At 72.0% G+C, this 57,671-nt stretch carries 51 protein-coding genes and 2 pseudogenes (1 of these 53 running past the window's edge); 32 read left to right on the top strand and 21 right to left on the bottom strand.

Going from position 1 to position 57,671, the window contains the following annotated elements:
• Positions 1-172: the 3' portion of a response regulator gene (locus tag ACFXKZ_RS44215; RefSeq protein WP_380011134.1), read on the top strand. 815 nt of this gene lie to the left of the window's left edge; the window shows 172 of its 987 coding nt (coding positions 816-987); its start codon lies beyond the left edge, outside the window; it ends in the stop codon at positions 170-172.
• Positions 173-378: 206 nt separating this feature from the next.
• Here ACFXKZ_RS44215 and ACFXKZ_RS44210 read toward each other — a convergent pair whose 3' ends face one another.
• Positions 379-1,599: a hypothetical protein gene (locus tag ACFXKZ_RS44210; protein ID WP_380011131.1), complete on the bottom strand. Its 1,221-nt coding sequence runs from the start codon at positions 1,597-1,599 to the stop codon at positions 379-381.
• Positions 1,600-1,687: 88 nt separating this feature from the next.
• Here ACFXKZ_RS44210 and ACFXKZ_RS44205 point away from each other — a divergent pair, with 88 nt between their 5' ends.
• From ACFXKZ_RS44205 to ACFXKZ_RS44195, 3 genes are all read left to right on the top strand, one after another.
• A complete protein-coding gene (locus tag ACFXKZ_RS44205; RefSeq protein WP_380011128.1) occupies positions 1,688-2,014 on the top strand; it encodes a DUF6412 domain-containing protein in 327 nt (108 codons plus the stop codon).
• 130 nt (positions 2,015-2,144) lie between these two features.
• A complete protein-coding gene (locus ACFXKZ_RS44200; protein WP_380011125.1) occupies positions 2,145-2,828 on the top strand; it encodes a YidC/Oxa1 family membrane protein insertase in 684 nt (227 codons plus the stop codon).
• A gap of 53 nt (positions 2,829-2,881) precedes the next feature.
• Entirely contained in the window at positions 2,882-3,898 is a 1,017-nt protein-coding gene (locus ACFXKZ_RS44195) for an exonuclease domain-containing protein (protein ID WP_380011122.1), read from the top strand.
• A gap of 33 nt (positions 3,899-3,931) precedes the next feature.
• Here ACFXKZ_RS44195 and ACFXKZ_RS44190 read toward each other — a convergent pair whose 3' ends face one another.
• The gene (locus tag ACFXKZ_RS44190; protein WP_380011119.1) at positions 3,932-4,624 is read right to left on the bottom strand and encodes an ABC transporter ATP-binding protein; all 693 of its coding nucleotides are present in this window, start codon (positions 4,622-4,624) and stop codon (positions 3,932-3,934) included.
• 101 nt (positions 4,625-4,725) lie between these two features.
• Positions 4,726-5,802: an ABC transporter permease gene (locus ACFXKZ_RS44185; RefSeq protein WP_380011116.1), complete on the bottom strand. Its 1,077-nt coding sequence runs from the start codon at positions 5,800-5,802 to the stop codon at positions 4,726-4,728.
• Positions 5,803-5,967: 165 nt separating this feature from the next.
• Between ACFXKZ_RS44185 and ACFXKZ_RS44180 the strand changes: the two genes are divergently transcribed.
• The 3 genes from ACFXKZ_RS44180 (at position 5,968) to ACFXKZ_RS44170 (ending at position 9,089) form a co-directional block, all read left to right on the top strand.
• Positions 5,968-7,305 (top strand): ATP-binding protein, encoded by a 1,338-nt coding sequence (locus ACFXKZ_RS44180; RefSeq protein WP_380011453.1) that lies wholly within the window; start codon positions 5,968-5,970, stop codon positions 7,303-7,305.
• Positions 7,302-7,931 (top strand): response regulator, encoded by a 630-nt coding sequence (locus tag ACFXKZ_RS44175; RefSeq protein WP_380011113.1) that lies wholly within the window; start codon positions 7,302-7,304, stop codon positions 7,929-7,931. Before ACFXKZ_RS44180 ends, ACFXKZ_RS44175 begins: the two co-directional genes overlap by 4 nt.
• 72 nt (positions 7,932-8,003) lie before the next feature.
• Entirely contained in the window at positions 8,004-9,089 is a 1,086-nt protein-coding gene (locus tag ACFXKZ_RS44170) for an amidohydrolase family protein (RefSeq protein ID WP_380011110.1), read from the top strand.
• A gap of 19 nt (positions 9,090-9,108) precedes the next feature.
• On the opposite strand, the gene ACFXKZ_RS44165 is transcribed toward ACFXKZ_RS44170, so the two are convergent.
• From ACFXKZ_RS44165 to ACFXKZ_RS44150, 4 genes are all read right to left on the bottom strand, one after another.
• Positions 9,109-9,567, bottom strand: coding sequence for a DUF6924 domain-containing protein (locus ACFXKZ_RS44165; RefSeq protein WP_380011107.1), 459 nt, complete (start codon positions 9,565-9,567; stop codon positions 9,109-9,111).
• Positions 9,568-9,605: 38 nt separating this feature from the next.
• Positions 9,606-10,091 (bottom strand): DUF6924 domain-containing protein, encoded by a 486-nt coding sequence (locus ACFXKZ_RS44160; protein ID WP_380011104.1) that lies wholly within the window; start codon positions 10,089-10,091, stop codon positions 9,606-9,608.
• A gap of 389 nt (positions 10,092-10,480) precedes the next feature.
• On the bottom strand, positions 10,481-11,866 hold the full coding sequence (locus tag ACFXKZ_RS44155) for an ABC transporter substrate-binding protein (protein WP_380011101.1): 1,386 nt from the start codon (positions 11,864-11,866) through the stop codon (positions 10,481-10,483).
• 56 nt (positions 11,867-11,922) lie between these two features.
• Positions 11,923-12,579, bottom strand: a complete 657-nt coding sequence (locus tag ACFXKZ_RS44150) for a hypothetical protein (protein ID WP_380011098.1) — start codon at positions 12,577-12,579, stop codon at positions 11,923-11,925.
• 302 nt (positions 12,580-12,881) lie between these two features.
• Between ACFXKZ_RS44150 and ACFXKZ_RS44145 the strand changes: the two genes are divergently transcribed.
• The 5 genes from ACFXKZ_RS44145 to ACFXKZ_RS44125 all read left to right on the top strand — a co-directional run bounded on the left by ACFXKZ_RS44145 (position 12,882) and on the right by ACFXKZ_RS44125 (position 18,069).
• A complete protein-coding gene (locus tag ACFXKZ_RS44145) occupies positions 12,882-13,442 on the top strand; it encodes a hypothetical protein (RefSeq protein WP_380011095.1) in 561 nt (186 codons plus the stop codon).
• A 5-nt stretch (positions 13,443-13,447) separates the two neighbouring features.
• Complete coding sequence (locus tag ACFXKZ_RS44140) at positions 13,448-15,370, top strand: ABC transporter permease (protein ID WP_380011092.1); 1,923 nt, start codon at positions 13,448-13,450, stop codon at positions 15,368-15,370.
• Positions 15,367-16,107, top strand: a complete 741-nt coding sequence (locus ACFXKZ_RS44135) for an ABC transporter ATP-binding protein (protein WP_380011089.1) — start codon at positions 15,367-15,369, stop codon at positions 16,105-16,107. The genes ACFXKZ_RS44140 and ACFXKZ_RS44135 overlap by 4 nt, the downstream gene beginning before the upstream one ends.
• Positions 16,107-16,787: an ABC transporter ATP-binding protein gene (locus tag ACFXKZ_RS44130; protein ID WP_380011086.1), complete on the top strand. Its 681-nt coding sequence runs from the start codon at positions 16,107-16,109 to the stop codon at positions 16,785-16,787. The genes ACFXKZ_RS44135 and ACFXKZ_RS44130 overlap by 1 nt, the downstream gene beginning before the upstream one ends.
• 523 nt (positions 16,788-17,310) lie before the next feature.
• Complete coding sequence (locus ACFXKZ_RS44125; RefSeq protein WP_380011083.1) at positions 17,311-18,069, top strand: GntR family transcriptional regulator; 759 nt, start codon at positions 17,311-17,313, stop codon at positions 18,067-18,069.
• 74 nt (positions 18,070-18,143) lie between these two features.
• Here ACFXKZ_RS44125 and ACFXKZ_RS44120 read toward each other — a convergent pair whose 3' ends face one another.
• Positions 18,144-19,118, bottom strand: coding sequence for a D-alanyl-D-alanine carboxypeptidase family protein (locus ACFXKZ_RS44120; RefSeq protein WP_380011080.1), 975 nt, complete (start codon positions 19,116-19,118; stop codon positions 18,144-18,146).
• 187 nt (positions 19,119-19,305) lie between these two features.
• Here ACFXKZ_RS44120 and moaA point away from each other — a divergent pair, with 187 nt between their 5' ends.
• On the top strand, positions 19,306-20,313 hold the full coding sequence (gene moaA, locus ACFXKZ_RS44115) for a GTP 3',8-cyclase MoaA (protein WP_380011078.1): 1,008 nt from the start codon (positions 19,306-19,308) through the stop codon (positions 20,311-20,313).
• Positions 20,314-20,358: 45 nt separating this feature from the next.
• Here moaA and ACFXKZ_RS44110 read toward each other — a convergent pair whose 3' ends face one another.
• The 5 genes and pseudogenes from ACFXKZ_RS44110 to ACFXKZ_RS44090 all read right to left on the bottom strand — a co-directional run bounded on the left by ACFXKZ_RS44110 (position 20,359) and on the right by ACFXKZ_RS44090 (position 25,585).
• Positions 20,359-20,616, bottom strand: a complete 258-nt coding sequence (locus tag ACFXKZ_RS44110; protein ID WP_380011076.1) for a hypothetical protein — start codon at positions 20,614-20,616, stop codon at positions 20,359-20,361.
• A 519-nt stretch (positions 20,617-21,135) separates the two neighbouring features.
• A pseudogene (locus ACFXKZ_RS44105) lies at positions 21,136-21,441 on the bottom strand (DUF3099 domain-containing protein); the annotation flags it as partial.
• A gap of 136 nt (positions 21,442-21,577) precedes the next feature.
• Positions 21,578-22,117 (bottom strand): RNA 2'-phosphotransferase, encoded by a 540-nt coding sequence (locus tag ACFXKZ_RS44100; protein WP_380011074.1) that lies wholly within the window; start codon positions 22,115-22,117, stop codon positions 21,578-21,580.
• Positions 22,118-22,655: 538 nt separating this feature from the next.
• Entirely contained in the window at positions 22,656-24,065 is a 1,410-nt protein-coding gene (locus tag ACFXKZ_RS44095) for a metallopeptidase TldD-related protein (RefSeq protein ID WP_380011072.1), read from the bottom strand.
• A complete protein-coding gene (locus tag ACFXKZ_RS44090; protein ID WP_380011070.1) occupies positions 24,062-25,585 on the bottom strand; it encodes a TldD/PmbA family protein in 1,524 nt (507 codons plus the stop codon). Before ACFXKZ_RS44090 ends, ACFXKZ_RS44095 begins: the two co-directional genes overlap by 4 nt.
• A 418-nt stretch (positions 25,586-26,003) precedes the next feature.
• On the opposite strand from ACFXKZ_RS44090, the gene fabG reads away from it, so the two are divergent.
• The gene (fabG, locus tag ACFXKZ_RS44085; protein WP_380011068.1) at positions 26,004-26,708 is read left to right on the top strand and encodes a 3-oxoacyl-[acyl-carrier-protein] reductase; all 705 of its coding nucleotides are present in this window, start codon (positions 26,004-26,006) and stop codon (positions 26,706-26,708) included.
• A gap of 4 nt (positions 26,709-26,712) precedes the next feature.
• Complete coding sequence (gene fabI, locus ACFXKZ_RS44080; RefSeq protein ID WP_380011066.1) at positions 26,713-27,492, top strand: enoyl-ACP reductase FabI; 780 nt, start codon at positions 26,713-26,715, stop codon at positions 27,490-27,492.
• Positions 27,493-27,783: 291 nt separating this feature from the next.
• Here the strand turns inward: fabI and ACFXKZ_RS44075 are convergent, their stop codons facing one another.
• Entirely contained in the window at positions 27,784-28,077 is a 294-nt protein-coding gene (locus tag ACFXKZ_RS44075; protein WP_126641373.1) for a hypothetical protein, read from the bottom strand.
• A 440-nt stretch (positions 28,078-28,517) separates the two neighbouring features.
• Here ACFXKZ_RS44075 and ACFXKZ_RS44070 point away from each other — a divergent pair, with 440 nt between their 5' ends.
• Both ACFXKZ_RS44070 and ACFXKZ_RS44065 read left to right on the top strand, forming a co-directional pair.
• Complete coding sequence (locus ACFXKZ_RS44070; RefSeq protein WP_380011061.1) at positions 28,518-30,866, top strand: MMPL family transporter; 2,349 nt, start codon at positions 28,518-28,520, stop codon at positions 30,864-30,866.
• Positions 30,867-31,064: 198 nt separating this feature from the next.
• The gene (locus tag ACFXKZ_RS44065) at positions 31,065-31,580 is read left to right on the top strand and encodes a histidine phosphatase family protein (protein ID WP_078977748.1); all 516 of its coding nucleotides are present in this window, start codon (positions 31,065-31,067) and stop codon (positions 31,578-31,580) included.
• A gap of 224 nt (positions 31,581-31,804) precedes the next feature.
• Here the strand turns inward: ACFXKZ_RS44065 and serB are convergent, their stop codons facing one another.
• Both serB and ACFXKZ_RS44055 read right to left on the bottom strand, forming a co-directional pair.
• Positions 31,805-32,989 (bottom strand): phosphoserine phosphatase SerB, encoded by a 1,185-nt coding sequence (serB, locus tag ACFXKZ_RS44060; RefSeq protein ID WP_380011057.1) that lies wholly within the window; start codon positions 32,987-32,989, stop codon positions 31,805-31,807.
• Between the two features lie 86 nt (positions 32,990-33,075).
• Positions 33,076-34,599, bottom strand: coding sequence for a streptophobe family protein (locus ACFXKZ_RS44055; protein ID WP_380011054.1), 1,524 nt, complete (start codon positions 34,597-34,599; stop codon positions 33,076-33,078).
• Positions 34,600-34,914: 315 nt separating this feature from the next.
• On the opposite strand from ACFXKZ_RS44055, the gene ACFXKZ_RS44050 reads away from it, so the two are divergent.
• The gene (locus ACFXKZ_RS44050) at positions 34,915-37,464 is read left to right on the top strand and encodes an FHA domain-containing protein (RefSeq protein WP_380011051.1); all 2,550 of its coding nucleotides are present in this window, start codon (positions 34,915-34,917) and stop codon (positions 37,462-37,464) included.
• Between the two features lie 258 nt (positions 37,465-37,722).
• Here the strand turns inward: ACFXKZ_RS44050 and ACFXKZ_RS44045 are convergent, their stop codons facing one another.
• Complete coding sequence (locus ACFXKZ_RS44045; RefSeq protein WP_380011048.1) at positions 37,723-38,499, bottom strand: hypothetical protein; 777 nt, start codon at positions 38,497-38,499, stop codon at positions 37,723-37,725.
• A gap of 183 nt (positions 38,500-38,682) precedes the next feature.
• Here ACFXKZ_RS44045 and ACFXKZ_RS44040 point away from each other — a divergent pair, with 183 nt between their 5' ends.
• From ACFXKZ_RS44040 to ACFXKZ_RS43990, 11 genes and pseudogenes are all read left to right on the top strand, one after another.
• Positions 38,683-39,492, top strand: coding sequence for an ABC transporter ATP-binding protein (locus tag ACFXKZ_RS44040; RefSeq protein WP_380011045.1), 810 nt, complete (start codon positions 38,683-38,685; stop codon positions 39,490-39,492).
• Positions 39,493-39,632: 140 nt separating this feature from the next.
• Positions 39,633-40,040, top strand: a complete 408-nt coding sequence (locus ACFXKZ_RS44035; RefSeq protein ID WP_380011450.1) for an NfeD family protein — start codon at positions 39,633-39,635, stop codon at positions 40,038-40,040.
• Positions 40,041-40,158: 118 nt separating this feature from the next.
• Positions 40,159-41,088, top strand: a pseudogene (locus tag ACFXKZ_RS44030) (SPFH domain-containing protein); the annotation flags it as partial.
• A gap of 339 nt (positions 41,089-41,427) precedes the next feature.
• Positions 41,428-42,198, top strand: coding sequence for a sulfite exporter TauE/SafE family protein (locus ACFXKZ_RS44025; RefSeq protein ID WP_380011042.1), 771 nt, complete (start codon positions 41,428-41,430; stop codon positions 42,196-42,198).
• Between the two features lie 121 nt (positions 42,199-42,319).
• Positions 42,320-42,703: a winged helix-turn-helix transcriptional regulator gene (locus tag ACFXKZ_RS44020; protein ID WP_380011039.1), complete on the top strand. Its 384-nt coding sequence runs from the start codon at positions 42,320-42,322 to the stop codon at positions 42,701-42,703.
• Positions 42,704-42,772: 69 nt separating this feature from the next.
• Positions 42,773-43,765: a cobalamin biosynthesis protein gene (locus tag ACFXKZ_RS44015; protein ID WP_380011036.1), complete on the top strand. Its 993-nt coding sequence runs from the start codon at positions 42,773-42,775 to the stop codon at positions 43,763-43,765.
• 64 nt (positions 43,766-43,829) lie between these two features.
• Complete coding sequence (locus tag ACFXKZ_RS44010) at positions 43,830-45,341, top strand: cobyric acid synthase (protein ID WP_380011033.1); 1,512 nt, start codon at positions 43,830-43,832, stop codon at positions 45,339-45,341.
• A 59-nt stretch (positions 45,342-45,400) separates the two neighbouring features.
• The gene (locus ACFXKZ_RS44005) at positions 45,401-46,345 is read left to right on the top strand and encodes a metallophosphoesterase (protein ID WP_380011030.1); all 945 of its coding nucleotides are present in this window, start codon (positions 45,401-45,403) and stop codon (positions 46,343-46,345) included.
• A gap of 81 nt (positions 46,346-46,426) precedes the next feature.
• Positions 46,427-46,909, top strand: a complete 483-nt coding sequence (locus tag ACFXKZ_RS44000; RefSeq protein ID WP_380011027.1) for a hypothetical protein — start codon at positions 46,427-46,429, stop codon at positions 46,907-46,909.
• A gap of 148 nt (positions 46,910-47,057) precedes the next feature.
• Positions 47,058-49,109, top strand: coding sequence for a hypothetical protein (locus ACFXKZ_RS43995; protein WP_380011025.1), 2,052 nt, complete (start codon positions 47,058-47,060; stop codon positions 49,107-49,109).
• A gap of 1 nt (position 49,110) precedes the next feature.
• Positions 49,111-50,655, top strand: a complete 1,545-nt coding sequence (locus tag ACFXKZ_RS43990; RefSeq protein WP_380011022.1) for a peptidase MA family metallohydrolase — start codon at positions 49,111-49,113, stop codon at positions 50,653-50,655.
• Between the two features lie 94 nt (positions 50,656-50,749).
• Here the strand turns inward: ACFXKZ_RS43990 and ACFXKZ_RS43985 are convergent, their stop codons facing one another.
• On the bottom strand, positions 50,750-51,277 hold the full coding sequence (locus ACFXKZ_RS43985) for an HNH endonuclease (protein ID WP_126641390.1): 528 nt from the start codon (positions 51,275-51,277) through the stop codon (positions 50,750-50,752).
• 232 nt (positions 51,278-51,509) lie between these two features.
• Entirely contained in the window at positions 51,510-52,052 is a 543-nt protein-coding gene (locus ACFXKZ_RS43980) for a YbhB/YbcL family Raf kinase inhibitor-like protein (protein ID WP_380011019.1), read from the bottom strand.
• A gap of 149 nt (positions 52,053-52,201) precedes the next feature.
• On the opposite strand from ACFXKZ_RS43980, the gene ACFXKZ_RS43975 reads away from it, so the two are divergent.
• Positions 52,202-54,025, top strand: a complete 1,824-nt coding sequence (locus tag ACFXKZ_RS43975) for a hypothetical protein (protein WP_380011016.1) — start codon at positions 52,202-52,204, stop codon at positions 54,023-54,025.
• A gap of 21 nt (positions 54,026-54,046) precedes the next feature.
• Here the strand turns inward: ACFXKZ_RS43975 and ACFXKZ_RS43970 are convergent, their stop codons facing one another.
• Positions 54,047-54,832: a sporulation protein gene (locus ACFXKZ_RS43970; protein ID WP_380011013.1), complete on the bottom strand. Its 786-nt coding sequence runs from the start codon at positions 54,830-54,832 to the stop codon at positions 54,047-54,049.
• 93 nt (positions 54,833-54,925) lie between these two features.
• Between ACFXKZ_RS43970 and ACFXKZ_RS43965 the strand changes: the two genes are divergently transcribed.
• Complete coding sequence (locus ACFXKZ_RS43965; protein WP_380011010.1) at positions 54,926-55,621, top strand: DNA-3-methyladenine glycosylase; 696 nt, start codon at positions 54,926-54,928, stop codon at positions 55,619-55,621.
• Between the two features lie 95 nt (positions 55,622-55,716).
• The gene (gene tyrS, locus ACFXKZ_RS43960) at positions 55,717-56,994 is read left to right on the top strand and encodes a tyrosine--tRNA ligase (RefSeq protein WP_380011007.1); all 1,278 of its coding nucleotides are present in this window, start codon (positions 55,717-55,719) and stop codon (positions 56,992-56,994) included.
• Positions 56,995-57,331: 337 nt separating this feature from the next.
• Here tyrS and ACFXKZ_RS43955 read toward each other — a convergent pair.
• A partial coding sequence (locus tag ACFXKZ_RS43955) for a hypothetical protein (protein ID WP_380011004.1) occupies positions 57,332-57,671 on the bottom strand: 340 nt, incomplete at its 5' end.

The following is a 57,671-nucleotide window of genomic DNA, read 5'->3' as shown; positions in this document are numbered from 1 at the left end:
CATTATTTTTTTGACCGCGATGGGTCTCGATGCCGCACATTCGATCCGCGGCTACTCGGCGGGAGCTGTCGACTACATCGTCAAGCCCTTTGACCCGTGGGCGCTCCGGGCCAAGGTTGCCGTGTTCATCGAGATCCATCTCGAACGCCGCGAGCGCGGCACAGGCCTGTGACTCGGGGTACTCGAAGCGCAATTCGTCCGGGGAGGCTGCGGGTCGGAAGGCGGCCATGATGGCGCCGATCCTCCGGATCCAGGAACAGCAGCGGCCGGGCTGTCCGCGTGCATCGAGGGGGTCGCGGGATTTGTGGGGTGGGGTTGCGGGGTGGCGCATTCGTTTGTAGCGGGCCGCCGACGTCCCGCGTTGTGTGTGGGTGAGGTTCAGGGTTCGGGGGTGGGTGGGGGTGGGCCGGCGAGGATTCGGCGCCAGGTGGTGGGGGTCAGGGTGGATTGGGATTCCTGGTGGGTGATGCGGGTGAGGGTGTGTGTGGGGAACGTGAGGGCGGTGGTGGCGGACCACAGGGCGCCGGGGATTCGGCGGGGTTCCCGGCGCAGGCTCAGGGATTCTTCCGCGGTGTCGCGGTAGGGCTCGAGGCGTAGTGCGATGCGGAGTATTTCCCGTGCGGCGCGGCGGCGGCCGGCTCGGGCGGCGGTCCATACGCCCGCGTGGGCCTGCCGGGTGCGGACGTCGGGGCGGCCCCATGGCATCGAGGGTGGCGTTTCGCCCCGGGAGACCGCGATCAGCGCGGCGACCAGGTCCGTGCCGCTCGCGGCGGCGTTGCCCGGTTCGGCCAGATGGGGGCGGACGTCCAGCCAGGCCGGGCCCGACGTGGTGCGCACGGCGTCCAGGGACAGGGCGCCGTGCCAGCCGAGGTGGCCGCCGAGCATGGCCACCTGTTCGCGGATGTCGGGGGCGACCACGCTGCGCCGCACCGCCGGGCCGTGCAGATGCTCGTACGCGTGCACCGCGACCAGTCGGCCGTGCTCGAACACCGCCTGGGCGGACAGGACCGGACCCGCGGCGGGCTCCTGCACCAGCACCCCGGCGCCGTCCACGAACGCGCCGGCGCGGTCCAATTCGTCGGCCAGGCGGAGCAGTTGTTCGCGCCGCTCGACCCGATGCGAGCCGAGCAGGGTCTTGACGTAGAGCGGCGGGTCGGCGACCTGGCGCAGTTCCTCGGCGGTGTGCACCACCACCGTCCCGGCGGGCTGCGGCATGCCGATCTCGGTCAGCGTGCTTGCCGCCGAGGCGCGGTCCGCGACGCGGCGCAGCGCGGCGAACGACGGTACGGCCAGGGCCACTTTGTGCGCGGTGATCCGCTCCGGGGCCCGGGCCAGCACCGCGACGTGCTCGTCGGTGGGTAGCAGCACGTCGTACGGCTCGGCCCCGAGCACCGTTTCCGCCCGGGCCAGCCAAGCCCACGGATCCGTGCCGAAGGCGGGCACCTCGTACACCCTCGTCACCGACCGGGGGCGACCCGGGATCGGCCGACCGGGCGGCGCCAACACCGCCGGCTCGTGCCCCGATCGCCCGACCGCCACCGCGATCTGACGTGACGTCACCCCGAAGCCGTCCCCTAGCAGCACGCGCACGGGGGTCATCCTGGCACACCCGCCCGCCGTCGGAGCGGGCGGAATTCGTCGGCTCGGGGCTGCGTGTGGGGCGGTCGGGCGGAATAGGATGATGTGCATGTATCGCCAGGGTCGGATCACCGCGTCGACATCGCCGCTCGCGGCGTTGTTCGCGCTGATCGGCCTCGGGCTGTTCGTGGACGGGGCGTTGCCCGCCCTGGTCGCCGTCGCGATGACCGTCGTCCTCGCGCTGGCCGGTGCCGCCGCGGCCTGGGCGCCCTCCGCCGAGTGGGCGCAGGTGCGCGGCGCGGCGCTGCGCAGACAGGCCGACCGGCTGGCCTTCCTGCCCTCGCGCGACCCCGACGGGCCGGGTCGAGCACGGCCCCGAGCGCCGGGAACGGGCCCGGCGGCCCACCGCCGACCCGACCGCTTCGGCATCGCGTAGCTCCGGCGCCGGCCCGCGCACCCGCTCCTGCACCCGGTCACGCTTGCGCTTCCGATCCCGATCCCGGTCCGGTGATTTCGGCACGGCCGCCCGACGCATCCCGATTCCCGCGTCACGGAAGGCCCTTCCCATGTTCGGCATCCCCGTCCTCGGCGTCGCGCACGACGCCCTGCTCACCCTCGCCGACGCGCTCGCGCCGCTGCTCGGCACCGGCTCGGTGGCCGGCGCCGTGGTCGTGTTCACCGCGTGTGTCCGGCTCGTCCTCGTCCCGCCGGTCTACGCCCAGGCCCGCGCCGAGGTGGCCCGCGTCCGGCTCGCCCCGCAGGTCGAGCGGCTGCGCCGGAGGTACGCCCGGGATCCGCAGCGGCTCGCCCGCGAACTCGGCGCGCTGCACCGGCGATCCGGTACCTCGATGTTCGCCGGCGTACTTCCGGCCCTGGCCGGACTGCCGTTCCTGTTCCTGACCTACCGGCTCTTCGATGGCGACCGCGACCTCCTCGGCCACACCCTCGCGGGCGCGCCGCTCGGCCTGCACCCGGTGGCCGGCCTCGGCGGGCCGCATACGCCCGTACTGCTCGCCCTGACCGTGCTGATCGCGGGCGTGGCGTGGCTCCAGTACCGCCGGGCCGCCGCGGTGCCGAACACCCCCGCCCTGCTGCGGTGGATGCCCTTCGCCACGGTCCTGACCGCCGCGTTCGTGCCGCTCGCGGTCGGCCTGTACCTGCTCACGAGCACCGCGTGGACCACCGCCGAGCGGCCGCTGTTGCGCCGACTGGCGACGGCTCGTGCGGATCGCGTCGTACCCGGGCACTAGCGTTTCGGGCAGTGACGACGTGAATCTGATCCGCGATCGGAAAAGGGCACCCCATGGCAACGAACAAGTTCGGCGCGACCTGTGCCACGTGCACGACCTATGTCAAGGCCGGCGACGGGCTGTTGATCCGCCGGGACGGCAAGTGGGTTACGTACTGCGCCGATTGCGGCGAGCCGAAGCCCGCCGCGCCGCCGCGCGGCAATCACGACGGCTGGCACCGGGGGCCGATGGCCGCGTTCGATGTGGAGACGTCCGGAGTCGATCCGCTGACCGATTTCATCGTCACCGCCGCCCTGGTGGACTCGACCGGCACCCGGCGGTCGTGGTTGATCGACCCGGGGGAGCGGGAGATTCCCGCCGAGGCGACCGCGATCCACGGGATCGACACCGCGCGCGCCCGGGCCGAGGGACGGCAACCCGCCCTGTGCCTGGCCGAGATCGGCGAGGCGATGGCCGAATACCTGGCCGCCGGCACCCCGATCGCGATCTACAACGCGCCGTTCGACCTGACCATCCTGCAGGCCGAGCTGCACCGCCACAATCTGCCGCAACTTCCGTACACCGCACCGATCATCGACCCGTTGGTGATCGACAAGCAGCTCGACCGCTACCGCAAGGGCAAGCGCACCCTCGCGGCCACCAGCGCGTTCTACGAGGTGGTGCTCACCGACGCGCACACCGCCGACGGCGACGCGCTGGCATGCCTGCTGCTCGCGCAGGATCTGGGCGCGCGTTTCCCGGAGTTGGCCGCCGACTCGCTGCGCACGCTGCACGAGAAGCAGGTGCAGTGGTACGCGGAGCAGGCGGCCTCGCTGCAGAGCTACTTCGACCGGCGCAACCCGGACGGCGGCGGCGCGGTCGTCGATCCGAACTGGCCGGTGATTCCCGGCGGTCCGGACGGGCCGGGCTCGCCGAGCCTGCCGGGCATTACCGGCGGATCGAGTGCGTGGCGGGCCGCGGACGCGGAGCCGAGCCTGTCCGGGTCGAGCGCGTGGCGGCCGGACGCCGGGTCGGGCGGGTCGGCGTCGGGATCGGGGTCGAGCGCGTGGCGGCCGGAGGCGGGGGAGTAGCCGGCGGCGCGCGAAGCCGCCCGGCACCGGGCGCTACGCCGTCGCGAGCGCGCGCAGCCGGCCGTCGATCAGTTCCACCGCCCGGTCCGCGTGCGGCAGGTGGCTGCGGTCGTGGGTGACCAGGACCGTGGCCGCGCCGCTCGTGCGGGTCAGGTCGGCGAGCAACGCCACGATCGCCGCACCGCGTTCGTGGTCCAGCGCGCCGGTGGGTTCGTCGACCAGGAGCACGCTCGGCTCGTGCATCAGCGCCCGGGCGATGTTCACCCGCTGCCGCTGGCCGCCGGAGAGCCGGTGCGGGCGATGCTCCGCCCGGTCCGCGAGGCCGACCCGGTCGAGCAGTTCCAGCGCCCGGGCGCGGGCCTTGCGCGCACTGCCGCCGGCCAGGTGCGCCATCACCTGAAGCTGCTCGACACACGTCAACGAGGCGAGCAGGTTCGGCTGTTGGAACACGATCCCGATGGTGCTCCGGCGCAATCGGGCCCGCTCGGCCGGCCGCAGGGCCACCGCGTCCAGGCCGGCGATCGACACGCGGCCCGTGTCCGGCGTGGTCAGCGTGGCGGCGACGGCGAGCAGGCTCGACTTGCCGGACCCCGACGGCCCGACCACGGCGGTCAACGTCCCGGGCGGCACCGCCAGCGAGACCCGGTCCAGCGCGGTCAGCCGACCGTCGCCGTCGGGATAGGTGAGCGTCACGTCGGCGAGTTCCAGGCCGGGGGACGGGTGCATGGCGGGCCTCTTCTCGGGCGTGGGGGAATCGGGCTGCGGGGCCATGGCCGTGTGGTTCCTCGCCGTGCGGTTCATCGGTGGGTGGTTCATCGCCGTACACCTCACCGGATCCCGCCGAGCGCGGTGTGCGGGTCGACCGAGGTCACCCGACGCACCGCGAGTCCCGCGCCGACCATGCCGAGCAGGATCAACACCGCCCCCGGCAGGACCGTGGTCGAGGGGTCCACCACGTACGGCACCCCCGCCGGTGCGACCGCACCGAACAGCGCGGCGACGCCGATGCCGACGGTGGTGCCCGCGAGCAGCACCAGGAACGCCTGGCCGAGCGCGTCGCGCAGCAGGTAGCCGGTGGGTGCGCCGAGGGCCTTGAGTACCGCCACGTCGCCCGCCCGCTGGATGGTCCAGACGGTGAAGAACGCACCGACCACGAGCGCCGAGATGGCGAACAGGAACCCGCGCATCAGCTGCAGCGAGCCGTTCTCGGCGGTGTACGACCCGATCGCCTTCCGGGCGTCGCCGATCGAGGTGCTGCGCGTGCCGATCGCCCGGTCCGCCGCCCCGGTGTGCCCGCCGGCCAGGTCGAGCACGATCACCGTCGCGTGCGGGCCGCCGCGCCGCGGTCCCGGGCGCAGCGGTTGCCAGTCGGCGAGGGTGGTCCACGCGACCGGCGCGTGGCTGTACGAGGATCCCGACACCACGGCGGCGACGGTCAGCACGGTGTCCGCGCCCACGGTCAGCCGCTCGCCGACCCGTACGCGCAGCTCGTCGGCCAGGCCCCGGGACAACACCACCGTCCCGGGGGCCAGCCCGGCGGGGGCCATCGGCCCACCCGGCTCCACGCCGAACGCCGCCGCGGCGGTGGTCCGCGTACCGACCCCGAGCCGGGTCATCGCGATGCCGAGCGGCGCGGCCGAGCGCACCCCGGGCTGCTCCGCCCAGCGCTGCCACTGCGCCTGCTCCACGGTCGAGTCGGCGAACGAGACACCCTGTCCGGGGGCGGGCGCGGCGAACGCGAGCCGATCGGCCGGCAGCGCGTCGATCGCCGACGTATTGGCCCGCCCCAGCCCCACGGTCAGCCCGGACACCAACCCGACCAGCGCGGTGACCAGCACCACGGTGACGATCATCAGGGCGAACCGCCCCCGGGCGAACACGAGGTCCCGCAACGCTACGAACACAACGCCAAGCCTGGTCGCCGGCCGCTTCCACGTCATCGATCGGGTTGACCGGCCCCGGTCAACCTTTTGATCGATGGCTGCTCCACCCGCCCCGGTTAGCCTTGACCCGATATGTACGCCGGTATCCCGAACCCCGTCTCCGTGCCCCGCACGCTCCGCGCCTGTATGCATGCGCTGGTCGCGCTGCTGCTCGCGGTGGCCGCGCTGCGCGCCCTCGTCGGCACCGACGCCTCCGCGGTACGGACCGCGCTGATCCCGATCGCCGCCGCGGTCACGGCCGCGGTGTACGTGGTGGGCAACCTGACCCCCTCGGTGGGGCCGTCGCGGCGAGCCTCGGTGTGGTGGCTGGGCGCGCTGACGTTGTCCTGGTGCGGGTTGTACGCGCTCACGGCGGAGGGGATCTGGTTCGCCTTCCCATTGTTCTTCCTGGTTCCGCACCTGCTGCCGGTACGGGTCGCGCTGCCTGTGGTGGGCGGGCTCGCGGTGATCGCCGTCGGGGGCTACGCGGCCCATCGCGGCGCGGTGTCGTTGGGCATGGTGCTCGGTCCGCTGCTGGGCGCGGCGGTCGCGGTGGCCACCGTGCTGGGCTACCAGGCGCTGCACCGGGAGAGCGAGGCGCGGCGCCGCCTCGTGGAGGACGTGGTCGCGGCCCGGGCCTCGCTCGCGGCGGCGGAGCGGCGCGCGGGGGTGTTGGCGGAGCGGGAGCGGCTGGCCCGGGAGATCCACGACACGCTCGCGCAGGGCTTCAGCAGCATCCAGTTGTTGCTGCGCGCGGCCGAGCGGGCGCTGCCGGCGGATCCGACGGCGGCCGATCGGCACGTACGGCTGGCGCGCGTCACCGCGACCGACAGCCTGGCGGAGGCGCGGCGGTTCGTCCGGGCGCTGGCGCCGCCGGAGTTGGACGACTCCTCGCTGCCGGCGGCGCTGGAGCGGCTGTGCGCGCGGACGGCCGCCGAGGCGGACTTGGACGTGCGCTTCCATCGCACGGGGGAGGCGGCCGGGCTGCCGACGGCCGTCGAGGTGGCGCTGCTGCGGATCGCCCAGTCGGCGCTCGGGAACACGGTGCGGCACGCGGGCGCGTCCCGGGCCGAGGTGACGCTCAGCCACATGGAGGCGTCGGTGACGCTCGACGTGGTGGACGACGGATGCGGGTTCGATCCGGCCGCGCGCCCGGTCGGGGCGGATCGGGGCGGAACCGCCGGCACCGGCTTCGGGCTGGCGGCAATGCGGACTCGGGCGGCCGAACTGGGCGGAGCGCTGACGGTGGAGTCGGGTCCGGGCCAGGGGGCGGCGATCGCGGTGACGTTTCCGGTGCCGGCGGGGGAGCGGACGGGGGCTTTGCCGGCGCCTGCGGGGGAGCGGACCGAGGGCCTTTCGACACCTGCGCGAGAGGGGGCCGGGGCCCTTCCGGTGCCTGAGACCGACGACCCCGGGACCGTCCCGGCGCCCGCCCGAGACTGGCCGGAGACCCTGCCGGCCCCCGCGGACAGGGCCGCGCGGTGATCCGGTTGTTGTTGGCCGACGACCATCCCGTCGTCCGCGCCGGGCTGCGCGCCGTGTTGGCGGCCGAGCCCGACTTCGAGGTGGTGGGCGAGGCGGACACCGCGGAGCGCGCGATCGAGTTGGCCGGCTCCCTCGCGCCCGACGTGGTGCTGATGGACCTGCGCTTCGGCCCCGGCGCCATGCACGGCAACGCGGCCACGGCGGCCATCGCGGCGCTGCCCCGCGCCCCGCACGTCCTGGTGCTGACCACCTACGACACCGACGCGGACATCCTGGCCGCGGTCGAATCGGGCGCGCTGGGCTACCTGCTCAAGGACGCCCCGCCGGAGGAGTTGGCGGCGGCGGTACGAACGGCCGCCGCCGGCGAGTCGGCGCTCGCGCCCCGGATCGCGGGCCGCCTGCTGAGCCGACTGCGCCGGCCGCAACCGGTGTTGAGCCCGAGGGAGATCGAGGTGCTGGGGCTGGTCGCGGAGGGGTTGTCGAACCTGGCGATCAGCAAGGCGCTGTTCCTGAGCCAGGCGACGGTCAAATCCCACCTGGTGCACATCTACGCAAAGCTGGAGGTCGACTCCCGAACGGCCGCCGTGGCCGCGGGGGTCAGGCGGGGACTGGTGAAACGAGGATGAAGCCCGCCCTCGACCTCGGCGGCGGTGGTACGCAGCGGTGGGGTCGGGGTGGTCAGGTCGTAGGGTCTCGGCATGACCGTGCTGCACGTGAAGGGCCGCGTTCTGGTCGGCCCCGAGGATGTCCGTGACGAGATGTGGGTGATCGGCGGGCGGATCACCTTCGAGCGGCCGACGTCGCTCGCCGTCGACGCCACATTGGAAGGGTGGGTACTGCCCGGCCTGGTCGACGCGCACTGCCATGTCGGGATCGACGCGCACGGCGCGGTCGACGCGCCGACCGCCGAGCGCCAGGCGATCACCGACCGGGACGCGGGCGCGCTGCTGCTGCGCGACGCGGGCTCGGCCGCCGACACCCGCTGGATCGACGGCCGCGAGGACCTGCCCCGGCTGATCCGCGCGGGGCGGCATCTGGCCCGGCCCAAGCGCTACATCCGCAACTACGCGCACGAGATCGAGCCGGGTGACCTGACCGCGTTCGTGATCCAGGAGGCCCGGCGCGGCGACGGCTGGGTCAAGCTGGTCGGCGACTGGATCGACCGGGACACCGGTGACCTGTCGCCGCTGTGGCCCAAGGACGCCCTCCAGGAGGCGATCGCCGCCGCGCACGCCGAGGGTGCCCGGGTCACCGCGCACTGCTTCGCCGAGAACTCGCTCCCGGACCTGGTGGAGGCGGGCATCGACTGCATCGAACACGCCACCGGATTGACCGCGGACCTGATCCCGCTGTTCGCCGAGCGGGGCGTGGCGATCGTGCCGACCCTGGTGAACATCGCCACCTTCCCCGGGATCGCCGACCAGGCGGGCGCCAAGTTCCCGACCTACGCCGCGCACATGCGCGCGCTGCACGCCAACCGCTATGCCACGGTGCGAGCCGCCTACGACGCGGGCATCCCGATCTTCGTGGGCACCGACGCGGGCGGCTCGCTGCCGCACGGCCTGGTCGCCGACGAGGTCGCGGAGTTGGTCGCGGCCGGCATCCCGGCCCGCGACGCGCTGTCCGCCGCGTGCTGGTCGGCCCGCCGCTGGCTCGGCCGGGACGCGATCGCCGAGGGCGCGTCGGCCGACGTGGTGGTGTATTCGGCCGATCCGCGAGCCGATGTGGGGGTATTGGCCGACCCGCGCGCCGTGGTGCTGCGGGGCACGGTGATGCCGCGCTGACGGGCAACGACACCCATGCTCAGCACCGCAGGACGCCGTCGGGATCGGCGTGGGCGACCCTGGCGAATTCCGCGAAGAACAGGTTCACGTCGGCCAGGCCGGCCTGCACGGTGTGGGTGGCGGTCGGCAGGATCCGAAGGGCACGCGGGGACGCGATGTCGACCGGATCCGGATCCTCCTCGTCGTATCGGGGGTCGAGAGCGAGCAGCGGGTGATCGTCACAACCCATGGTGTGCCGGTCGGCGACGAACACCACGCACGTGTTTTCGCGACGTCGGGCCGTGGCGACGATGTCGTCCGGCGCGGCGTCCGCCCAGACGCGATCGTCGACGGCGAGTACGATCGCCGGCCGGTCGTCGTCGGGCCCCCAGGGTTTCGCCAACTCGGCCATCACGTCGGTCCATGCCACGTCGTCGGTGTAGTCGGTCCTGATCACCACGACCGTGTACTCATGGCGCGGCTCGATCTCGGGCAACACGTCGACCTCCGCTCGTCGTTTTCCGGCCTGCCACGGAATCAGTTCGGGAAGGAGTGGTAGACGCCGTCGGGTTCGGAGCGGGCGTGTTCGGCGTAATCCCAGAACGACAGGTTCGCGATGGCCAGGTTGGCCTGCACGTCGTGCACGCCGGCAGGCACGGTCCGGAACTCACGGAGGGGTGGGCCGTCGACCGGATCCGGGTCCTCGTACTCGTCCTCCGGCAGGGTGTCGAGGGCGAGCAACCGGTGGTCGGCGGAGCGCATCGTGTGCCGGTCGGCGACGAACAGCACGAACGTGTCCTCGCTCCGTCGGGCCGTGGCGACGATGTCGTCGGGCTCGGCGTCCGCCCAGCCGGGATCCTCGACGAAGAGCAGATCCGCGTCGACATCCGGACGTTGCGACAACTCCGCGACCGTGGCGGCCCACGCCGCGTCGTCGGTGTAGTCCGTCCTGATCACCACGGCCGTGAACTCGCCGTGTTCCTCGATCGGGGGCAACACGCCGATCTCCTCTCGGTAGTCCACGCCCGAGCCTGGCACTCGCCGCCGACATCCCGCGGGCCCGCCGGCCGTGGCCGAAATCCGCCCCCGCGCGGGGCCGCCGGAGTGACCCGGCGACACTCCGCCCCCGCCCGGTCGTTGAACGCGGTGTCCGTCGACGTGGTTCGACGGGCGCGGCGCCGGGGCGTGGGACCTCGGGGCCGGCGCAGCGAAAGGCAGCCCCCGTGCGAGGTTCGGCCCTGATCGCCCCCAACCCCGATCCGCACCACCGCCGCCCGTTCGGCATGGTGCCCCTGCCCTACCCGGTGACCGATGCCCCCGGCCCCACCCCGGCCGCACCCCTCGACCTCCCACCGGGGACCGGGCTCGACACGCCGGAGCCGTGGTATCGCGCCGAAGGGTGTTAGGTCGGCTCACGGTTTGTACGGCAGGGACGGTACGTCGAAGCAGTTCGTGGTCATGTCCGGCACCTGGGCGATCCAGCCGCCCGGGGCACCGTCCTGCCAGCGGGCCACGTCGAAGCAGGTGCGGGTGGGCGCGGCGACGCGGTCGACCGGTTCGGCCTTGAAGTCGACCGGGATCAGCAGGCCGTGCGCGTCGTAGCCCTCGGGGCGGTTGACGAAGCCCTCGACGCAGGACCGGGTGACCTTCGCGCCGCACGAGGCGATCGCGTCGGTGAGCCACATCGCCGAGGCCCAGCCCTCCAGTTCCCACTGGGAGAGCTTGTCCTCGCGGTCGGGGAAGTACTTCTTCATCGCGGCCCGGAACTCTGCCACCGCGGCGTGCCCGGTGTCCGTGTAGCCGCGGCTGTTGCCGGTCGCGTAGATGCTGTTGCGGCAGGTCGGGGACGCCTTGAAGTCCTCGCCGACGCGCGCGTTCCAGTTCTGTACGTTGGTCACCTTGGCGGTCACCCGCAGGTCGCTGCCGTCCATCGCCTTGCACAGTTCGACGTTGCCGCGCGTGTCCACCGCGTCGAAGACGATGTCGACACCCTTGCTGCGCATGTCCACCACCGCGGCGGCGAAGTTCGGCAGCGCGAAGTCGACCTGCTTTTCGACGACCGTGTAGCCCTCGGCGCGCAGTCCGTCGGCGACGGTCTGCGCGTAGCGCGCGGAGTCGGCCTGGTTGTACGACACCACGGCGGCGGTGCGGGCGCCGAGCTTCTCCTTGAAGTAGCGGTAGACCTCGGTGCTCGCGTACAGCCGGCCGTCCCAGCCCACCTTGCCGTCGCGTGGCGCGCGCGATCCGTAGATCGAGTACAGGTGCGGGTACGTCTCGTACGCGGTCCCGATCGGCTGCCCGCCGACGTCGGGCACGCCCTTGTCGCTGACGTACCGGGCGGCGTTGTAGCTGTAGATGCTGTTGCCCGCGAAGGCGAACACCTTGTCGTCCTCGACCAGTCGACGGGCGCAGCGCTGGTTGGCCACGCCGTAGCCGTTGTCGTCGCAGGCGGACACCTTCACTCGGCGCCCGTTCACCCCGCCGCGGTCGTTGAGTGCCTTGAAATAGGCCTGGGCGCCGTACATCGGCCCGGAGAAGGTCTCGTTGCCGAGCACCCCCTGGACGGTGTCGATCATGCCCACGGTGATCTCGGTGGGCGTGACGCCCACGTCGGACGCGGTGTTGGTGTTCGGCGCCGTGCCGGCGGACGCGGGTGCCGGGCCACGCTCCTCGCGGAAGTCGCGCTCCGGCAGCCGCGAACCGCACCCGGTCAGTGCGGCGACCGCGCACAACACGCCGGACAGCACCAGGGCCACCGAGGCGCACGGCATGCGCCGTCCGTGGATACGACGATGCATGCGTGCTCCTCGGTGACCCGGGGCCGGCGGGGAACCCACCCGTGCGGAGTGGGGCGTCAGGCCGTCGGGCAACCCGGGGCGACGGTGCCCGGCTTGAGCGCGCCGACCAGCGTGCAGACGGTGCCCAGGCTGACCTTCCAGGTGCCGTCCTGCTTGACCGCCTTGCCGTTTTGGCCGGGCAGCGCCGGGGTGCCGGCGAGCAGGATGTCGAACGTGACGTCGGCGGTGTCCCCGTTGATCTTCACCGCGGTGGTCTTGGAGGTGACCGACTTGGCCAGCGGGTCGTTGGCGAGCGTCTCGACGAGCGCGCCCATCTTGTTCGCGTCCTCCAGGACCGCCTTGCGCGCGTCGAGCGGCTGGGCGTTGTCGAACAGCTTGTCCCAGTTGTCGGCGACCTTCTTCTCCTCGCCGGTCAACGTGGTCGAGCCGCTGCCGCCGGTCGCGGGGGCGCCGGTGCTGCCGCCCGAGGCGGCGGGCGAGGAGGCGGCGGTCGAGGGCGGAGTCGCGGCGCTCGTCTGACCGCCCGCGGCCGGCGCGCTCGCCGACTGCGACGACTTGCTGTCCTTCTTGTCGTCCTTGTCGTCGCTGCTACACCCGGACATCACCAGCACCGCCACCAGCGGCAGGGCCAGCAGCGCACGGCGCGCGCCCTTGCGCCGACCCACACCGGTGCCGTTCTGCTTGGCCCGCTCGTTGATCAAGTCCACGCTCACGTGCGTTCACCACCCGTTCCGCCGGTCGCCCGGCGTCCTGTTGCTGTTGATGTAGCCAGGTAGTACCTGGGTTACCGGCAAGTCATGTTGCCATGCGCGACTCGGTATCCAATCGTGTTCCGGGCCGTATGACCAGATCCCGGCGAACTACGCTGAGGCACCGATACGCAATCGGGCGGATTCGACGGGTGGACCATATGGCAGGTTCGACGAACTCGGCAGGTTCCACGGGAAAGGCGAACCCCCTTGCCGAAAGACAGCGTACGGCCGCCGCGCCCCCGGCCATCGAGGGTTTGCGGCGGTTGGCGCGCACGCACGGCGGCTGGCTCGTCGGGTTGTGCGGGGCGCTGCTGTGCGCGGTGGGGTGGTACGGCGTGTCGGGTGAACGGTACGAGGCGCGCCAACTGCCCTACCTGGCGTCGGCCACCATTCCGGGCGCCGCGCTGATCGTCGCCGGCGCGGTACTCGTGGTGGGGACCCGGCGCGGGACGGCGCAGGCCCCTGCCGGAACGAGCGTCGAGAACGCGGAGTTGCGGCGGATGATGGGCCGGCTGTACGAGTTGCTGGTCGAGCCTGAGCCGGCCGAGGCGGCGAGCGAGGCGGGTGCCGGGGCGGCGTGGGTGACGGTCCCGGGCGGGGCGCGCTATCACCGGAGCGGGTGCTCGCTGGTGCGGGGCAAGAACGGGGTGACGCCGGTGGACGCGGCGGCGGTGCGGGACCGGGATTTGCGGCCGTGCCGGGTGTGCGATCCCGGTGTGGCCGATGAGCGGCCCGGCCTCCGGGAGACCGGTGAGCGGTCGGGCGGGGTCTCCGGGGGCGATGTCGGGACCGACGGGCCGAGCGCGCCCGGCGCCGACGGCTGAGCGCCGTGCTCACCGTCGAACTGGCGCTCGCCGGCCTGGGCGTGGGCGCGATCGCGGCGCTCGCGGCGGTCGGGATGATCACCACCTACCGGGCCACCGGCGTGTTCAACCTGTCCTTCGGCGCGCTCGCGATGATCGTGGCCTACCTCGTCTGGCAGCAGGTGCGCGTGTGGGGCTGGCCGCTGTGGGCGGCGGTGCTGCTCGACGTGGGCGTGGTGGCGCCGGTGCTCGGCCTGGTCCTGGAGCGCTTCGTCTTTCGCGGGCTGCACCGCGAGGGGGCCGGTCCGGCCCGGATGCTGGTCGCCTCGCTGGGCGTGTTCGTGCTCCTGGTCGGCGTGGCCACGCTGGCCTGGGGTACGCAGGCCCGGCTCGACCCACCCTCGATCGTGCCGACGGGCACGGTCGGCCTGCCGGGCGACACGTCGGTGGCCAAGGGGACGCTGGTCGAACTGGGCGTGGTGGCGGCGGTCGCCGTCCTGGTCGCCGTCGTCACCCGGTTCACCCGCTTCGGGGTGCGGCTGCGCGCGGTGGTGGACCGGCGGGCGCTGGCCGAGTTGTCCGGGGTGCCGGCCGACCGCGTCGCCGCGGCCGGGTGGGCCTTCGGGTCGATGCTGGCGGGGCTGACCGGCGTGTTGCTCGCGCCGCACCTGCGGCTGGATCCGTACGGACTGACCCTGCTCGTCCTGGAGACCATCGGGGTCGCGGTGGTGGCCCGGCTGGCCAGTCTGCCGGTGGCGATCCTGGCGGCGCTGGCCATCGGGGTGGGGCAGAGCGAGTTGTCCCGGCTCGAACTCGACTCGTGGGGGCTGATCCAGGCGCTCCAGGCGAACCTGTTCGTGGTGGTGATGCTGGTCGCGCTCCTGGTACTGCCCCGCATGGTCGAGGTCGGCGGCCCCGACCCGCAACGCGCGGCCGGGGCCCGGATAGGGACCGGGCACGGGGAGAGCGCGCCGGTGGGCTGGTGGGTGCCGTTCGTCGCGGTCGCCGCGGCGCCGCTCGCGCTGGGCGCGGAACATCTGCGGGTCGCGCAGCAGGTGCCGGCGATGGCGATCGTATTCGTGTCGCTGGTGATGCTCACCGGATACGCCGGCCAGATCTCGCTCGGCCAGGCCGGCTTCGCCGGACTCGGCGCGTTGTTCGCGGCGCAGCTGACCGGCCGGGGTGTCCCGGCCCTGCTCGCGCTGTTCCTGGCCGCGCTCCTGGTGGTGCCGGTGGGCCTGCTGACCGGGTGGCCGGCGATCCGGCGGCGCGGGCTGACCCTGGCGCTGACCACGTTCGCGGTGGCCGCGGTGGTCAGCCGGTTCGTCTTCGCCCAGCCGCGCTTCACCACCGACCTCGCACTCGACCACCCGTGGCCGTTCGACGGCGAACGCTCCTTCTACGCGCTGGAGTTGGCCTGCCTCGTCCTGGTGCTCCTGGTGGTTCGCCGGCTGCACGTGAGCCAGCTCGGCCGGATGCTGGTCGCGGTGCGCGACCACGAGCGCGGCGCGGCGGCGGCCGGCGTGGATGTCTCCTCGGCCAAGGTCTTCGTCTTCGCGGTCAGCGCCGGTGTGGCCGGGCTCGGCGGCGCGCTGCTCGGGATGGGTGGGCGAGCCTTCGACGCGGCGGCCTTCGATCCGGTGCTCGGCCTGGTCTGGTTCGCCGCGGTGGTGGTGTTCGGCGTGGACAGCGCTGCGGGCGCGGTGTTGGCCGCCGGCCTGGTGGTCGCCCTGGACGCGGCCACCACGGCGGGCATGTCCACGATCGTGATCGGCGGCCTGGCGGTACTGCTGTCCCGGATGCCGGGCGGTGTCTCGGCGACGCTCCTGCGCCTGGCCGCGGGGCCGGCGCCGGTGCCCGCCGCGCCGCCCCCGCCGGTCCGGCTCAGCCCGCTGGGCCGCACCCTGCGCGAGCGGGTGCGGTCGGGCCGGGCGGAGGTGGGCGGGTGAGCGCGCTGCGGGCCGAGGGAGTGGTCCGCCGATTCGACGGGCTGCGGGCCGTGGACGGGGTCGACCTGACCGTGCCGCCGGGGGTGGTGACGGCGGTGATCGGGCCGAACGGGGCGGGCAAGAGCACCCTGTTCGACTGCCTGGCGGGTGGCCGGGTCGACGCCGGACGGGTGTACCTGGGCGCGCGCGACGTGACCCGACTGCCCGCGCACCGCAGGGCCCGGCTCGGGCTGGCCCGGACGTTTCAGACGGTGTCGGTCTTCCCCAGTCTGACGGTGGTGGACAACCTGCGGGTGGCCGCGGAGAACCGGTCCGGATCCTCCGCCCCGGCCCGCCTGCTCGGGCTGCCGGATCCCGCCCGAGGACGGACCCGGGACGCGGTGGAGGCGGCCTTGGACCGGCTCGCGCTCACCGAACACGCGTACACCCCGGCCGGCGAACTCCCGGCCGGGATACTGCGGATGGTCGAACTGGCCCGCGCGCTGGCGGCGTCCCCGTCGGTACTGCTCCTGGACGAGCCGGCCAGCGGGCTCGACGACGCGCAGACCGAGCGGCTGCGCCGCGAACTGCGCGCGCTGGCCGCCGACGGCCTGGCGATCCTGCTGGTCGAACACGACATGGACCTGGTGTTCGGGGTGGCCGACACGGTGCACGTGATGGCCGCGGGCCGAATCGTCGCGGCCGGCACCCCGGACGAGATCCGCCGCGACGCGCGGGCCCGGGAGGTGTACCTCTGATGCCGATCACCCTGTCGGTCGCCGGACTTCGGGTCCGGCACGGCCCGGTCGAGGCGCTGCACGGCGTGGACCTGGACATCCCCGCCGGTGCCCTCACCGCCCTGGTCGGCCGCAACGGCTCGGGCCGCAGCACGCTCCTCGACACGCTGGCCGGACTGGTCCGGCCCACCGCCGGCACGATCACCTGGGACGGGGTGGACATCACCGCCTGGCCCGCCGACCGCCGCGCCCGTGCCGGCCTGACCCTGATCCCGGAGCGGGGCGGGGTGTTCGCCGGCCTGAGCGTGGCGGACAACCTGCGCCTGTTCGCCGACGGCCGCGACACGGCGCCGGCCCTGACCGCGTTCCCGGTACTGGCCGATCGGCTGAGGCAGCGGGCCGGCACGCTCTCCGGCGGCGAGCAGCAGATGCTCGCGGTGAGCCGGGCCCTACTCACCCCCGCCAGGCTCCTGCTCCTGGACGAACTCAGCCAGGGCCTGGCCCCCCGAGTGGCGGCCCACCTGTACGACGTGGTGGCCGGCCTGGCCACGGCCGAGCGCACGGTGATCCTGGTCGAACAACACACGGGCGAAGCGCTGCGCCGCGCCGAGGTCGTCTACGCCCTCAGCCGAGGCACGATCACCTTCGGAGGCGACCCGACCGAATACGAGTCCCACCCGGACAGCGCCCACCGCGTGTAGGTCAACGCCCTTCGGCGCGATACCACGGCTCCGGCGCGGCAAGCGTGGTCGCGGCCGGGTATACGGATTCACCGCCGCTCGGGTTCACGAGCGCACCACGGACACGTACAGCGCGGCCAATCGTGCGCGGCCTTGGCCGGCGTCAGCGTCCACCGGCCCGGAAAGCACTCGAACTCGTAATTCACCGAGGGTGGTTCGACCGTGCCCGCCTCATCGACCCGGTAGACGCGAATCGACATGCGCCTCCGCTTCGGCACGGTCGCCTCATCCGCCTCGCCAACCTTCGGTCCACAGTCCTCGGGACCGCCTCGCTCATCCGAGCACTTGCCCATCGAAGGTCCTCTCCCGCGGCAGGCATGAAGTCTCGACCGCAGCATCTCTGGAGATCCAGACATCTCTAGACAAGCCGATCTCTCTAGAGATGTCAATGACGGCGCTTGAGGCACGCAGGAAACGGTCAACCGACCTTGATCCACATTCGTATCTAGGATGTCTAGAGAAGACGAAGGGAAATCACTCCACGATGACCGGCAAAGCCCGCGCTCAGCAGCCCAAATACCAGCAGATCGCCGACGTGCTCAGGGCGGCGATCGAGTCCGGTGCGTATCGGCCCGGTGATCGGCTTCCCGGTGAGAACGATCTGATGGCGACTCATCGGGTTGCTCGGATGACGGCTCGGCAGGCTCTCGGGGTGCTGCAGAGTGAGGGCATCGTCGAAGCGCGTAAGGGTGCCGGGGTGTTCGTGCGCGAGTTTCGGCCGATTCGGCGGCGTGGGATTCAGCGGTTGGCGCGGGAGCGGTGGGGGTCCGGGCTGTCCGTGTGGGCGGACGAGAGCGAGGATCGGGAGCTCGTGGTCGAGCACCTCGGCGTGGGTGAGGAGCCGGTTCCGGAGGCGGTCGCGCCGTTGTTGGGTGTGGAGCCCGGTGCGCCAGTCCTGGTGCGGCGGCGCCGGTTCGTGCTCGATGGGAAGCCGGTGTTGGTGTCCACGTCGTATCTGCCGGCCGAGCTGGTCGCCGGGTCGGCGATCACGCGCGCCGATACCGGGCCCGGCGGCACCTATGCCCGACTGGCCGAACTCGGCGCGGCGCCCGTTCGCTTCCGGGAGCAGGTCCGGGCCCGGATGCCCACCAGGGACGAGGCGGAGCGGCTCGCGCTCGCCGCCGGTGTGCCGGTGGTGCTGGTGTGTCGTACCGCCTTTGCCGCCGATCGCCGGGTCGTCGAGGTCAACGGCATGGTGATGGACGCGGGGTCGTACATCCTGGAGTACGACTTCGACGCCTGAAACGCCCGAGGCGGCGGAAACACCACGCGCGCGGAAGCCGGCCGGCTTCCGCGCGCGTGGGGTCGGGCGTGGGGTCAGTCGGCGTCCAGGGCGCTGGGGAGGCGGGGTGGGCAGCCGTTGGTGTATGACGCGTTGTACTCGAAGTGCCATTCCTCGTTGTCGTACATCCGGCACCACCCGTACTTGCTGCCCTTGGCCTGGAGCCAGGCCTGGGCGTTGGCCGGGTAGATGTCCACCGCGACGCCCTGGACGTGCATCGACTTCTCCGGCGGCAGCACCCAGTGCAGCGCCGCCTCGCGCGAGCCGACCTCGGCGATCTTCTCGTCCAAGAGCCGTTGCTGGTGTGCCCAGCCGCGTTTGCCGGAGTTCAGGTTCAGCTTGATGCCCTCGGCCGCCATCGCCTGGTCGATCTTCTTCCACGCGGCGTACGCGGCCGGGGTGAGCGCCTTCGGGTCCTTCGGCGCGTCCTTGTCGTTGGCGGGCGCCTTGGCGGTGCTCGACGCGGACGATTTCGGCGGCTTGGTCGTCGCCGACTTGCTCGACGGGGAGCCGGAGGAGGGGGCGTTCGTGGGGGCCGTCTGGGTGTTCGGGGCCTGTTCGGGGTTCGGCGTCACCTGCGCGCCCACCGAGTCGGCCCGGTCCTTCTTGTCGTCGTCGCCACCGCCGAGGAACAACACCGCGCCGACCCCGGCCCCGCCGAGGATGAGCGCGCCCGCCAGGCTCCAGGCCACCAGCTTGCCGCGCCGGCGCCGTGCCGGCTCCGGTTCGTCCGCGGGGGCCGGTCGGGGAGGCTCGGCGACGGGCGCGGCCGAGCCGACGGGCGGCTGCTCACGCGTGTACCAGTCGGCCGGAACCGGCGTGGTCTCCGCGTCGAACCTGCCCGGCGTACCGGGTATGCCGGGGCCGCCGGGCGGCTGCGATCCGGGTGGACCGGCCGCGTGCCCCGAGCCCGAACTGTGCTGTTCCCACGAGGTGTCCAGGAAGTGCGCTCCGTCGGGTGTGCCCCCTTCGTCGGGCTGTGGTTCTCCGCTGCCCGCTGCGTGTCTCACTGGTGAAGCCTCCTCGTAGTGAGCCTGGATCCTCTCGCGGATCACGCGCGCCGAGCGAGCCACGGTTGTCCCGACCTGTGTGGGATACACCACTGCAACCGTTCCGGCGTCCGGCTCGTAGCCTGGGGACCGGTCGAAGCGACCCGCGTAACCTGGGAAGCTTGCCGCAAGGAGAAAGGGGTCGAAGGTGAGCACGCACCACCGCACCGGAGGACTCGTCGACGGTTTCGGTCGCATCGCGACCGATCTGCGGGTGTCGCTGACCGACCGCTGCAACCTGCGGTGCACGTACTGCATGCCCGAAGAGGGGCTGGACTGGCTGGCCAAACCCGAGCTGCTGACCGGCGAGGAGATCTCCCGCCTGGTACGGATCGCGGTGACCATGCTCGGTGTGCGCGAGGTCCGCTTCACCGGCGGCGAGCCGCTGCTGCGCCGCGAGCTGGTCGACATCGTCCGCGAGGCCGCCGCCCTGGAGCCGCGCCCGAAGTTGTCCGTCACCACGAACGGGATCGGCCTGGCCCGCCTGGCGCCCACGCTGCGCGAGGTCGGCCTGGACCGGGTCAACGTCTCGCTGGACACCCTCGACCCGGCCCGATTCAAGGCGATGACCCGCCGCGACCGGCACGCCGACGTGGTGGCCGGGCTGGCCGCCGCAGTGGACGCCGGGCTCGGTCCGGTCAAGGTCAACACCGTGCTGATGCGCGGAGTGAACGACGACGAGGCCGCCGCGCTGCTCGCGTGGTGTCTGGAGCGCGGCTACGAGCTGCGCTTCATCGAGCAGATGCCGCTGGACGCGCAGCACGGCTGGCAGCGCTCGGAGATGATCACCGCCGGGGAGATCCTGACCGCGCTGCGCGGGGCGTTCCGGCTCGACCCCGAGTCCGGGCGCGGCAGTGACCCCGCCGAGCGCTGGCTCGTGGACGGCGGCCCGGGCACGGTGGGCGTGATCGGCTCGGTCACCCGCCCGTTCTGCGAGGCGTGCGACCGGACCCGGCTGACCGCCGACGGGCAGATCCGCAATTGCCTGTTCGCGCGCGAGGAGTCCGATTTGCGCGCGGCCTTGCGCGGCGGCGCGGACGACGCGGAGATCGCCGACCGCTGGCGCGCCGCGATGTGGACGAAGAAGGCCGGCGCCGGCATCGACGACCCGGAGTTCCTCCAGCCCGACCGACCGATGTCGGCGATCGGCGGCTGACCCACCGGCGTCGTCGCACGCCGACGCGCGCTCGCGCGATGCCTCTCAGGACCGTTCGTGGGCCGATCCGCCCGGGGGCTCCGGCTCGTGCCAGTCGGCGAACGCCACCGTGTCCTTGAGGAATCCGCGAATCCCCAGAAACTCGGCCAAATGCTCACGGTGCTCGTCGCACGCGAGCCACGTTTTGCGCCGTTCCGGGGTGTGCAGCTTGGGGTTGTTCCAAGCCAGAACCCACCGGGCGTCGGCGCGGCAACCCTTCGCCGAACAGATCGGTCGACCGGGATCGGCGGGGGTGGGAAACATGCCCACCAGTGTCGCAGACGAGGCCGTTCACCCCGCATCGGTGCTTGTCACCAGGAGCTGACCCTGTGTCAGGCACCAACCGGAGCGCTGCTCTCAGTAAGCAACGGGCTGGTGCGGTATCGCCGTGCGGATCCACCTGCGGACCGGCGAAAGACCCCGGACACGGGCGATGCCGGGCAGCCACGGGGGGAGCCGCCCGGCATCGCGTCGGTCGCTCCGACGGGGGATACGGAGCACGTTTCGAAGTATGGCACGTCCGGCCGGCGGTTGAAGCACCAACCCGCGTAGCGCTTGCCGCTAATTTTTGACGCTGTGCGAAGGGGCACCCTTCGGGTCACCGATGTGGCCCCGATCGGCAGCCTCGGGGTCACCGTGTGTATCCGAATTCGTGTGCGACAAAAGGTCGGTCGGTTCCGCGCCGGCCGCCGGTGGGGTCCCGACGGTCGTCGTCCACGAGTCCTCGGAGTGTGTGTGCAACGTCTCCCGCTCGGCGCTGGTGAGGACCGCGCCGGGCGGCGGCTCCAGCGCCTTGGGCGGCAGCGGGGGTACGAACTGCGCCTGCACCGGCGCGTTCGAGGTGGGCTCGCGACCCGCGTTGGCCAGCACCACCGCGATGTAGGGCAGGAACAGCGCGCCGGCGACCAATATCCACCGCCACGGCGACGGGGTGAACACCGCCGCCACGAAGCACACGGTGCGGATCGACATCGAGATGACATACCGACGTTGGCGCCCGGCCACGTCCTCGGTCAGCCCCTTGCGCGCACCACTGATCTGGAACACCGCGCCCTTGGTGTTTTTCACGGTCCCACCGTCTCCGCCCATGTGACCACACACTCGTCCGCATCTTCACGGTACGCCCGCGTGTGCCCCACACCGAGAGCGGGGGCGGGAGCTTTGCCGCGAGCTGACCCGAGTGGGGGATGCGGAGCTGACCCGAGTGGGGGATGCGCCGGGCCGGTCAGTCGCGCCGGTCCAGATACTGCGGCGGCACCGCCGGGACCAGCCAGACGCCGTTGTCCGAGCAGCGGAACACATGCCCGTCGGCGACCATGCGCTCGGCCCGCACCGCAAACACCACCGGCCGACCGCGCCGCGCGCCCACCCGGCGCGCCGTCTCCACGTCGACGGACAGGTGCACGTCGTGCCGATCCATCGGCCGCAGCCCCTCGACCAGGATCGCGGCCACACTCCGGGGGCTCGTCCCGTGGAAGAGCACGGCGGGCGGCACCGCCTCGACCAGCCCCAGGTCCACCGCGACGGTGTGCCCCTGATTGGCCCGGATCCGGGTCCCGTCCGCCGAGAACGCGAACCGCCGCTTGTCGTTCTCCGCGACCACCCGTTCGAGCTGCGCGCGCGACAACCCCACCCCGCGCGCGGCACAGGCCGCGAGCAACACATCCACCTCGACCCACCCGGCCTCGTCCAGGACGATCCCGAGCCGCTCGGGCTGATGCCGCAGATGCCGGGAGAGATACTTCGAAATCTTGACGATGTTCATGATGAACCCCAACAAAACCACGAAGCCCCACCCGAGCACACCGGCTTTTCCCGGTCAGGCCAACGCCGGGCGAGCCCATAAAGCCCACCCGACGTCCGAGAAAACCACAGCCATCTCCGGGCCCGAGCCGAACACCCGCCCGCCCAACGCGCCGGCGACCCGCCACCGCCTCCACAACCCGAGCCCAAGATCCAGCCCGCCCAACGCGGCAGCGACCCGCCTCCGTAACCCGAGCCGAACTTCCGCCCGTCCGGCGCGGCAGCGACCCGCGACCGTTTCCGTGATCCGAGCCGAACTTCTGCCCGTCCGGCGCGGCAGCGACCCGCGACCGTCTCCGTAACCCGAGCCGGACTTCCGCCCGTCCGGCGCGGCAGCGACCCGCAACCGTCTCCGTGATCCGAGCCGAATATCCAGCCCGTCCGGCGTTTGAGGACACCGGGCCGGAGGCCACCGGCAAACGGCAGCCTCCGGCGCCAGGCGGTGCCGAAACCCCTCAGCCGTCCGGCGCTTGAGGACAGGCCGGCCCGCTCCCCAACCGCTACTGCGCCCGACTCGGCGACGACATGTTGAAGTCCCGCACCCGCAGCGCCGGCATCGCCGCCCGCGTGAACCAGTCACCCCACTCGCGCGGATACGTACGCTCGGTCCGCCCCGCCTCGACGGCCCGCCCCAACACGTCCACCGGCGACTCGTTGAACCGGAAGTTGTTCACCGCCCCGACCACCTCGCCACCCTCCACCAGGTACACCCCGTCCCGGGTCAACCCCGTGAGCAGCAGCGTCTGCGGATCCACCTCGCGGATATACCAGAGGCACGTCAGCAGCAGCCCGCGCTCGGTCGACGCGACCATCTCCGCCAACGTCCGCCCGCCGGCCGGCGCGTCCAGGATCAGGTTGTCGATCTCCGGCGCGACCGCGAGCCCCGTCAGCTCGGCGGTGTGCCGATTGGTCCCCAGCGCCGTGAGCACGCCGTCGGTGACCCAGTTCGTGCGCTCCAGCGGCAGCCCGTTGTCGAACACCGACGCCGTGTCGCTCGACGCGTGCGCGATGGTGAACGGCGCGCTCTCCAGGCCCGGGTGGTTCGGGTCGCTGAACAGGGTCAGCGGCAGCTCGGTGAGCCGGTCGCCGACCCGCGTGCCGCCGCCCGGCCTGCTGAAGACCGTACGGCCCTCGTGCGCGTCCCGGGCGCCGCCCTGCCAGTACATGTAGACCATCAGGTCCGCGACCGCCGACGGCGGCAGCAGGGTCTCGTAGCGGCCCGCCGGCAGGTCGATCGTGCGGGTCGCCCAGGACAGCCGCTCGGCGAGGTCCGCGTCCAGCGCCGCCAGGTCCACGTCCCGGAAGTCGCGGGTCGGCGCGCCGCCCCACGCGGAGCGGGTCAGGTCGCCCGACTTGGCGTTCAACTCGACGTGCCCGGTGGGCTGGTCGTGCCGGCGCCGCAGCCCGGCGGAGGTGCCCACGTAGCTGGAGGTCAGCTGGTGCGAGGCGAACCCGTACAGCAGCCGGTCCGCCTCCCGGGCCCGCCCGAACGCGGCGCCCAGCTCCGGCGCGAAGGCCGCGAACACGCCGATGGAGGTCTGCGCCGGCGCCTCGGTGAAGCCGTCGTCCGGGCCGCCCGAGGCCCCCAGGAGCGGTCGCGCGTCCTCGGCCGGACCGGCCTCGCGGGCCGCCGCCTCCGCGGCCCGTACCAGGTCCTCCAGCCGATCCACCGTCACGCCGCTGCGCGAGACCGTCCCGGACGCGGTGCCCTCGGTGCCCGCGACCGTGGCCACCACGGTCACCCGCCGGCCCCGCGTTTCGCCGTTGGTGGTCAGCGCGTTGCCCGCCCAGCGCAGGTTCGCCGCCGACGTCTCCTCGGCGATCACCACGCAGCCGTCCGCCTTCGACAGCGCCAGCGCCCGCTCGACCGTCTCGTCCGGCCGCGTCACCACGGTCTGCCCGCCGCTCATCGACCCGCCTCCTGAACCGTGTTGAGGACCTTCACGCCGCGGAACAGCGCCGACGGACACCCGTGGCTGACCGCCGCGACCTGCCCGGGCTGCGCCTTGCCGCAGTTGAAGGCGCCGCCGAGAACGTAGGTACCGGGACCGCCGACCGCCTCCATCGAGCCCCAGAAGTCGGTCGTGGTGGCCTGGTAGGCGAAGTCCTTGACCTGCCCGACGATCCGGCCGTCCTCGATCAGGTAGGCCCGCTGGCCGGTGAACTGGAAGTTGTACCGCTGCATGTCGATCGACCACGACTTGTCGCCGACGATGTACAGGCCGCGGTGCACCCGGCCGATCAGCTCGGCGGTGGACAGGTCGTCCGCGCCCGGCTGCAGCGAGACGTTGGCCATGCGCTGCACCGGGACGTGCCCGGGGGAGTCCGCGAAGGCACAGCCGTTGGACCGGCCCAGGCCCTGCATCAGCGCCATCCGCCGGTCCAGCTGATAGCCGGTCAGCACGCCGTCGGTGACCAGGTCCCAGCTCTGCGTCGCCACGCCCTCGTCGTCGAAGCCGATGGTGGCCAGGCCGTGTTGCACGGTGCGGTCGCCGGTGACGTGCATCACCGGCGAGCCGTACTTGAGCTTGTTCAGCTGGTCGAACGTGGCGAACGAGGTGCCCGCGTAGGCGGCCTCGTAGCCGAGCGCGCGGTCCAGCTCGGTGGCGTGCCCGATCGACTCGTGGATGGTCAGCCACAGGTTGCTCGGGTCGATCACCAGGTCGTACTCGCCGGCCTCGACGCTCGGCGCCTTGACCCGCTCGGCGAGCAGCCCCGGCAGCGACGCCAGCTCCTCGTCCCAGTCCCAGCCCACGCCCTTGACGTACTCCCAGCCCCGACCGACCGGCGGCGCGATGGTGCGCATCGTCTCGTAGGCGCCCGACTCGCGGTCCACCGCGATCACGGTCAGTTGGGGGTGTATCCGCACCCGCTGCTGCGTGGTCGTGGTGCCGGCCGAGTCGGCGTAGAACTTGTTCTCCTGGACCACCATGCACGTGGCATCCACGTGGTCCACGCCGTCGGCGGCGAGCAGTTCGCGGCTCCACCTCGCCAACAGGCCGATCCGCTCGGCCTCGGGCACGTCGAACGGGTTGATTCGGTACGCCGAGATCCAGGTCTCGTCGGCGTGTACCGGCTCCTCCGCCAGCGCCACTATCTCGCCCGCGCCGGCCGCCTCGCTCACCGAGCGGGACACGCGCGCGACCGCGACCGCCTGCTCGGCGACGTACGCCGCCGCCTCGGGGGTCAGATCCACCCCCGCCGCGAAGCCCCACGCCCCCTCGTGCACGACCCGGACCGCGAAGCCCACATCGGTGGTGTCCACGGACGAGTCGGTGCGTCCGTCGCGCAGCCGGAAGGACGCGTCTCGTACGCGCTCGAAGCGGAAGTCCGCGTGTTCGGCGCCCAGTTCCCCGGCTCGGGACAGGGCCGCGGCGGCCAACTCCCGAAGGGGATAGGCGAGGAACGTCGGATCGATCTCGTTGGGCACCCATTCCTCCATACGTTCGGCCTGTCGGCTCGCGTCGTTCAGTCAACCAGACACGCCGTCGCCGGCATTCCGGTCTCCCGGAAGGACCGGTCGTGTGCTCGGACGGGTCTTGCGCCGGGGCAACCGGAACGAAACATGCCGGAGGCAGGCCGGCCGGATTCCGTCGGTGCCCGAGCGGTGGAGGGGATCGTTCCGTTTTCCGTCGGTCTTGTCGGGTTCCCACAACGAACCGTCCGGGGACGCTGTGCCGGACCGGATTCCCGTTACCCCGGGGTAGCCCGATAGCGTCATCGTGACGCGAGTCGAGGTCTGCCCGGGCGCCACCCGGGACGTGCGTGAGCACGGCCGAGGACGGTCGAGGAACAGTCGGCGATATTCGGGGATACCCCGGAACATCCCAGAACAGAGGAGTGATCCGTTGAGCCGGTCCGTACTGGTCACGGGAGGAAACCGGGGCATCGGCCTGGCCATCGCCCGGGCCTTCGCCGCCGACGGCGACAAGGTCGCGATCACGTATCGCTCCGGCGAGCCCCCGGAGGGGCTGCTCGGCGTGCGGTGCGACATCACCGACGGCGAGCAGGTCGAGCAGGCGTTCAAGGAGGTCGAGGCCGCGCACGGCCCGGTCGAGGTGCTGATCGCCAACGCCGGCATCACCCGGGACACACTCCTGCTCCGGATGAGCGAGGAGGATTTCACCAGCGTCGTCGACACCAACCTCACCGGCACGTTCCGCGTGGTCAAGCGGGCGAGCAAGGGCATGTTGCGGGCCCGCAAGGGACGCATCGTGCTGATCTCGTCGGTGGTCGGGCTGTCCGGCTCGGCGGGGCAGGCCAACTACGCGGCCTCCAAGGCCGGCCTGGTCGGCTTCGCCCGTTCGATCGCCCGCGAGCTGGGCTCGCGCAACATCACCACGAACGTGGTGGCGCCGGGCTTCGTGGACACCGCGATGACCGAGGTGCTGGGCGAGGAGCGCAAGGCGCAGATCCTCAAGGAGATCCCGCTGGCGCGCTACGCCGACGTGGACGAGGTGGCCGGCGTGGTCAGGTTCCTCACCTCCGACGCCGCGTCGTACATCACCGGAGCCGTCATCCCTGTGGACGGCGGACTTGGAATGGGGCACTGAACTCATGGGCGACCTGCTTGCGGGCAAGCGCATTCTCGTCACCGGCGTCATCACCGACGCCTCTCTCGGCTTCCACGTCGCCAAGCGGGCCCAGGAGGAGGGTGCCGAGGTCGTACTGACCGGATTCGGCCGGCTCTCGCTGGTCAACCGCATCGCGAACCGGCTGCCGAAGCCGGCCCCGGTGATCGAGCTGGACGTGACGAACGCCGAACACCTCGCGGCGCTCGCGGACAACGTGCGCGCGCACGTGCCGGCCCTGGACGGCGTCGTGCACTCGATCGCGTTCGGCCCGAAGGACGCCCTCGGCGGCAACTTCCTCAACACCGAGTGGCCCGACGTGGCCACCGCGGTGGAGGTCTCGGCGTACTCGCTGAAGTCGCTGACGATGGCCTGCCTGCCGCTCATGGAGGCGAACGAGGGGCGCGGCGGCTCGGTCGTCGGCCTCGACTTCGACGCGCAGGTGGCGTGGCCGGGTTACGACTGGATGGGTGTGGCCAAGGCCGCGCTCGAGTCGACCTCGCGCTACCTGGCCAAGTACCTGGGCGAGAAGAACATCAGGGTCAACCTGATCTCCTCGGGCCCGGTCAAGACGATGGCCGCGAACAGCATCCCGGGCTTCGAGAAGTTCGAGGGCGTCTGGAACGAGAAGGCCCCGCTGGGCTGGGACCTGCGCGACTCGGACCCGGCCGCGCGGGGCGTGTGCGCGCTGCTGTCCGACTGGTTCCCGAAGACCACGGGCGAGGTCATCCACGTCGACGGCGGCCTGCACGCCATCGGCGCCTAGCCGCGCTCCGCGCGGCGGCGGCTGCGCCGCCCGGCGGCCTCCGGCCGCTCTCCTCGCTGCCGCTCGTCGATCACGGTCGACGATCACGTCGTGGGCGCTGACGCGCCGACGGTGGCGGCTTCGACGGTATAGCCGATCCACAGCCCGATCACCCGGCCGACCAGGTCGGGGGGTCGGGCTGTGTCGTCGCGGATCGCAGGGCCCGGTGGGCGCGCCGACGATGTACGGCCGGCGGCCCGGGCGCCGGCCTCGTTCGCGAACGAGGCCGGGCGAGTGGGTGTAGGAGTGCGCTCAACCGGTCGCGGCGGCGATCGTTGCCGCGATGCCGATCAGGACCGTGATCAGCAGCATGATGCCCAGGATGCCGCCGAGTTGTCTGGCGGAGGACTTGTTCGGGTCCGGCGGCGCCAACACCGTCTGCCGGATCCCGTCGTCGCCGGACTCGGCGGCCTTGCGGGCCAGGATCTCGTTGCGCGCGTCGGAGCGCGCGACTTCCTCCGCGTGTGTGCGCTCCTCGCGGGCCTTGCGGGCCGCCATCGCCCGCTCGTACCGCGCCTTCGAGGATTCGCCGGATGTAGCAGCCATGCGGACGAGTTTCGCAGACCGGAACCACCGGGCCGGCGGAGGGTGAGCCCGACGCTCGACCCGCCGCCCGTCCGCCTTGTACACCCCACCGGCTGGCGGCCCGTGCGTTCGAATCCCCGCCCCGGGAACTCCGGCCGGCCGCCCGGGCGTTGCACACGTGTAGATCCCTCAAACGAGTGACACCTCCCTCGGAAGATCGTTTCGGTATCGCCGCAGGTCACAGGGGTGTTCGGAGAACGTTCCCCTTACACGTATCCCGGTATGCCCCGAGTGATCACCGTGGCCCTCCTTCTCAGGGGTGGGGCCAGCCCTACTACGCAGGTGTGTCTGCCCCCCGGGCCAAGACACCGGTCCGCAGGATGTGGACCCCGGTCGCCCGCCAATAGCGTTTCCCGTGTCGAGGAAAACCTTCGGCAGCGGAGAACATAGGAGCGGGGACCATGGCATCCAGGCGCAATTTGGCCGCCTCGATCGGTGGCTGGAGTGCACAGCATCGGAAAACGGCGGTATTCGGGTGGCTGCTGTTCGTGGTCCTCGCCGTGGTGATCGGCGGTATGAGCGGGACGGACAAGATCACCAAGGCCGAGCGCGGCGTGGGGGAGTCGGGTCGCGCGGCACGCATCATCGACGACGCGGGCATCAGTGAGCCCGCCGGCGAGATGGTCCTGGTGCGCAGCGACAAGCTCGTCGCGCAGGACCCGAAGTTCCGCGCCGCCGTGGACGACGTGATCAACCGCGTCAACGCCACGCAGATCAAGGACAAGGGCCCCGCCACCCAGCACCTGCGCTCTCCGTACGCCGGACAGGGCGGCATCTCCTCCGACAAGCACTCGGCGCTGATCCAGTTCGACATGGCCGGGGACAGCGAGAAGGCCGTCGACAACATCCAGCCGGTCCTGGACGCGGTGGCCGCGGCCCGCGGCGCGCACTCGGACGTGGTCATCGAGCAGTTCGGTGACGCCAGCGGCGACAAGTGGTTCAAGGACACCATCGCCAAGGACTTCACCCGCGCCGAATGGACCGCCGTCCCGCTCGCGCTCGGCATCCTGCTCGTCGCGTTCGGCGCCGTGGTCGCCGCCCTGCTGCCGGTGGCCCTCGCACTCACCGCGTTCATCGCCGCGGGCGGCCTGCTCGCGCTGAGCAGCCACCTGATGCCGGTGGGCGACAACGCGCAGTCGGTGATGTTGCTGATCGGTCTGGCCGTCGGTGTCGACTACTGCATGTTCTACCTGCGCCGGGAGCGGGAGGAGCGGGCCAAGGGCCGCGACCCCGAGACCGCGCTGCGGATCGCCGCCGCCACCTCCGGCCGGTCGGTGCTCATCTCCGGCATCACCGTGATCGTCGCGATGGCCGGCATGTTGCTCTCCGGTCTGAGCGAGTTCGAGTCGATGGCCTCCGCGACCATCCTCGTCGTGCTCACCGCGGTGCTCGGTTCGCTCACCGTGCTGCCCGCGCTGCTGTCGATGCTCGGCGACAAGGTGGACTTCGGCAAGATCCCCGGGCTGGCCAAGATGCGTCGCCCCACCGGCGGCAGCAAGGCCTGGGGCAAGATCCTGGGCGTGGTGCTCACCCGTCCCCGGGCCACCGCGGTGCTGGCCGGCGGTCTGCTGATCGCGCTGACCATCCCGGTGGTGGGCATGAAGACCGCCCAGCTGCCGCTCGACAAGGAACTGCCCACCGACCTGTCCATCGTGCAGACCTACCAGCACATCGAGAAGGCCTTCCCCGGCGGCCCGGCGCCCGCCCAGGTCGTGGTCAAGACCAAGAACCCCGACGACCCGAAGCTCCCCGCGGCCTTCGAGAACTTCCGCCGCGCCGCGATCGCCACCGGCAAGATGCACGAGCCGATCGAGGTCGAGCGCCAGGGCACCACCAACATCTTCAAGATCTCCGTACCGCTCGCCGGCGGCGGGCTCGACAAGACCAGCAACGACGCCCTGGCCACACTGCGGGACAAGGTCGTCCCGGAGACCCTGGACAAGGTCGACGGCATCCAGGACGCCCCGGTCACCGGCAACACCGCGGGCAACAAGGACTTCAACGACAAGCTCGGCGCGGCCCGCCTGCCGATCTTCGCCTTCGTGCTCGGCTTCGCGTTCCTGCTCATGCTGGTGTCGTTCCGCTCGATCGCCATCGCGGCCACCGCGATCGTGCTCAACCTGCTGTCGGTGGGCGCCGCGTACGGTGTGATGACGCTGGTCTTCCAGCACGGCTACGGCGACTTCCTGGTCGGCACCGACGCACCGGGGGCGGTCGTCTCCTGGATCCCGATGTTCCTGTTCGTGATCCTGTTCGGCCTGTCGATGGACTACCACGTGTTCGTGGTCTCCCGGATCCGTGAGGCCTACGACAAGGGCATGAACACCAAGGAGGCCGTGTCGCACGGGATCCGCACCACCGCCGGTGTGGTGACCAGCGCGGCGACGATCATGGTCGCGGTGTTCGCGGTCTTCGGCACCCTGTCGATGCAGTCGATGAAGCAGTTCGGTGTCGGCCTGGCGGTCGCGGTCCTGCTCGACGCCACGATCATCCGCGGTCTGCTGCTGCCGGCCGTGATGAGCCTGCTCGGCGACCACAACTGGTACCTGCCGCGCTGGCTGAACTGGCTGCCGCAGATGGACCACGGCGACGAGGCGGTCGACGTGCCGGCCCCGGCCGCCGAGCCGGCTCCGGCCTACGCCGGGGCGAACGGTTACCAGGCGCCCGGCTACGAGCCGGCGTACCCGGGGACCGGATACGACGAGAACGTGTCCTCCTCGCGGCGGATCCCCCGCCCGCCGGCCGGCTGATCGAAGGTCGGGTCACCACCGGCACCACGCCGGCGGTGACCCGACCACCCGCCACCTCCGCCGAAAGCACGGGTCGGGACCGGATACTCGGTCCCGACCCGTCGTGCGTGTCGGCGCCACCCGCCCGATTCGGCCGGCGCGGAAAACGGAAGCACCGACCCGCAGTGCACAACGGCCGATGTCTGAGAGGCTGAACCCATGGCATCCCACCGACAGCGCAATCTTGTGGTGATGAGGCACGCGAAGGCCGAGTGGCCCGACGGGCCGGACCACGAGCGACCCCTCGCCGAACGCGGCCGCAAGGACGCCGCCGAGACCGGGCACCGGCTGCTCGCCGGCGGCATCACCCCGGATCTGGTGGTGTGCTCCCCGGCGGTGCGCACCCGCGAGACCTGGCGGCTGGTCGGCAAGGTCTACGATCACAAGCCGCACACCGTCTACGACGAGCGGGTCTACGAGGCGAGTGCGCAGGCGCTCCTGTACCTCGTGCAGGAGACCCCCGACGAGGTCGACACGCTGCTGCTGATCGGGCACAACCCGGGAGTGGCCACGCTGGTCAACGCGTTGGCCGGCAGCGGTGAGGACGACACGCTCGTGCGGCTGCGGGAGAAGTACCCGACCTCGGCGGTGGCCGTACTCAGCCTGCACACCCCCTGGTCCGACCTCCAGGAACGCTCGGCCCACCTGACCAGATTCACCACCCCGGCCGGCTGAGCACCGAACCACACACCCAAAACGCCGGACCGGCCCCCAAAGCCGGTTCGGCGCTTCGGTTGTCGGAGCGGCACGAGGCCGACGATTCGGCCGGGGCCCGGCACATCCAGCCCGTCCGGCGTTTGAGGACAAGCTTTTCAGCCCGTCCGGCGTTTGAGGACGGCCCACCCCGGCTCGGGCAGACCCGGGCACGCGGTCGACCCGACCCGGTCGGCCGTACGGCGCTATGCGTCGGCGGCGTCGGCCGCCTCGATCTCGTCCCGCGTGACCCCGAGCAGGAACAACACGGTGTCCAGAAACGGCACATTGACCGCCGTGTCCGCGGCCTCCCGAACCACCGGCTTCGCGTTGAACGCCACCCCGAGCCCCGCGGCATTGAGCATGTCCAGGTCGTTCGCCCCGTCACCGATCGCGACGGTGGCCGTCAACGGCACCCCCGCCTCCGCCGCGAAGCCGCGCAACAACCGCGCCTTGCCCGCCCGGTCGACGATCTCGCCGACCACCCGCCCGGTGAGCTTGCCGTCGACCACCTCCAGGGTGTTCGCCGCGCTGTAGTCCAGCCCCAGCTTCTCCACCAGCACGTCGGTGACCTGGGTGAATCCGCCCGAGACGATGCCGACCTTGTAGCCGAGCCGCTTCAGCGTCCGCACCAGCGTGCGTGCCCCGCGGGTGAGGACGACCTGCTCGCGCACCCGGTCGATGGCACTTTCGTCCAGCCCCGCGAGCAGCGCCACCCGGGCCCGCAGCGACTCGGCGAAGTCCAGTTCGCCGCGCATCGCGGCGGAGGTGACCTCGGCCACCTCGTCCAGACAGCCCGCATGCTCCGCGAGCAGTTCGATCACCTCGCCCTGGATCAGGGTCGAGTCGACGTCCATCACGATCAGCCGCTTGGCCCGGCGCCGCAGCCCGGACGGCTGGACCGCGATGTCCACCCCGCGCTCGGCGGCCTCGATGGCCAGTTCGAGCCGCAGCTTGTCGGTCTCCACGCCGGAGACCTGGAGCTCGATGGCGGTCACCGGATACTTGGCGAGTCGGAAGATCCGGTCGATGTTGGCGCCGGCGTTCGCGATCCGGTGCGCTATCCCGGCGAACGCGTCCGGCTCCAGCGGGTGGCCGAGCACGGTGACGTGCGAGCGGCCCTCGCCGCGCGGGCGGTTGTCGCCGACGCCGGACAGGATCTCCGCCTCCAGGCGCTCACCGTCCGCCCAGCGGTGTACGCCGGCCCGCAGTCGGCCCTCGTCGGTCGGCGTGGTGATCAGGACGCACAGCGTGAGCCGGCCCCGGGTGACGGTCTGCTCGACGTCGACGACCTCGACGGTGTGGCCGGCCAGGACATCGAAAAGGCTCGCCGTCACCCCCGGTCGGTCCTTGCCGAAGATCTTGACGAGAAGAGTGCGCGGCGCATTCATGATGCTTCACGGTACCGGCCGTTCGAGATCGACCGCCGCACCGGTCCACACTGCGAACAGCCGACGAATTGCCCGGCGGGCCGGATTCACCCAGGCCAGGGGCCCGACCGGGTCGGTCCCTGCGGGTCGGGCGGGGGCGGCGGGCGGTGCGTGGGGTCGGGTCTGTTCGAGTACGGCGGCGGTCCCGGCGGCGCGGGTGGCGCCGTGTGGACCGGGCGTGGCGAGCCGGCGGCGAGCGGTGCGGCGTCCGTCCTCCGGTAGCGCACCCAGTCCGCGAGCGCGCCGCCGACGAAGCCCGCACACGCGCCCCACAGCAGCCCGAGCAGCACCGTCCACAGGTAGTCGGCGTGCAGCGACACCGACGCACCGGGGGAGACCACCCCGCCGAACACCGACACCGCGACCTTGAGCTGAAGCTGCATCAGATAGGCGATCACCAGCAACCCGCCGGCCAGCGCCACCGCGAACCGCCACGCGTGCTGATGCGGGCGCACCGACGCGGGCGCCCGCAGCGCCATCAGCGTCCCGCCGAGCAGCAGGAGCAGCGCGGAGAACAGCGGTACGAACCACGCCCGCGAGTCCAATTCGGCCAACCGGTCGATCCGGATCGGCAGACCGTCCCCTGCGGAGGCCTTGACCAGCTTGCCCAGCGGCCCGGGCAGACCGAACGAGAAGCCGCCGCCGGTGGGGTCGGTCGTGGTCGCCTTCCACGGGATGCCCAGGCCGAGCGAGGCGAGCAGCCAGACCGCGTTGGGCAGCGCGAAGAACATGCCGCCGATCATGCGCTTCGGCGCGGGCGCGGAGGCGGCCACGAACGGCGTACCCACCACCCCCGCGACCACCGCGGCGATCAGCACCGCGAGCACCCCGGCCACCGGCGGACGCAGCACCGCCCGATGCCGCAACCACTTCACCGGCAGCGGACCGCGCACGGACACCCCGACGGCGACGGTCAGGGTGATCAGCAGCCACAACGCGCCGAAGGCGAGCGTGCCGGTCACGTCGGTCTCGAACCGGGCCGCGGCGCCCAGGCTGAAGATGTTCATCAGGTCCTGCGCCTTGGCGCCGCCGACCCGGGAGACGAACTGCTCGATGGGCAGCGTGTGTTTGCCCGTCGTCGCCACCACGCCGAGTGCGGCCATGGTGAACACCAGCACCCGCACGCCGTGTACGACCAGGTCCAACGTGCCGATCACCAACCGGTGTCGCAGCGGACGCAGGAACAACCAGCCGAGCACCAGCGCGCCGATCAGGCCGATGCCGAGCAGCATGATGTCGACCTTGCCGCTGCCCTGCGCGAGCGATACGTCACCGGTGAGTCGGCTGAGAATGTCGTCGCCCGTACCGCTCTTCTCGGTGCCTTTCAGGTCGACCGTGCCGCCGACCGCGAGCGCGATCACCGCCGCGACCAGCGCCGGCATCGTGCCCGAGCCCAGATCGTCGGCGCCGAGCAGCCACAACCCGAGCCACGCGGCGGCGGCCATCGCGCCGAACGCCGCGAGCACCGCGCCGAACGCGTGCAGCCACGGCGCGACGCCGCCCCAGGAGGCGGGGCCGGCCGCCGGCCGGGCCGGCGGCGGTGCATTGTGCTGCTGCTGGTTCCAGGCCACGACCGCTCCTGTCACGTGCGACCCGACCGCCGGTCGAGCGGGACAAACTCGACTATCGAGCCGTCCCGAGTCACACGTCAACGGATTCCCCCGGACTCCCCCCACATGCCACCCCCACGCCCCCGCGACCGCGCCCGCCATGATCCGCCCGCGACCGCGCGCTCGCGCGGCCGAGCAACAGAAGGCGAAGTTGATGTCGGAATCGTCCTTCGGAGTGGTTCACGGTGCTTCCGGACGAGAAAGCCTGCCCGGGAGGCCCCCGCGTCCCTACACTCTCGAAGGGTGGGGGACAGCTATACGCCAGAAGGACCGGCAGTGCCGCACCTGACCGTCGGCACCAGCGCCGGCGCGCCCGTGATCCTCGATCCCGGGCGCGAACACGTCGTCGGTCGCGATCCGTCCTGCGCGATCGTGCTCGACGACCGCCGGGTGAGTCGACGCCACGCGATCCTGCGGGTCGGCCCCGACGGCTGGGAGTTCGTCGACGGGAACAGTGTCAACGGCTCGTGGATGCGCGGCAATCGGGTGCACCGCGTGGTCGTCGGCCGAGGCTGCGAAGTGCTGCTCGGCGACCCGGACGACGGCGATCCGCTGCGCCTCGCGCCGGAGACGACCGTCACCGAGGTGGTGCCGCCGCGCATTGCGCGACACGACCACGTACAGATCCCCGAACCGCCCGGCCGCGGCGAAACACCCCCGCATCGCCCCGAATCGCCGTACACCCCCGAGCCGCCGTCGATCCCCGAGCCGCCCTCCGTCCCCGAGCCGCCGCGCCGAGTCCAGGACCGGCCGAACCCGCCGGCGCGCGCGCACATCGGCGCCGGGCCCGCCGTCGACCCGCGCCCGAGCGTGGACCGGCAGCCCAGCATGGTCATCCCGCTCCCGGTCCGCACCCTGCGCATCGGCCGCGCGCTGGACAACGACCTGGTCCTCACCGACCTGATGGTCTCCCGCCACCACGCCGAGTTGCGCACCACCCCCGGCGGCCGGCGCGAAATCGTCGACCTGGGCAGCCACAACGGCACGTTCCTCAACGGCCAACCGATCGAGCGTGCGCTGCTCGGCGAGGCCGACCTGGTCGGCATCGGGCACGCCACCTTCCGCCTCGACGGCCAGGAACTGCGCGAGTTCATCGACACCGGCGAGGTCTCCCTCGAGGTGCAGAACCTCACCGTCAAGGCCGGCAAGCGGGTCCTGCTCGACAACGTCTCCTTCCCGCTCGCCGAGCGCAACCTGCTCGCCATCGTCGGCGGTTCCGGCGCGGGCAAGTCCACCCTGCTCGGCGCGCTCACCGGCAGCCGGCGCGCGGCCAGCGGCAAGATCCTCTACGACGGCCGTGACCTGTACGCGAACAACGCCGAACTGCGCCAGCGCATCGGCCTGGTGCCGCAGGACGACATCCTGCACGCGCAACTCACCGCGCGCACCGCGCTGCGCTACGCCGCGCAACTGCGCTTCCCCGAGGACACCGAGGCGGCCGAGCGCGAGCGCCGGGTCGAGGAGGTGATCGGCGAGCTGAGCCTGGACAAGGTGCCGCGCGGCGCCGCCTCGCCGTACGCCGACACCAAGGTCAGCAGCCTCTCCGGCGGCCAGCGCAAGCGGGTCAGCGTCGCCGTCGAACTGCTCACCAAACCGTCCGTGTTGTTCCTCGACGAGCCCACCTCCGGGCTGGACGAGGGCCTGGAACGTTCGGTGATGGAGAAGCTGCGCGAACTCGCCGACGACGGCCGCACCGTCATCGTGGTCACCCACAGCACCCGCAGCCTGAACGTGTGCGATCGCGTGCTCGTGCTCGCGCCCGGCGGCCGGATCGCCTTCTTCGGCCCGCCCGACGAGGCGCTGCCGTTCTTCGGCAAGGGCGACTGGCCCGAGGTCTTCACCATGTTCGACGACGAGCCCGACCGCGATTACGAGGGCCCGTTCCGTCGCTCGGAGTTGTACGGCAGGTACATAGAGGTGGGCCGGGACCGCGCGCACGCCGAACAGGGCGAGCGGGCGCAGGCGAAGCCGCCCAAGCCGCAGGGCTGGTTCTCCCAACTGACCACGCTGTCCCGGCGCTACCTCGCGGTGATCGCCTCCGACCGCAAATACCTGGCGCTGTTGGCCATAGCGCCGCTGTTCCTGGGCATGTTGTGCCGGGTCATCCCGGGCAAGCTGGTCAGTCCGCCGGGGTCGCCGCCGGGGTCGAACCAGGAGGCGACCACCAAGCTGCTCGTGCTGTTCGTGATCAGCGGCCTGATGGGCACCGCGACGGCGGTCAACGAGTTGATCAAGGAACGCGCGATCTACCGCCGCGAGCGCAGCGCCGGCCTCTCGGTCTCCGCCTACCTCGGCTCGAAGATCCTGGTGCTCGGCATGATCTCGGCGATCCAGGGCGCCGTGCTCACCGCCGTCGCGCTGGTCGGCGTGAAGTTGCCCGCCAAGGGCGTGGTGCTCGGCCCGCCGATCGTCGAGATCGGCATCGCGGTGGTGTTGTCGGCGATCGCGGCGATGGCGGTGGGGCTGGTGGTCTCCGCGTCGATCGGCAGCGCGGAGTTGGCGATGCCGCTGCTCGTGGTGATCGCGATCGTGCAGGTGGTGCTGTGCGGCGGGCTGTTCCCGCTCAACGGCAAGGCAGGCATCGAGCAGATCGCCTGGCTGGCCCCGGCCCGCTGGGCCTTCGCCGCGTCGGGCAGCACGATAGACCTCGCCACCCAACTGCCGCTCAAACCGGGGGAGTCCCCGGACCCGCTGTGGAAGCACGAGCCGGCCGTCTGGTACCGCAACATCGGCATCCTGACCGGCCAGATCGCGATATACGGGACGATCGCGCTGCTCATGCTGCGCCGGCTCGACCCGAAGACGCGGCGTCGGCGCGGCAAGTAGCGCGCTCCGGCCCCGGCGGGGTCCTCACGGCCGTACGGCGGCCGGGATCGTGCTCGTCAACACCTCGGGTGCGGCCCTGGACGGCGCGGGCGGCGTCACCGGCTTCCGGCACGTCTCCCTCGCCTGCGCGGCGATTGCCGTGGCGTCGGCCTCGGCGTCGGCCGTTCTGCCGGCGCGCGATCGACCGGACCCGGATCGGGCACGGGCGATGGCGCACCGAGGTGGGGCGGTCGCTGCGCCGCGAGCGGTTCGGGGCCTTCAGGCGCGGTCCGGCTCCAGCGCCGCGCTGTACGCGGCCACCATCGCCCGTCGGCACGCCCGCTCCAGCGGGGCCAACGCGAGCAGCCGCGCGGATATCTCGGCCGCGCTGACCGCCCCGCCATCCTCGCCGCTCGCCACCCGGATCACGGTGTGGATCCGGCGCGCCTGGTCCAGCACCCGCCCGGCCCGACCGGGATGGCCCGGCGCGATCCGGGTGTCCGAATCCTTGCGGTACAGCCCGGCGAGCGCGCGCTGCGCGGCCGGTCCGCTGCCGGCCACGTCCAGCCGGGTCAGGTCCTCGATCGTGTCCCGCATCGCCTCGGCCAACTCGCGTTCGGCCTCGGCCAGGAACGGGCCGGGCGCGGGCCGGTCGGCCACCTCGAACATGGTCCAGGCCACCCGTACCGTCGCGTCGTCGGCCGTGCCGTGCCGGGTCACCGAGGGCACCAGACCGTAGGCCACACCCGGTGCGCCGACCGTGATCGCCGCCTCGCCCGCATCGAGCGCGAGGTCGTTGAAGGTGGGCGGCCCGGGCAGCGCGAGCGGATCGCCGGCCACCGGCAGCGCCAGCCGCAGCCCGCGCACCCCCGACGCACGCAACCGCCCGAGTGCGAGCGACAGGCCGACCGCCCCGGACTCGCCGGGCACGCCCGTCACCCGATGCGGCTCGTCCGTACCGACGATCTCGGTCACCGCGTCGTCCGGCGGAACGTGCCCGGCCAGCAGGGCATTGCCCCATGCGACGAGAAGTCCGGAGCGGGGTTCGGCATGCATGCCGACAAGCGTAAGGGTGCTCACACGGGTGCTCGCAACGCTCCCGGACACGACCGGAGGCGGTTCGGTGTCATAGGTTTCTCCCGGACCGGGTGCAACAACGCGGGACCACGGAGCGAGGCGGTGATCCCACACAAGGGGATGCCGTCCGGCGGCGTAGCGCACGATGGGGAGCTGGCAGGGATGAGCGACGTTCTCGAACTGGTTGACGTATCGGTGGTGCGCGACGGTCGCCCTCTGGTGGACCAGGTGACCTGGTCGGTCGCGGAAGGCGAGCGCTGGATCGTCGTCGGACCCAACGGCGCGGGCAAGACCACGCTGCTGCAACTGGCGTCCACCTACCTGTTCCCCACCTCCGGCACGGTCGCCGTACTGGGCGAGAAACTGGGCTCGGTGGACGTGTTCGAGCTGCGTCCGCGCGTGGGCATGGCGTCCGCCGCGCTGACCGACAAGCTGCCGCGGCGCGAGCGGGTGCTGGACATCGTGCTGACCGCCGCCTACGGGATGACCGCCAAGTGGCACGAGCGCTACGACGCCGAGGACGAGCAGCGCGCCCGGCGGCTGCTCGACCAGCTCGGCATGGCCGAATACGTGGATCGCACGTTCGGCACGCTGTCCGAGGGCGAGCGCAAGCGGGTACAGATCGCCCGCGCGCTGATGACCGACCCCGAACTGCTGCTGCTCGACGAGCCGGCCGCCGGACTCGACCTGGGCGGACGCGAGGACCTGGTGCGCCGGCTCGGCGCGTTGGCGACCGACCCGTACGCGCCCTCGATGATCCTCGTGAGCCACCACGTCGAGGAGATCCCGCCGGGCTTCACCCACATCCTGATGATCCGTCAGGGGCAGGTGCTCGCGGCCGGTCCGATCGCCGAGACCCTGAACTCGCGCAACCTGTCGCACTGTTTCGGTCTGCCGCTGATCGTCGAGCAACAGTACGGGCGTTGGTCGGCGCGCGGGCTGCCGATGCCGGAGGCCCCGGAGGCGCGCTGACCCGGCGCGGGGCGGTCGTCCACGGGGCGGCGGTCGCCGGTGCGCGGGGGCACCCGGCGCTCGTCCGCGCCGGTCATTGGTCCGAGAACACCCTCCTGATCCGTGCGCCCACGATCTACGATGAAGTCGTGGACGCATGGATGTGGTGGCTCATCGCGGTCGGGGCGTTCGGCATCTTCGGGGTGCTCACCTCCTTCGTGGAGATGGGCATGCTCGCGGTGGCCGCGCTCGCGGCCACGATCGCGGCGGGAGCCGGTGGCAACTTCCTGGTCCAGTCGGTGGTGTTCGCGGTCGTCGCGATCGTGCTGCTCGCTTTCGTGCGACCGGTCGTGGTCCGGCACAACAACACGCCCGGGACCCGGACCGGGATCGACGCGCTCAAGGGCGCCAGCGCCGTGGTGCTGGAGCGGGTGGACGAGCACGGCGGCCGGATCAAGCTCAACGGCGAGGTCTGGTCGGCCCGCACGCTGGACAGCACGGCCGTGTTCGAGCCCGGCGCCCAAGTGGACGTCGCGGACATCGTGGGCGCCACCGCCGTGGTGATGTGACGATCGGATCGGTTGCGCCGACCGTGTTGACGTCCCACGACGGCCCGCGAACCCCTAGGCTCGAACCAGCCTCGAAATTCGCAGGCAGCCGCAGGCACGCAGGACCTCGGGAGAGATCGTGAAGGCCACCGCCGTCATCGTTCTGGTCGTACTCGTACTGCTGGTGGTCGTCGCCCTGGTCAAGACGGTCAAGGTGATCCCCCAGGCGAGCGCCGCCATCGTGGAGCGTTTCGGGCGCTACACCCGCACTCTGCACGCCGGACTCAACATCCTCGTGCCGTTCATCGACCGGATCCGGCAGATGATCGACCTGCGCGAACAGGTCGTCCCATTCCCGCCGCAACCGGTGATCACCGAGGACAACCTCGTCGTCCAGATCGACACCGTCATCTACTTCCAGGTCACCGACCCGCGCGCGGCCACCTACGAGATCGCCAACTACATCCAGGCGATCGAGCAGCTGACCATCACCACGCTGCGCAACATCATCGGTGGCATGGACCTCGAACAGACGCTCACCTCGCGCGAGGAGATCAACGCGGGCCTGCGCGGCGTGCTCGACGAGGCGACCGGACGCTGGGGCATCCGGGTCAACCGGGTCGAGCTCAAGGCGATCGAGCCGCCGCCCTCCATCCAGGACTCGATGGAGAAGCAGATGCGCGCCGAGCGGGACAAGCGCGCGGCGATCCTGACCGCCGAGGGACACCAGCGCTCGCAGGTGCTCACCGCCGAGGGTGACAAGGAAGCCGCCGTGCTGCGCGCCGAGGGTGAGCGGCAGGCCGCGGTGATCCGGGCCGAGGGTGAGGCGCGCGCGATCGAGACCGTCTTCGAGGCGATCCACGCGGGCGAGGTCGACAACAAGCTGCTGGCCTACCAATACCTCCAGATGTTGCCGAAGATCGCCGAGGGCAGCTCGAACAAGTTGTGGATCCTGCCCAGCGAGGTCACCCGCGCGCTGGAGGGCATCGGCGACGCGGTCGGCAACCTGTCGCCGAACGGATCCGGCCCGGCGCACCGCGTGCCGCAGTTGGCGCTGGAGGAGGAGCCGGCCTGGCCCGGCTCGGCCGCACCCCCCGCCGGCCCGCCGGCCGCGGGCGGCCCGGTCGTCGGCCCGCCCGGGTCGGTGCGCAAGCAGCCGGCCGGGAACGGAGCGTCGTCGCGCCCGCCCGCCGAGCCGCCGACCATCCCGGCCCCGCCGATCGACCCGCCACGTCGTGGCGGCGCGCCCGCCGGCGACGTGGAGCCGCCGCACATCGAGCGTGGCCACCGCCCACCGCGCTGAGGCCGCACCGCCTGCTGCGATGATCGTCGCGTCACGGCCACGGGGGACCGGCACAGTCCTCCCGGCGCCACGGTCATCGCGGCGAAGCGGGTGGGCACGATGGGCATGAGCTGGTGGGAAGCACTGGCGATTTTCGCCGCGGGCATCGCGGCCGGCGGGATCAACGCGGTGGTCGGATCCGGCACCCTGATCACCTTCCCCGTGCTGCTCGGCTTCGGCTACTCGCCGGTGACCGCGAACGTGTCGAACACCATCGGCCTGGTCCCCGGCTCGATCAGCGGCGCCATCGGCTACCGCCGCGAACTCGCCGGCCAACGCCCGCGCCTGCTGCGCCTGGGCCTGGCCTCCCTGCTGGGCGGCATCACCGGCGCGATACTGCTGCTCACGCTGCCGGCGGGGGCGTTCAAGGCGATCGTCCCGGTCCTGATCGTGATCGCCCTGGTGCTCGTGATCCTGCAACCGCGCCTGGCGCGGAGCCTGGCCGCCCGCCGTGCCGGAAACGGCACACCCGAGGAGGGGCCGCGGCACGGCGGCGCGCTGCTGTGGGTGGCCGTCTTCGGCACCGGCATCTACGGCGGCTATTTCGGCGCCGCCCAGGGGGTGCTGCTGCTCGCCCTGTTCGGCGTGTTCATCGCCGAGAACCTCCAGCGGATGAACGCGGTCAAGAACGTACTCGCCGCCGTCGTCAACGGCGTCGCGGCCATCCTGTTCATGATCGTCGCCGACGTCGCGTGGTGGGTGGTGCTGCTGATCGCCCTGGGGTCGGTGATCGGCGGCCAGATCGGCGCGAAGGTCGGCCGCAAGCTCCCGCCGACGGCCCTTCGAGCGGTGATCGTGGCGGTCGGCTCGATCGCGGTGATCCGGCTGCTGCTGTAGGGGTCGGCGGAGCGGGGCCGCGTGTGGGTTCCTTCGGCGTGCTCTCTTGTGGTTACTCGGAAACTGTCGGAGAGTGAACGCCGACCTGGAAGAACGCACTCTTCGGCGACTGGGGAACCGGATGGGGACCAAGCAGCAACTCGCGGACCTGCCCGAGGACGCGGACCTGCGGCGCGCGGACTCCCTGGCGCGGGAGATCTTCTCCGACGTCGCCAACAAGTGGGCCCTGCTGATCATCGAGGCCCTGGGCGAGCGCACACTGCGCTTCAGTGAGCTGCGTACGGAGGTCGAGGGCATCAGCCACAAGATGCTCACCCAGAACCTGCGCATGCTGGAACGCAACGGGCTGCTCGACCGGAAGGTGTATCCGACCGTGCCGCCGCGCGTCGAGTACACCCTCACCGAGCCGGGCCGCGGCCTCCGTGCCACGGTCGACGCGATGTGCGCCTGGACGCACCGGAACCTGAGCCACATCGAGAGCGCACGCGGCCGCTTCGACGCGTGAGGGTACGGCCCCGCCCGCCGGCCCCGGGCCGGCGCGTGCGTGGGCGAAGGGCCGTGAAACGATGCGCGGATGCCCGCGACCGCACATCCGACCCACACCGCCCTCGGCCTGGCCTTGGGCGTTGTCCTCGACTCCGCGTTCGGTGATCCGCGGCGCGGCCATCCCGTGGCCGGCTTCGGAGCCCTCGCCGGGCGCGCGGAGCGGGCCATGCACGGCGACAGTCGGGCGCGCGGCGTCGCGTACAGCGCCCTGTGCGTCGGGGCCACCACCGCACTCGCGGTGGGAGTGCGTCGGGCCGTCGCGGGCCGCCCCGCGGCCACCGTCCTGGCCACCGCCGGCTGCACCTGGGCCGTGCTCGGTGGCACCACGCTGCGCCGCGAGGCCCGGGCGATCGCCGCGCCGCTGGTGGCCGGGGACCTGGCCGCCGCCAGGGACGCGCTGCCGCGCCTGGTGGGGCGCGACCCGAGCCGGCTGGACGACAAGGGCATCGCTCGGGCCGTGGTCGAGTCGGTGGCGGAGAACACCTCCGACGCGGTGGTGGCGCCGCTGTTCTGGGGCGCGGTCGCGGGCATCCCCGGGCTGCTCGGCTATCGCGCGATCAACACCCTGGACGCGATGGTCGGCCACCACACCCCGCGCCATGAGAACTTCGGCTGGGCCTCCGCCCGGCTGGACGACGCCGCCAATTGGCCGGCCGCGCGACTCACCGGGCTGCTCACCGTCGCGGCGGCCCCCGTGGTCGGCGGCGATCGGGGCCGGGCGTGGGCGGTGTTGCGGCGGGACGGCGGCAGCCATCCCAGCCCCAATGCGGGCCGCTGCGAGGCGTCCGCCGCCGGTGCGCTGGATGTCACGCTCGGCGGCCGGAACGTCTATGCCGGCCGTACCGAGGACCGGCCCCGGCTCGGCGACGGCCCGCCCCCCGCCCCCACCGACATAGCGCGCGCCAACCGCCTCTCGGCGACGGTCGGCCTGGCCGCCGCCGCGCTTGCCGTGGGCGCGGTGGCCGCCCGCGCCGCCGTCGCCACCCGCGCGGCGCGCCGCACCGCCGAGGCGGTCCGATGAGCGCGCGGGTACGTGAGCGGATGGCAACCGGGCGTCGTGGACGCCGCGTTCGGGAGGAGGAGCGGTGAACGGTGCGCTTTTGGTGGCCGGGACCACCTCCGATGCCGGGAAGAGCGTCGTGGTGGCCGGGCTGTGCCGGCGGCTGGCCCGCGAGGGGGTCAAGGTCGCGCCGTTCAAGGCGCAGAACATGTCGCTCAACTCGATGGTCACCGCCGACGGGGCGGAGATCGGCCGCGCCCAGGCGATGCAGGCGGCGGCGGCACGGATCGAGCCGGAGGCGGTGATGAATCCGGTTCTGCTCAAGCCCGGTGGCCTGATGAGCAGTCAGGTGGTGCTCCTCGGCAAGCCGATCGCCGAGGTCGGGGCGCTGAACTACCGTGATCTGAAGCCGCGTCTGTTCGAGGCGGTACTGGACTCGCTGGCCGACCTGCGGGCACGCCACGACGTCGTGGTGTGCGAGGGCGCGGGCAGTCCGACCGAGATCAACCTGCGCGATCGCGACATCACCAACATGGGGCTGGCCCGGGCCGCCCGGTTGCCCGTGCTCGTGGTCGGCGACATCGATCGCGGCGGGATCTTCGCGTCCTTCTTCGGCACCCTCGCGCTGCTCTCCCGCGAAGACCAGGAACTGGTCTGCGGGTTCGTGATCAACAAGTTTCGCGGCGACGCGCGCCTGCTGGATCCGGCGCTGACCCGGATGCGCGAACTCACCGGACGCCCGGTCATGGGCGTGCTCCCCTTCCTCGGCGGCCTGTGGCTGGACGTCGAGGACTCGCTCGCCCTGGACGCCGACCGGGGTACGGCCGAACCGCCGCTCGGCGCGGACGTCCTGCGCGTCGCGGTGGTGCGACTGCCCCGGATCAGCAACTTCACCGACATCGACGCGCTGTCCGTCGAGCCCGGCGTGGTGGTGCGCTTCGTGAGTACGCCCGGCGAGATCGCCGACGCCGACCTGGTGGTGTTGCCCGGCACCCGGGCGACCGTCGCCGACCTCGGCTGGCTGCGCGAACGCGGCCTGGACACCGCGCTGGCCCGGCGGGCGGCCGAGGGGCGGCCGATCCTGGGCATCTGCGGCGGCTACCAGATGCTCGGGCGCGAGATCGACGACGACGTGGAGAGTCGCGCGGGGACGGTGCCGGGCCTGGGTCTGCTGCCGGTCCGGGTACGCTTCGCCGCCGACAAGACCCTGGCCCGGCCACGTGGTTACGCCGACGGGTCGCCGGTGACCGCGTACGAGATCCACCACGGCGTGGTCGACGTCGAGGCGGGCGAGCCGCTGTTCACCGACGCCGACGGCGGCGCCCTGGACGGCTGCCGAGTCGGCGCGATCACCGGCACGTTGTGGCACGGCGCCCTGGAGAACGACGACTTCCGCCGCACGTTCCTGTCCCGAACCGCCGCGTCCTCCGGCCGCCGCTTCACCGTTTCCCCGAACACCTCCTTCGAAGCCGCCCGCCAATCCCGCCTCGACGCCCTGGGCGACCTGATCGCCGACCACCTCGACAACGCCGCGGTCGACCATCTGATCACCCGAGGCCCCACCCCGGCGCTGCCGTTCGTCCCCCCGGGCGCCTGAGCGCCGGGCACCCGCCGGCCGTGGGGAAATACCCCGGACGGGACCTCGATCGATCGTCGATGATGGGCTTGGGGGTCGCGCCAACGGGGTGGAGAGGTCGGGGGGTCGTGATGCGGGTTTTGTTGGCCGGGGATACGCACGGGAACACCGGGCACGTGCGTCGTGTGCTCGATGTCGCCGCCGAACTCGACGTGGACGCGGTGTTCCAGCTCGGCGACTTCGGCTACTGGGAGCACGAGCCGTCCGGCGTCCGGTATCTGGACGCGGTCAATCGTTCGGCCCGCTCGCGGGGTGTCGACGTGTACTTCCTGGACGGAAACCACGACAAGTCCTCGCTGCTGATGGAGTCCTACGGAGACGACCGGGACGAGCAGGGTTTCGTGATCGTGCGCCCCCGGGTGCGCTACGCGCCGCGCGGGCACCGGTGGTCCTGGCGCGGGACGAACTTCCTCGCCTTCGGCGGCGCGTTGTCGCTGGATCGGGAGCGGCGGTTGGCCGAGGAGCAACGGCGATACGAGAAGGCGTTGCGCAAGGAGGGTTTCCGGGTCGGCGCGGGTCGCCCGCCCGTCGCGGTGCCGACCTACGCCGGCAGCCTGTGGTTCCCGGAGGAGGAGGGTACGGACGCCGACGTGGACACGATCCTGACCGACCCCTCGCCGGTGGACGTCCTGCTCACCCACGACAAACCGCTGCGGGCCGCACCCGAGTTCAACCGCAAGGGGGAACCGCGCTGCCTGCCGAACCAGGCCCGGATCCAGCGCCTGGTGGACGCCTACCGGCCCGCCGTCGCCGCGCACGGCCACCTGCACTTCCGCTACACCGAGGAACTGGCCCACCCCGACGGCTCGGTGACGCGCGTCGAGGGTCTGGCCGCCGACCCGATGGCGTCCTACGACGTCCCCGGCTACCGGGTCGCCGATTCGTGGCTGCTCCTCGACCCGGCCGCGTCGACCTCGTCGGCCGACGCCGATCCCGGCACGGTGGAGGCGGCCACCGGCTCCTGACATGTCGCCGGCACGAAGCGTATCGGCCTCGACGCAGCGGGGGCGGGTGGAACGATCACCCCTCGGCGCTTCGCGGTTTTCGTGCCGACGAAGCGGGAGACGGTGCGCAGCGTGCTCGGCGACAAGGTGGGCTCCTGCGAACTCGTCACGCCCGCCCGGCCCGGCGGCGGAAGTTTGCCCGCGCGATCGTCGTTGATCGGCGGCGGCCGTTCCCGCCGGATCTCCGAGGGCTTCGCCTACTGTCTCGGCGGCGACAACAGCTACCGGGACGCGGCCCGGGCCGAGCTGCGGGCCGGGCGGTTCAGCGGCAAACTCCCCGTCGACACCGACCTGTTGCCGAACGTGCGGGGTGATCAGGCCGCCGGAGCGAGCTTCCACGTCAGCATGCTGACGATCCGTTACCTCGCCGAGAAGTACGGCGCGGCCAAGGCGGACGAGTTCGTGGTCGCGATGTACGCGAACCCCGCTTCGCTCGACACCGCGATCAAGGCGGCGAGCGGGCTGGGGCGCGATGCGTTCGAGGCCGGATGGGCAGACTACGTACGGGCCGCGATCGGCGGTTGAGCCGCGGCGGCTACCGCGCGTGACCGTACCCGGGCCCCACTGCCGAGGCTGTCCGGGGACGTGGATAACCTCGGCGAACACATGATCGGATCGCCGATCCGGGGCCGGGGGCGGAATCACCGGACCGGCGGTCCAGGGGAGGACTGGCATGTCCGACATGCCCAACATCGCCGACGGCGTGACACACCCGCCGAGCGGCACCACGACAGCAGACCACGAACAGCCGTGCGCGGGGTGGGACATGGGCACGAACGACGACGCACGAGAAAACACGGACGGCCCGACGGAGGAAAACCCACCCAAATCTCCCCGCATACCGATACTCGCGCCCGCGGGCGCACCGGCGACCGGGCCCGCGCCCGTCTCGGAGGCAACCATCGGGCGGGCGCCCGAAAACGCGGCTCCAGCACCCGACAGCGCGGCCGGTACGCCTCCGGTACCCGTCACTTCGCCCGACTCGGATCCGACCACGACCGCCTCCGCACCCGCGGGCGCACCCGCACTTGCCGCCGCGCCGGCGACCGCGCCCGCCGACGCGCTTGCGCCCATACCCGCCGACGGACCCGCGCCCGCACGCGCGCCCGCGACCGTCGAGGAGATAGTCGCCCCGCCGGGCGAAGACGCGGTGCCGGTGCCCGATGACGCGGAGGGTTTGCACTCGGCCCTCGTCGACGGCGTTGCGATAGCCGCCGGCCCCCCGCCCCTCGATCCCGACGCCGTCGCCGGCAACGACTCGGGAGCGATACCGCCCACCCCCGAGGCGCCCCCCTTCCCGGTGCCCGTCGGGCCGTACGGGCCCCTCCCCTTCGTTCCCGCCCCCGACCAGCAGCGGCGCAACGCTCGCCGGCATCTCCTGGCCGCCGCCGGGGGAGTGCTCGCGATCCTCGCCCTGCTCGGTTCGCTCGCCGCCGGCGGCGTGTTCGACCCCACCACCACCCCGACCGCCGCGTCGTCGGCCGAGGACGAGACCGCCGGCGGTTCGGCCAAGGCCGGGGACAAGCCCCAGGTCACCCGGATCGCCGCCGCGGACCTTGCCGGCCTGGCCGACAGCCGTACCCAGGCCCTGAAGTCGGGGAACGTGGACGGCTTCGTCGCCGGAATCGACCCGGCCGCCCCCGAACTGGCCACCGCTCAGCGCCGGTTGTTCGCGAACCTGCGGCTGTTCCCGTTCACCAGCGTCGAGTTCCGGCCGTCCACCGCGACCGTCGAGCCCGCGAACGACGCCGGCCCGCTCACCCGTGACGTGAACGTCGTCTTCGCCCACCAGATCACCGGCGTCGACAGCGAGCCGATCGCCGAGCGCTACACCTGGACCGTCACGCGCGCGTCCGTCGGGGCCCCGCTGCTGATCACCAAGATCGTCGGCGGCTCGACCCGCGGCGGCGGCAACGCCTTCCCCGCCCCCTGGGACGAGGACGAACTCGCGGTGCTCGAACGCCCGCACGTCCTGCTCGCCGTCCCGGCCAAGAACAAGACCAAGGCCGCCGCCTGGGCCGACCGGGCCGAGAGCGCGCTGAAGAAGAACCTGGCGGTGTGGAAGGGCCCGGCGATCACGCCGCAGCGGTACGTCATCTACGTCACGCCCGACCACGAGACCTTCATCCGCGCACTGTCCGGCAACGACCTGCCCAACGTCACCGGCGTGTGCCGCACCATGCCGCCGGCGCGCCCCACGATGGGCCGCGACCAACCGATGGCCGGCAGCCGAATCACCCTCGACGGCTCGGACGAGATGTTCGCCAAGAACGACGGCGAGCAGCAGACGCACCTGATCCGGCACGAACTCGGCCACGCGATGGTCGCCGAGTTCGAGCGCGGCGGCGAGGGGCCGCCGCTGTGGGTCTCGGAGGGCTTCGCCGAATACCTCGCCTGGACCGACCTCTCGCTGTCCGAATGGTTCCAGCCGACCGCGCGCGAGCAGGTCCGCGCGGGCAAGTTCACCGGCAAGCTGCCCACCGACGCCGATGTCAACTCGCCCGACGCCAAGACCTCGACGGTCAGCTACCACTACAGCATGCTGACGATCCGCTACATGGCGGAGAAGTACGGCGTCGCCAAGGCCGACCAGTTCGTCGTCGCGGTGTACAAGGACCCGTCCCCGGCCGCGATCGACGCCGCCCTCAAGGAGGCCACCGGCCTGGACCGGGACACCTTCGAGAGCAACTGGGCCAAGTACGTCAAGGCCAAGGTGGGCAACTGACGTGCGCCCCCAGGACTTCCGGGAGCCCCAAGACGCCCACGACCCGTACGGTCCCCACGACCCGCACGGCCCGTGGCCGAACGCTGTCGAACCCCGCCGCTCCCGACCGTGGGCGATCTGCGTCGCCCTGCTCGGCGCGCTGGTCTCGCTGGCCTTCCTGATCGGCACGACAGCGGTCGCCGGCCGGCCCGCGGGCCTGGACAGCGCCGACCGCCTGCTCGACGCCGAAGACCCGACCCACGCCCCGCCGCCGGCGCGCGCCGCCGGGGCCGACTCCGCGCGCGGCCCCGGCCCCGGCGCCCCGACGGAGGAGGGCACCTGGCCCTCGGACCGGATCGACACCCGCGTGTTCTTCCGCCTCCAGGCGCTCGCCGACACGCGCACGGCCGCCTTCGAACAGGGCGACGAAGCGGCCTTCCTCGCCTCCGTCGACCAGCAGGACCGGGCCCTCCTCGACGGCCAGCGGCGGCTCTTCGGCAACCTGCGCAAGATCCCGTTCGACGCCGCCCGCTGGGTCGCCCGCGGCGGCGACAAGAAGGTGGTCACCGCCGACGGCTCCGCCCCGAGCCGGGCCGGCACCCCCGCCGCCTGGCCGGTGACGATCAGCATGAACGTGGCCTTCGAGCACACGATCACCGGCGTCGACGTGGCCCGCGTCCCGGAGACCTACACCTGGAAGGCCCGCTGCGCCGACCCCACCGACCGCTGCACGCTGATCGGCCTGGACGGCGCCGCCGACGCGGACGTCCACGGCGGATTCGCCGGCTACCCCGCCGCCTGGGACCTGTGGGACCTCCAGGTCGAACGCCGCCCACACGTGGTGGTGATGGGCCCGAAGCAGAACGCGAGCGCGCTGCGCCGGAACGCCGACCTGGCCGAGCAGGCCGCCGTGTACACGCTCGGCGCCTGGAAGGGCGGCGCCGGCACCTCGCCCGGCTTCGCCCTCGTGCTCACCTCGTCCCGAACCTCCTTCGGCAAGCTGTACAGCAGCAGTGAGATCCGCGACTGGGCGGCGGGATACGCGCTGTCCATGCCCGGCACCGACCGATTCGTCGCCGGGGTCCGCATGGTCGTGGACGACGAACAACTCGCCGGCGACGCGACGTTCGCGCCGATCCTGCTGCGGCACGAGATGACCCACGCCCTGATCGCCCCGCTGGCCCGGCCGGGCGTCGCCACCACCATGCCCACCTGGCTGGCCGAGGGCTTCGCCGACTGGCAGGCCGAGGCCGACCGGCCGCTCGCGCGCGAGATCACCACGAACATCCGCACGATGATCGACCGGGGCCGATTCACCGACGCGCTGCCCGCCGACGAGGACTTCGACACCGCCGACGAGGACCGGGTCGAGAACGCCTACAACCTCGCCCACCTGATGGTGCGATACCTGGCCCGGACCTACGGCGCGGAGCGCGTCTGCGCCTTCTTCACCGACGCCCTGACCGGCCGCAACCCCGACATCGACGAGACACTGACCGCGAGCTTCGGCCTGTCCCCGGACCGCCTGCGCGCCGACTGGGCGGCCTGGGTCCGCAAAACGGTCTGACGGGGCCGCGGCGCGGGCCGGGCCCGAACGCCGGAAGCCGCCGGGGGTCGACCCCCGACGGCTTCCGCACACTCGTCCCGACCCGCGCGCCCGATCAGGCCCCCATCGCCAGCGCCGGCGGCCGCACCGGCTCGGCCAGCCACTGCGCGCCCTCGACGCTCGCCACGCCGAACGCGAGCACCAGGGCCCGGGTCGCCGACGGCTCGTACGGCTGGAACAACAGCCGCATCCCGGCCTCCGCCGGCGTCCGCGCCGCCTTGCGCTGGTTGTCGCTCCCGCACGCGGCGACGGTATTCAGCCACGAGTCGGCCCCACCGCGAGAACGCGGCAGCACGTGATCCACCGTGGTCGCGCGCCCACCGCAGTACGCGCAGCGCCGGTTGTCCCGAAGCAGCACACCCCGGCGCGACCACGCGGCCTGTTGTCGGAACGGCACCCGGACGAACTTGAGCAACCTGATCACCCGGGGCAGCGGGATCTCCACGGTCGCGGCCCGTACCACCCGGCCGGGATCGACATGCTCGACGACCGCCTTCTCCTGCAACACCAACACGAGCGCGCGCTTGAACGACACCGTCGCCAGCGGCTGATACGTCGCGTTCAGCACCAACGTCTCCCGCATGCGACCTCCCCTCACCTGGTCGACGAGGGGACGAGCGAGCACATTCGAACGCGCACCGAACCGACCGGGCGCGATCACGCGCTCAGCTTTGGGGCGGTGCTGCGACGCTCATGCGCACCCTTCGACTCGACGAACCGTCAGTACGGACAACTCGACCACTGTGCCGTTCGGGCGATCATCGGGACAACGCAATTACCGGACGAGATTCCGCTTTCCCGCGGTCGGACGCGGCTCAACGGGCGTACGTGGACACCAGCACGGCGCGCGCGAGGGTGTGCGCGAACAGGTTGAACCCCACGAACGCCGGCGTCGCCGTCTCGTCCACGCCCAGCTCGGCCACGTCCAGCGCGTGCACCGTGAAGATGTACCGGTGCGGGTAGTGGCCCTCCGGCGGCGCCGCGCCCACGTAGCCCGGACCGCCGGTGTCGTTGCGCACGTGGAACGCGCCGGCCGGCAGCGACTTGCCGTCACTCGCGCCCGCGCCGCTCGCCAGTTCGGTCACCGTCGCCGGGACGTCGACCACGACCCAGTGCCAGAAGCCGCTGTGGGTGGGCGCGTCCGGATCGAAGCAGGTCACCGCGAAGCTCTTGGTGCCGGTCGGGAAGCCGGACCAGGACAACTGCGGCGAGAGGTCTTCGCCGCCCGCGCCCATGACGCCGCTGACCTGTGCGGTCGGCAGGACCCCGCCGTCCGTCAGATCCGCACTCGTGAGCGTGAAGGTGGGCTTCGCGGGCAGGTACTCGTACGGCAGCGGGGGCTTGGTGGACTCGGACACGCGAGACTCCGAAATCGTGGGCACCGGCGCCCGGCCGGCTGCCGAACGCCTCGTTCGGACGAGCCTATTCTCACCGTCCGCGAAACCGGCGAAGATCGCGTAGGTATCCTCGCGCCAACAGGGGGCCAAGAGGGGGGAGGGCATCCGGCGTGACCGAGCCGACGCACGAAAGCGGCAACGCCACCGACGACGCCTCATCCGCCACACCCACCGACCCGCCCGTCGGGGCAGGGCCGGGCAGGGGGGCCGAGCCGGTCACGGGCGCCGAGCCGGCCATTCCCGCGGAGTCGGGGGACAGGACGGCGGAAGGCGTGGCCGCGGATCATCCGAGCACGGACGATCCCGCACAGGACCGCGCGCCCACGGACGGTGTCACCGCGGAGGACGACGCGAGCGCCGACTTCGCCGCGATACCCGGCAGCCGAATATCGAGCACGGGGTCGGCGGTCGAGACCCCCTCGCCCGCCGATCCTCCCGACGTCGCGTCCGACGCTCGCGTGTCGGCCTCCGCCGTAACCGCCGCCCCCGAACCCCCGACCTCCGCGCTGCTCCACCCCACGCATCCGGCCCCCGCCCGTCCCCGCTCCGTCGCCCGTCGCCTCGGCGCCCCCCTGCTCGCGCTCGCGCTGGCCCTCGCCGCGCTGATCGCCTTCGGCGTCACCCTCAGCGGACCGGGCAGCGCCAAGCCCCACGACGCCGACGGCGCGCTCGGCGCCCCGCGTCCCGGCACCGCCACGCCGATGGCCCCCGCACACGGGCCGACCATCGCCACGGCGGACATCCAGGCCATCGCCGACCGGCGCACCGCGGCGATCCTGGCCCGGGACGAAGCCGCGTTCACCGTCGACCTCGACTCGGATGTCCCCGACCTGGTCGGCGGCCAACAGCGGCTGTTCCGCAACCTGGCCCGGGTGTCCTTCGACCGGCTCGCGTACCGCGTCGAGACCGTGCAGACCATGCCCGCGACCGACGACCGGATCACCGCATACGTGGACGTCTCCTTCGACCACCGCATCTCCCGCGCCGACACCGCCACCGTCGGCGAGGGCTACCGCTGGACCGTCGTCCGAGACGCCCCCGGCGCGCCGCTGCGGATCACGGGAGTGGACGGCACCCCCTACGAGGGGGCCGGCTACGCCTACGCCCGCGACTACCCCGCCCCCTGGGACCACGCCGACCTGACCGTGGTCCGCCGCGAACACGTGGTCGTGCTCGCCGACCCGGCCACCGCCCGGGGCGCCGACCGCCTGGCCGACGCCGCCGAGGCGGCGGCGCGCGCCGACATCGACACATGGTCCGACGGCGGGCCGCCCGGCACCGCCCCCGGATTCGTGATCGTCCCCGTCGCCGACCGCGACACGTTCTATCGGCTCTACGGCGGCCGAACCGGCGACCACGGCGAGGAATCCGGCCTCACCTACGCCCTGCGCACCATCGGCCCGGACGGCAAGGGCCACTTCGGCGGCTCGCGGATAGTCCTGGACACCACCTCGGGCTGGTTCACCTCCACCAACCCGCGCCGACTCGGCGAACTGCTGCGGCACGAGATGGCACATGCCCTGGTCACCCCGCTGCGCAACGAGGTACCGAACCAGGACCAACCCGTCTGGGTCGTCGAGGGTTTCGCCGACTGGCTGTCCCTGCGCGGACACACCCTGCTCGGCACCGACGAGCTGTACGAGGCCAGGACCTACATCGCCGGCAACCGCTTCACCGGCAAGCTGCCCACGGACAACGAGCTGTACCAGGCCGACACCGTCGGCAACGCCGCCGCGTACGAGCTGGCGCACCTGGCCATCCGCCGGATCGAGGAAATCGGCGGCACCCAGGCCGTGTACGGCTTCGTCACCGCCGTCTACGCCGACCCGGCCCCCGCGGCCGTGGACGCCGCGCTCGACCGGGCCACCGGCCTGGCCCGAGCGGAGTTCGAGGCGGACTGGGCGGCCCGGGTACACGCCCTCCTGGACGCCTGACCCGGACCGGCCCCGCGACGGCTAGAACCAGCCCCGCTGCTGCCCCAGTTCCTGGAACCAGCCGTGCAGGTAGGCGTTCCAATCGGTCTGGTGCGCGCTCGTGTGCTCGACGGTGAAGCGCCGGATCGCGTCGCTCCCACCGGAGAACGCGCCGCCCTTCTTGTCGATCTCCAGGATCACCTCGGTCCGGTGCTCACCGGACACGAAGGTCAGTTCCACCTCGTTGATCCCGCGCGCGTACGCCTGCGGCGGGGTGAACTCGATCTCCTGATAGAACGGCAGCCGCTGGTCCGTGCCCCGGATGTGCCCCAGTTCGAGGTCCGCGGCCCGGAAGTGGAAGCCCAGGTTCCCGAACGCGTCCAGGATCAACGCCTGCGCCGGAAACGCGCCGACCGCGACCGGGTCCAGGTCGCCCTTGTCGATCGCGCGGTCGATGGCCAGCTCGGTGCGCACCCCGACCGTGGTACCGCGCAGGGGCACGCCCCGGAACGTGGTCAGCGGCGCCTCCCACGGCACCGGCAGCCGGAAGTCCAGGTCGTGCGTGGCGCCCTCGCGCAGCGTGAACGCACCGCCGACCTGCTGCCGACCGAACTCCACGTTGCGCCGCTGCTCGCCGTCCTGGGTCTCCACCTCGACCACGGCCTGGAAGCCGACGAACAGCCCCTCGATCTCCTGGTCGACCTTGCCGCCCTGGATCCGGATCCGACCGTCGACCACACCGCCGGGCGTGGTCTCGACCGCGTGCAACTCGGTCTCCACCGAGGCACTGCCCGCGCCCATGCTCGCCATCAGCTTCTTGAAAACCACGAGGTCTCCTCCCCTTCCCGCACGGCCTCCGCCGTGCGGAATCGTTACGCCGGGTCATTCCATCACGCACGACCGGCCGTAAGCTGGCTCCCCATGCGTGCTCCCACCGCCGCCGCGGGCCCCACCGCTCCGCTGCCCCGCTCGTTCTTCGACCGCCCGGTCCTCGCCGTCGCCGCCGACCTGCTCGGCCGCACCGTGGTCCACGAGACCGAGGCGGGCCCGGTCGAACTGCGGCTGACCGAGGTCGAGGCGTACGACGGCGCCAACGACCCCGGCTCCCACGCCTTCCGCGGCCGAACCGCCCGCAACGCGACGATGTTCGGCCCGCCGGGACACCTGTACGTGTACTTCACCTACGGCATGCACTACTGCGCGAACCTGGTCTGCGGCCCACCCGACCGCGCCTCCGGGGTACTGCTGCGCGCCGGCGAGATCACCACCGGCCTCGCGCTGGCCCGCGCCCGCCGCCCGACCACCCGCAAGGACACCGACCTCGCCAGTGGCCCCGCCCGCCTCGCCACGGCGCTGGCTCTGGACCGCGCCCAGGACGGCGTCGACGTCTGCGACCCGGCCGGCCCGGTCCGCGTCCTGTACGGCACCCCGCCCCCGCGCACCGCGATCCGCACCGGCCCGCGCACCGGCGTCGGCGGCGGCGGAGCGACCCAGCCCTGGCGCTTCCACATCGCCGGCGACCCGACGGTCAGCCCCTACCGGGCCCACCAGCCCCGCAAGCGCACCACGAAGCCGGCCGCGCCACCCGCCGCCGGCGACCCGGTGCAAAGCGGTTAGCGTCGAGGGCCGACCGTCGGGCACCCTTGCACCACCGGTCGTACCACCGACCGGCACCACTTCACCTGTCGAACCTACCGAGGAGACCAGGCACTGTGACGGACATCGTCGACGAGCTGCGGTGGCGGGGCCTGCTGGCCCAGACCACCGACGAGGACGCGCTCAAGAAGGCGTTCGCGGACGGTCCCGTCACGGCGTATTGCGGGTTCGACCCGACCGCGGCCAGCCTGCACGTCGGCCACCTCACCCAGGTGCTCACGCTGCGCCGGCTCCAGCTCTTCGGCCACCGCCCGATCGCCCTGGTCGGCGGCGCCACCGGCCTGATCGGCGACCCGAAGCCGTCGGCCGAGCGCGCGATGAACGAGGTCTCCACCGTCGCGGGCTGGACCGACCGAATCCGCGGCCAGCTCTCCGCGTTCCTCGACTTCGAGGGCGGCGAGCCGAACACCGCGGTGATGGCGAACAACCACGACTGGATCTCGCGGCTGAGCATCGTCGAGTACCTGCGCGACGTCGGCAAGCACTTCAGCGTCAACCAGATGCTCGCGCGCGAGACGGTGAAGTCCCGGCTCGCCGGCGAGGGGATGAGCTACACCGAATTCAGCTACGTGCTGCTCCAGTCCTACGACTTCGTCGAGCTGTACCGACGCCACGGCTGCACGCTGCAGATCGGCGGCAGCGACCAGTGGGGCAACATCACCGCCGGCCTGGACCTGATCCGACGGATCACCGCCAACGAACCGCACGGCCAGGCACACGCGCTGACCACCAACCTGCTGACCAAGGCCGACGGCACCAAGTTCGGCAAGACCGAGGGCGGCACGGTCTGGCTCGACCCCGAGCTGACCACGCCGTACGCCTTCTACCAGTTCTGGCTCGGCGCGGACGACCGCGATGTGTCGCGCTACCTGCGTACGTTCAGCTTCCGCTCGCGCGAGGAGATCGAGGCCCTGGAGCGGGACAGCGAGGAACGCCCCGCCGCCCGCATCGGCCAGCGCGCCCTCGCCGAGGAATTGACCACGCTGGTCCACGGCGTCGAACAGTGCGCCGCGGTCGTCGAGGCGAGCAAGGCGCTGTTCGGCCAGGGCGACCTGACCGCGCTCGACGAGCCCACGCTGCGCTCGGCCGTGGCGGAACTCCCCGGCGCACGACTCCCGGAGGGCCCGACCGTGGTGGACGCCCTGGTGGCCACCGGCCTCGCCCCGAGTAAGGGCGGTGCGCGGCGCACCATCAAGGAGGGCGGCGCCTACCTCAACAACGTGAAGGTGGCCGACGAGGACGCGGTGATCGGCGCGGCCGACCTGCTGCACGGTCGCTGGGCCCTGCTGCGCCGCGGCAAGCGCAACCTCGCGGCGGCGGAGATCACCGCCTGAGACACGGCAGTTGATGGTTCACCAGCTGTTCGTGCGGAAGACGCGTCAAGCCGGTTCCCGACCCGTTCCACTGGGTATAGGGGATCGGCTTGACCCGTCCAAGAGGGTGGTTTAAACTCGTACGAGTCGCAACTTCGGGAGATCCGGACAGGCGCGCCCTCCACACCGGCGCGATGGCCGATCCCACCGCGACTCATACCCCAACGAGCGATCCGGCCACGGACAGCCTTCGGCTGCGCCGTGCTTGTGGTGTCTCCATGGGTGTGAACCAGTAGAACCAGTGATCGAGACAGTCCTTTGAAACACGCGGAATTTGATCATCCAAATTCCGGGGGTTTTATTTGTGCTGCCATTTATTACTGGGAATCACATTCCGTGAATGTGGTTCGGAAATACCGCCGAAACCTGCTAAGGTTGAGGCATCGAGCACCGGAGAGATCCGGAGTAGGACGCGCGGCTCGCAGGCCGCCGGCACCGCAGGATTGATCAGGCGGGGTCGGTGGAGGCGGGAAAACGGGTCTGCTAGGCTCGCCGGGCCGGAAGCAGAGAAACGAAAGTTTCGAAAGCGGAAGGCAGCGGAAGCGGACGAAAAGCGGGTCGGAAGATCTGCTAGAGTCTGAAAGGCGGAAAGCGCGGGAACGCGCCGGACGCCGAAAGCGAGGAAAGCGAAGCGGCCG

It is taken from the genome of Embleya sp. NPDC059237, assembly GCF_042754105.1.
In the GTDB taxonomy this organism is placed as follows: Bacteria; Actinomycetota; Actinomycetes; order Streptomycetales; family Streptomycetaceae; genus Embleya.
This window is presented reverse-complemented; position numbering and strand designations above follow the sequence as displayed.

Excerpts from the sequence above, each read along its gene's own strand:
- ACFXKZ_RS44210 (WP_380011131.1), bottom strand. The coding sequence starts at position 1,599 with ATGACCCCCGTGCGCGTGCTGCTAGGGGACGGCTTCGGGGTGACGTCA.
- ACFXKZ_RS44205 (WP_380011128.1), top strand. The coding sequence starts at position 1,688 with ATGTATCGCCAGGGTCGGATCACCGCGTCGACATCGCCGCTCGCGGCG.
- ACFXKZ_RS44200 (WP_380011125.1), top strand. The coding sequence starts at position 2,145 with ATGTTCGGCATCCCCGTCCTCGGCGTCGCGCACGACGCCCTGCTCACC.
- ACFXKZ_RS44195 (WP_380011122.1), top strand. The coding sequence starts at position 2,882 with ATGGCAACGAACAAGTTCGGCGCGACCTGTGCCACGTGCACGACCTAT.
- ACFXKZ_RS44190 (WP_380011119.1), bottom strand. The coding sequence starts at position 4,624 with ATGCACCCGTCCCCCGGCCTGGAACTCGCCGACGTGACGCTCACCTAT.
- ACFXKZ_RS44180 (WP_380011453.1), top strand. The coding sequence starts at position 5,968 with ATGCATGCGCTGGTCGCGCTGCTGCTCGCGGTGGCCGCGCTGCGCGCC.
- ACFXKZ_RS44170 (WP_380011110.1), top strand. The coding sequence starts at position 8,004 with ATGACCGTGCTGCACGTGAAGGGCCGCGTTCTGGTCGGCCCCGAGGAT.
- ACFXKZ_RS44155 (WP_380011101.1), bottom strand. The coding sequence starts at position 11,866 with ATGCATCGTCGTATCCACGGACGGCGCATGCCGTGCGCCTCGGTGGCC.
- ACFXKZ_RS44130 (WP_380011086.1), top strand. The coding sequence starts at position 16,107 with ATGCCGATCACCCTGTCGGTCGCCGGACTTCGGGTCCGGCACGGCCCG.
- ACFXKZ_RS44125 (WP_380011083.1), top strand. The coding sequence starts at position 17,311 with ATGACCGGCAAAGCCCGCGCTCAGCAGCCCAAATACCAGCAGATCGCC.
- ACFXKZ_RS44110 (WP_380011076.1), bottom strand. The coding sequence starts at position 20,616 with ATGTTTCCCACCCCCGCCGATCCCGGTCGACCGATCTGTTCGGCGAAG.
- ACFXKZ_RS44100 (WP_380011074.1), bottom strand. The coding sequence starts at position 22,117 with ATGAACATCGTCAAGATTTCGAAGTATCTCTCCCGGCATCTGCGGCAT.
- ACFXKZ_RS44095 (WP_380011072.1), bottom strand. The coding sequence starts at position 24,065 with ATGAGCGGCGGGCAGACCGTGGTGACGCGGCCGGACGAGACGGTCGAG.
- fabI (WP_380011066.1), top strand. The coding sequence starts at position 26,713 with ATGGGCGACCTGCTTGCGGGCAAGCGCATTCTCGTCACCGGCGTCATC.
- ACFXKZ_RS44075 (WP_126641373.1), bottom strand. The coding sequence starts at position 28,077 with ATGGCTGCTACATCCGGCGAATCCTCGAAGGCGCGGTACGAGCGGGCG.
- ACFXKZ_RS44070 (WP_380011061.1), top strand. The coding sequence starts at position 28,518 with ATGGCATCCAGGCGCAATTTGGCCGCCTCGATCGGTGGCTGGAGTGCA.
- ACFXKZ_RS44065 (WP_078977748.1), top strand. The coding sequence starts at position 31,065 with ATGGCATCCCACCGACAGCGCAATCTTGTGGTGATGAGGCACGCGAAG.
- serB (WP_380011057.1), bottom strand. The coding sequence starts at position 32,989 with ATGAATGCGCCGCGCACTCTTCTCGTCAAGATCTTCGGCAAGGACCGA.
- ACFXKZ_RS44045 (WP_380011048.1), bottom strand. The coding sequence starts at position 38,499 with ATGCATGCCGAACCCCGCTCCGGACTTCTCGTCGCATGGGGCAATGCC.
- ACFXKZ_RS44040 (WP_380011045.1), top strand. The coding sequence starts at position 38,683 with ATGAGCGACGTTCTCGAACTGGTTGACGTATCGGTGGTGCGCGACGGT.
- ACFXKZ_RS44035 (WP_380011450.1), top strand. The coding sequence starts at position 39,633 with ATGTGGTGGCTCATCGCGGTCGGGGCGTTCGGCATCTTCGGGGTGCTC.
- ACFXKZ_RS44025 (WP_380011042.1), top strand. The coding sequence starts at position 41,428 with ATGAGCTGGTGGGAAGCACTGGCGATTTTCGCCGCGGGCATCGCGGCC.
- ACFXKZ_RS44020 (WP_380011039.1), top strand. The coding sequence starts at position 42,320 with ATGGGGACCAAGCAGCAACTCGCGGACCTGCCCGAGGACGCGGACCTG.
- ACFXKZ_RS44015 (WP_380011036.1), top strand. The coding sequence starts at position 42,773 with ATGCCCGCGACCGCACATCCGACCCACACCGCCCTCGGCCTGGCCTTG.
- ACFXKZ_RS44005 (WP_380011030.1), top strand. The coding sequence starts at position 45,401 with ATGATGGGCTTGGGGGTCGCGCCAACGGGGTGGAGAGGTCGGGGGGTC.
- ACFXKZ_RS43995 (WP_380011025.1), top strand. The coding sequence starts at position 47,058 with ATGTCCGACATGCCCAACATCGCCGACGGCGTGACACACCCGCCGAGC.
- ACFXKZ_RS43985 (WP_126641390.1), bottom strand. The coding sequence starts at position 51,277 with ATGCGGGAGACGTTGGTGCTGAACGCGACGTATCAGCCGCTGGCGACG.
- ACFXKZ_RS43965 (WP_380011010.1), top strand. The coding sequence starts at position 54,926 with ATGCGTGCTCCCACCGCCGCCGCGGGCCCCACCGCTCCGCTGCCCCGC.